The organism is Pseudomonas sp. Irchel s3a18 (genome assembly GCF_900187535.1).
Classification (GTDB): domain Bacteria; phylum Pseudomonadota; class Gammaproteobacteria; order Pseudomonadales; family Pseudomonadaceae; genus Aquipseudomonas.
Genome location: NZ_FYDV01000010.1, coordinates 115,344 through 170,480 on the forward strand (window position 1 = coordinate 115,344; position 55,137 = coordinate 170,480).

Here is a 55,137-nt window from a genome sequence, read left to right on the forward strand (position 1 = left end):
CGCGCTCGGGCATGGACAACTTCACCAAGACCGCCGCCTTCGAATGGGGGTATGCCGGGGTGCGCGTCAACGCGGTAGCGCCGGGCTGGATTGCCTCCAGTGGCATGGACACCTACGAAGGTGCCTTCAAGGCCGTGATCCCGACCCTGCGTGAGCATGTCCCCCTCAAACGCATCGGCACCGAATCGGAGGTCAGTGCGGCGATCGTTTTCCTGCTGAGCCCGGCCGCCGCGTTTGTCAGCGGCAGCACCCTGCGCATCGACGGCGCCGCCAGTCTTGGCAGCCGGGCGTGGCCGCTGCACAAGGCGCAACACAGTGAGTCGTTCAATGGCTTCCATCGAGCGTATTTACCCGACGTGCTCAAGGGCGAGGGTTGATCCATGCCAGTCATCGAATCCCTGCTAGACCCCCTTAGCCCGCAGTTTGCGCAAAACCGCGAGGCGATGCTCGGCGGCATCGAGCAAATCCGCCAGCTGGAACGCAACCTGCTGAGCAAGGCCGCCGAAGCCAAAGCGAAGTTCGACAAGCGCGGGCAGTTGTTGCCGCGCGAACGCTTGAACCTGTTGCTCGACCCCGGCGCGCCGTTTCTCGAACTGGCGAGCCTGGCCGGCTACAAGCTGCACGATGACAAGGACGGTAGCCAGGCCGGCGGCGGCCTGATCGCCGGGATTGGCCATGTGTCCGGCGTGCGGGTACTGGTGGTGGCCAACAACAGTGCGATCAAGGGCGGCACCATCTCCCCCAGCGGCCTGAAGAAATCCCTGCGCCTGCAACAGATCGCCATGGAAAACAAACTGCCGATAATTACCCTCGCCGAGAGCGGTGGTGCCAACCTCAACTACGCCGCCGAGATCTTTGTCGAGGGCGCACGCAGCTTCGCCAACCAGGCACGGATGTCGGCCATGGGCTTGCCGCAGATTACCGTGGTGCATGGTTCGGCAACGGCCGGTGGCGCCTATCAGCCGGGCCTGTCGGATTACGTGGTGGTGGTGCGCGGCAAAGCCAAACTGTTTCTCGCCGGGCCGCCGCTGCTCAAGGCCGCCACGGGCGAGGTCGCCACCGACGAGCAGCTCGGCGGCGCCGAAATGCACGCGCAAATCGCCGGCACCGCCGAGTACCTGGCCGAGAATGATGCCGACGGTGTGCGCCTGGTGCGCGAGATCGTCAGCCTGTTGCCGTGGAACGCTCGACTGCCACGGCTCGCCGCCCAACCCTGGGACGAACCGCTCTACCCCATCGACGAACTGCTGGGGCTGATTCCTGATGACCCGAAAAAACCCTACGACGTGCGCGAGATCATTGCCCGCATCGCCGATGGCTCGCGCTTTCTGGAGTTCAAGGGGGAGTTCGACCAGCAAACCCTCTGCGGTCATCTGAACATCCAGGGACGGCCTTGCGGTTTCATCGGCAACAACGGCCCGATCACCCCCCAAGGCGCCAGCAAGGCGGCGCAGTTCATTCAGTTGTGCGATCAGAGTCAGACCCCCCTGCTGTTTTTCCACAACACCACCGGCTTCATGGTCGGCACCGAGTCGGAACAGCAAGGGGTGATCAAACATGGCTCGAAGCTGATTCAGGCGGTGGCCAACGCACGGGTACCGAAGCTGACCCTGGTGGTCGGCGGCTCCTATGGCGCTGGCAACTACGCGATGTGTGGCCGGGGCCTGGACCCGCGCTTCATTTTCGCCTGGCCCAACAGCCGTACGGCAGTGATGGGTGGGGCCCAGGCCGGCAAGGTGCTGCGCATCGTCACCGAAGCCAAACAGCTCAAGGACGGCCTGGTCCCGGATCCGAAGATGCTCGACATGCTGGAACAGGTCACCGCGCAAAAACTCGACAGCCAGTCCACCGCCCTCTATGGCAGTGCCAACCTGTGGGACGACGGGCTGATTGATCCACGGGACACCCGTACGCTGCTGGGCTACCTGCTGGATGTTTGTCACGAGGCCGAGGTTCGTCAGTTGCAGCCCAACAGTTTTGGTGTCGCACGGTTTTAGTCAGTCGGTCGTTCCCGCGCGCCGCGCGGGAATGCAGCCCGGGACGCTCTGCGTCCCAACAGCGGACGCAGAGCGTCCAAAGAAGCGTTGCCACGCAGAGCGTGGGAGCGATCAGGGTTCGCCAGGAGAACAACAACAATGATCTTTACCCAGGAACACGAAGCACTTCGCCGTACCGTCCGCCAGTTTGTCGACCGCGAAATCAACCCTCACGTCGACGAGTGGGAGAAAGCCGGGCGCTTTCCGATCCACGAGATTTTCCGCAAGGCCGGCGAGCTCGGCCTGCTGGGGATTTCCAAGCCGGAAAAATTCGGCGGCATGGGCCTGGACTACAGTTATTCGATTGTCGCCGCCGAAGAGTTCGGCACCATTCGTTGCGGCGGGATACCGATGGCCATCGGCGTGCAGACCGACATGTGCACCCCGGCCCTGGCCCGGTTCGGTTCCGATGAGTTGCGCGACGAGTTCCTGCGCCCGGCGATCAGTGGCGAGCAGGTCGGTTGCATCGGTGTCTCGGAAGTCGGGGCCGGTTCCGATGTCGCAGGGCTGAAAACCACCGCCCGCAAGGACGGTGACGATTACGTGATCAACGGCAGCAAGATGTGGATCACCAACTCGCCGAACGCCGACTTCATCTGCCTGCTGGCTAATACCTCGGACGACAAGGCACACATCAACAAGTCGCTGATCATGGTGCCGATGAACACCCCCGGCATCAGCCTCAGTCCGAACCTGGACAAGCTGGGCATGCGCAGCTCGGAAACCGCCCAGGTGTTTTTCGACAACGTGCGTGTACCGCAACGCAACCGCATTGGCCACGAAGGCGCCGGCTTCATGATGCAAATGCTGCAGTTCCAGGAGGAACGCCTGTTCGGGGCCGCCAACATGATCAAGGGCCTGGAGTACTGTGTCGACAGCACCATCGAGTACTGCAAGGAGCGCAAGACGTTCGGCAACGCGCTAATCGACAATCAGGTCATCCACTTCCGCCTTGCCGAACTGTCGACTGAAATCGAATGCCTGCGGGCCCTGGTCTATCAGGCCACCGAGCAGTACGTCAAAGGCCAGGATGTCACCCGCCTGGCGTCCATGGCCAAGCTCAAGGCCGGACGCCTGGGGCGCGAGGTCAGTGACAGTTGCCTGCAATACTGGGGCGGCATGGGCTACATGTGGGACAACCCGGTGGCCCGTGCCTATCGCGATGTGCGGCTGGTGTCGATCGGCGGCGGGGCCGACGAAATCATGCTGGGGATCATCTGCAAACTGATGGGCATCCTGCCCGGGAAGAAAAAATGAGCACCCTGCCCGCTTGCCAGACCCTGTTGCTGGTGCAGCACAACGGCGTGCTGCACATCACCTTGAACCGTCCGGACTGCCGCAATGCCATGAGCCTGCAGATGGTCACTGAGTTGCGCGCGGTGCTGGCGGCGGTGCGCGATGACCGGGATGTTCGAGCCTTGGTGCTGGGCGGTGCCGGCGGCCACTTCTGTGCCGGCGGCGACCTGAAGGACATGGCCAATGCACGGGCCCAAGGCCTGGAGGCTTACCGTGAATTGAACCGTGCGTTCGGTTCGCTCCTGGAAGAGGCCCAGCATGCACCGCAAGTGCTGATCAGTGTGTTGCAAGGCGCGGTGCTCGGCGGAGGGTTTGGCCTGGCTTGTGTCAGCGACATTGCGCTGACCGAACACAACGCGCAATTCGGCCTGCCGGAAACCAGCCTGGGCCTGCTGCCGGCACAAATCGCGCCGTTCGTGGTCCAGCGCATCGGCCTGACCCAGGCCCGGCGCCTGGCACTGACCGCCGCCCGCTTTGATGGCCATGAGGCACGGCGCCTGGGCCTGGTGCATTTTGTCGAGCACGATACCCAGGCCTTGGCCGAACGCCTGGATGGGGTACTCGCCCACGTACTGTGCTGCGCACCGGGCGCCAACGCCGCGACCAAAGCCCTGCTACTGGCCAGCACCGAACAACTGTCGGGGCCGTTGCTCGATCAGGCAGCCCAGTGGTTCGCTGAAGCCGTGACCGGTGCCGAAGGCATCGAAGGGACGATGGCTTTCGTACAAAAGCGCAAACCCGGCTGGGCGCCCTGACGGCATCGCGAACGGGTCCGCAGCCGACGGCGTTCCGACGATGGGGCCCTCACACACACCGCACTCACCAAGGGAATTGAACCATGCCCACCCTGCGCAAAATCCTCATCGCCAACCGCGGTGAAATCGCCTGCCGCATCCAGCGCACCGCCCAGGCCCTGGGCTATCGCACGGTGGCGGTGTTCAGTGATGCCGATGCCGACGCCCTGCACGTGCGCATGGCCGATGAAGCGGTCAACATCGGCCCCGCCGCGGTTGCCCAGTCCTACCTCAACGCTGAGGCGATCATCGACGCCGCACGACGCAGTGGAGCCGACGCCATCCACCCGGGCTACGGCTTTCTCTCGGAAAACGCCGACTTCGCCAGCGCCTGCGCCGAAGCCGGCCTGACCTTTATCGGCCCAAGCCCTGCCGCCATCGAACTGATGGGCAGCAAGCGCCTGTCGAAGATCGCCATGCTAGCCGCCGGCGTGCCGTGCATCGCTGGCTATCAAGGGCCTGAACAGGACGACGCCACCCTCAGCCGCGAGGCCGAGCGCATCGGCTACCCGTTGATGATCAAGGCTAGCGCGGGCGGCGGCGGACGTGGCATGCGCCTGGTACACAATTCCCACCAATTGCTGGAACAGATCCGCACCGCACGCTCCGAAGCCCTGCACGCGTTTGGCAGCGACGAACTGATTCTCGAACAAGCGTTGATCGACCCTCGTCATGTTGAAATTCAATTGTTCGGCGACCAGCACGGTCAATTGATCTACCTCGGCGAGCGCGACTGCTCGATCCAGCGCCGCCATCAAAAAGTCATTGAAGAAGCCCCATGCCCGGTCATGACGGCCGAACTGCGTCAAGCGATGGGCGAAGCGGCACTCAAAGCAGGACGCGCCGTCCATTACGTGGGTGCCGGTACCGTCGAGTTTCTGCTCGACGCCCGTGGGCAATTCTATTTCCTGGAGATGAACACCCGCTTGCAGGTCGAACACCCGGTGACCGAGTTGGTCACCGGCATCGACCTGGTGGCCTGGCAACTCGACGTCGCCGCCGGATTGCCGCTGCCCTTGCGCCAGGAGCAGGTAGTGCTCAAGGGCCATGCCATGGAGGTGCGGCTCTATGCCGAAGACCCGGCCCAGGGCTTCTTGCCCCAGACCGGGCGCATCACTCGCTGGGAGCCAGCCCTGCAGGAAGGTGTACGGATTGACCACGGCCTGCTGGAAGACCAGCAGGTCAGCCCGTTCTATGACCCGATGCTCGGCAAAATCATCGCCTACGGTGCAACCCGTGAAGAAGCCCGGCGCAAGCTGTTGCGGGCGGTCGAAGACAGTGCCTTGCTCGGATTACAGACCAACCAGCGACTGCTCGCCGGGTTACTGGAACACCCGCAGTTCATTGCCGGGAACTTCAGCACCGGCTTTATCGCGCAACACTTCAGCGATCACCCGAGCCTGCACCCGCACACACCCACGGCCCAGGAACTGGCCGTTGCCGCAGCGATCTTCTACCAGCAGTCCGCCCGCGCCCACGCACCGGGGCTCACGGGTTGGCGCAACAACGCCAATGCACCGCTGCAGCAACAAATCGGGATGCACGATAGCCGCTGGACGAGCGAAGTGACGGTCCTGGCCGCGGGTCAATTGCGCATCCAGGTGGCCGGACAAACGCTGCAACTGACCGTGCTCGACATCGACCCTCGCTCCGTCCACCTAGATATCGACGGCATTCGCCGACGGTACAGCTATCAATTGGCCCATGGACAACTCTGGCTGTTTACCCGCCCCGGTGCCCTGTTGTTGCAGGACCAGACATTGGCGGCAGTCGGCGGCCAGGCCAGTGTCAGCAGCGGTACGCTGAAGGCCCCCATGGATGGCGCCATTGTCGATGTACTGGTCAGTGAAGGGACAACAGTCAGCAAGGGCCAGCTGCTATTGGTGTTGGAGGCAATGAAAATGGAGCACCCGCTCAAGGCTGGCATCGATGGCGTGATCACACGCTTGCAGGTCAGCCCTGGCGACCAGGTCAAAAACCGGCAGATTTTGTTGGAGGTTGAGTAAGCCGCTAGGCGGATCCGTCGGGGTTGGCTACGCTCAGCCTTATCAGGACGCGGATACTAGGAACCCTGCAATGCCTCATTGGCTGGTAATTGATCTAGAAGCGACAACCGATGACGGTGGCTGGCCCATAGAAGAGATGGAAATCATCGAGATCGGCGCCACGCTGGTCAATCGTCAGGGCCGTGAGCTGGATCACTTCCAGCGCTTCGTGCGGCCATTGCGGCGGCCATTGCTGACCCCCTTTTGCCGGGAGCTGACCCATATCACCCAGGCCAGTATCGACGCGGCCCAACCCCTGAGCGACGTCTGGCCGCTGTTCGAGCGCTGGCTCGGCCAGCATCACACCCGCCTGGAAGGCTGGGCCAGTTGGGGAGACTACGACCGCAAGCAGTTGCTTCAGGAATGGCAACGCCTGCAGCTCGACAGCGCCCTGAGTCGTGTCCCGCACATGAATCTCAAGCAGCGGTTTGCCAAGGCTCGCCGCCTGGAGCGGCCACTGGGGCTCAATGGCGCCCTGCAACTGGCTGGCTTGCAGTTCACCGGACAACAGCACCGGGCACTGGAAGACGCACGAAATACCGCACGCTTGCTGCCCCTGACGCTTGCGGCGAAACCTTGAGGGCAACAGGTGACGGGCGAAATGGCCTTGTGCATACTGGCCGGCCTTTTTAGCCCTTTTCGAGGAATCGCCCATGTTTAAAGTCAACGAGTACTTCGACGGTACCGTCAAGTCGATTGCTTTCGGCACTGCTGAAGGTCCGGCCACTATCGGCGTCATGGCGGCGGGCGAATACGAATTCGGTACCAGCCAGCGTGAAATCATGCACGTGGTCTCCGGCGCCCTGACCGTCAAGCTGCCTGGCAGCAGCGACTGGGAAACCTTCGCCGCCGGCAGTCAGTTCAACGTACCGGCCAACAGCAAGTTCCAGCTCAAGGTCGCCGTCGACAGCGCTTACCTGTGCGAATACCGCGGTTAAGGGATTCTTCGCGATAAAAAAATGCCCGTGTCCAAGGACACGGGCATTTTTGCTTGCAGGGCTGGCTACTTATTCGAGAATCGTCACCGGCATGCCCACTTCCAGCACGCCGCTGCCATCATTGACCAGGTTCTGACCGAACATCGCGCCCTCTTCCTGGGCCCGGTATTGTTGCAGGGTGGCCAAGGGTTCGCGGTCTTCGCTGTGCTCGCCGGTCTGCGGATCGATGGTGGTCAGGATGCAGCGCGAACAAGGCTTGACCACGCGGAACTCGATATCGCCAATGCGAATGCGCTTCCAGCCATCCTCGGCAAATGCCTCGCTGCCCTCGATCACCAGATTCGGCCGAAACCTCAGCATTTCCAAGGGTCGCCCCACCCGTTGCGACAGGTCCTGCAGCGAAGCCTGGCCAATCAACAACAGCGGGAAGCCATCGGCAAACGCCACTTTATCGTCGTCCTTGCCATAACCGGCCTGTGTGGTGCGGGCCAGCGCTTCGGGGACCTGCACCAGGCGGGTCGGCTTGCCGATAAACGCACTGACCCAGGCAGCCGCTGCATCACCGGCATCCGGCACCCGCAGGGTATCGCGCCAGATAGTCACACCGCGCAGATCGGCATCCTCTGCCGGCAAGGCAACATCAATCGGAGAATGGCCCGGCGCCGCGAGGGTCAGGCCACCGGCGGCATTCCATAAGGCCGATAATTGACTCATGGCCGATACCGCGCGCTGCGTCAGGAAGCGTCCACTGGCCTCATCCACCAGCATCCAGCGTCGGTCACCGGCAAGCCCCAGTTTGTCCAGATCCGCCCGCTGCAGGGTTTCACCCTTGCCGGACTTGAGTGGATAACGGTACAGCGCGCTCAGACGCAACATGGCCAGCTCCTGATTGGCAAAAACGCCACCCTATACGAGCTTGATCATCGAATCAAAGGCTGACGTGGTGCCAACCTTTTTTGCGCTGTTGTCAGGCAGTGACTTCGTCGCGCATCAGACGCTCACGCACCACGTCGACCAGCTTGTCGGGCTGGAACTTGGACAGGAAGTTGTCGCAACCGACCTTCTTGACCATCGAATCGTTGAAGCTACCCGACAGTGAGGTGTGCAGCACCACATACAAGCCGCGCAGGCGAGGGTCGTTACGGATCTCGGTGGTCAGGCGATAACCGTCCATCTCCGGCATTTCGGCGTCGGTGAAGACCATCAACAGCTTGTCGGTCATCTCGACCCCGGAATCAGCCCAGCCCTTGAGCAGCTTCAGGGCCTTGAGACCATCGCTGGCAATGTGCATTTTCACCCCAAGCTGCCCCAGGGTGTCGCGCAACTGCGACAACGCGACGTTGGAGTCGTCCACCAGCAGCACCTCACGGCCACGGGCACGCTCGAGTACCGGATCTTCGAGCTTTTCACGGGAGACCTTGGCGCTGTAGGGCACGATCTCGGCCAGGACTTTTTCGACGTCGATGATCTCCACCAACTGGTCATCGACCTTGCTGATGGCGGTTAGGTAATGCTGGCGACCGGCACTGGTTGGCGGCGGCAGGATGGCTTCCCAGTTCATGTTGACGATGCGGTCCACACCACCGACCAGGAACGCCTGCACCGAGCGGTTGTACTCGGTGACAATGATGGTGCTGTTGGGGCCAGGTACCAGCGGGCGCATGCCGATGGCCTGGGACAGGTCAATCACCGGCAATGTCTGGCCACGCAGATTGACTACGCCACAGACAAACGGATGGCGCTGCGGCATCAAGGTCAGCTTGGGCAATTGCAGGACTTCCTGCACCTTGAACACGTTGATCGCGAACAATTGCCGACCGGCCAGGCGGAACATGAGAATTTCCAGGCGATTCTCACCCACCAGCTGCGTGCGTTGATCTACCGTGTCGAGAATGCCGGCCATTAATGACTCCTGGGCTTTTCTGATGAATTCACTAAAACAGCGTATCGGCGGACACCACCGCTTCTTGACCCTCGAATACAGGCCCGCAAAAAAATTGATGTCACATTAACATCATGCTCTACTGAATGGACCCTCTCTCCTGGCAGCGCGACCAACAAATACGCGACAGGTTCCACGCCATAAGGGAATCCCCTAGGCACAATCAGGACCAACCTGATATTCGCGATATCCAATAGCCATTAATGTGACGCCATTCTCATTGCATGAATGGAGTCAGGCTTTTGTTTTTGATCACAGAACCAACGCCAGGCCTCTATTTCAGCCAATCGGAACACGCTTCACGGGGGCGTGCTGTAGCAGCGCCTCACGCCAACGTTGATATCGGTGCAATGGATAAGCGCGTGTCAGACACACTCAGACCTTACGTCGTCCATCCTGAAAAACCGGAACTGTCTTACAGACTTGGCAGGTTATCTGGCAGTAACTTACGCCCGTTCACTCGACTCCCAATTGCGCCACCTGACTTGATGTCGTGGAGAAAAGCATGCTGAACGATCGTAAAAACTGGAGCCAACGGTTGCCTGAATTCCTGATCGAAGCGGAAACCCTTCTGGCCAAGTCAGAGGAGTGCCTGGCCCACCTGCAACTGATCAACAACGATCAGGATGCCATCGATTGCATGCTCGGCACGCTACTCACGCTGGCCAACCGTGCGGACGCACTGGCACTGGGGACGGTGTCGGAATTCGCAACGTCCATCCACGCACTGCTCAGCCAGGCGCCCCCGCAAATCGACCTGCACGCCCAGGCCCTAAGTGCCTTGAAAGAATGCTACACATTGATGGCCTGGCAACTGGAACTGGTCGACGTCAATACCGGAGAACTGAGCCTCGACAAAGCCGAGCAGGTGTCGTTGCTCGAAGCGTTCGCGATGGAAATCGGACGTGCCCCCCTGCGGTTCAGCGTTCCTGCCAAAGGCTATGCGCGCGCGACTCTCACGGCCAGACATGCCTGAGTCACACTCCGCACCTCCCCGAACAACTATCGACACGCCATGTAACATTTAATCATGTCGCCTTTGAATAACTCATATCCAGCAACGACACTGCCGATGTAAGTCCAATGATTGGCGAGCACTTCGAATACGCCAGAACAACCCGTTCAAAGCCGTGAATAGTCATCAACCGGCATTCGGACTCAAGCCTGTTCCTGCCCGTTGAACAATAGAGGGCAAACGCGACCAGGCGTGCCTTAAGTGTTAACATGCCGTCCAATTAATTGACGCTACATTAATGGCACTCTGAATCCAGCCCGGCATTGCCTTCTGGTAAGTGCAAAACCCGATTGTGACAATCAGGCTGCGCTAATTTGAAGCGGACCATTCATTTACCCGGTTTTTCCAGACACAGTCCCGTCAACCTCCATGACCGGCCTGCCCGCAGCGAACACTCATTGGCTCCATCAGCTATGCACGCCGGCCTGAAATCCATCCAAACCTGGCGCCTGTCCCGAACGAACCTTCGCCGGATCACCCTGCTGCTTTGCCTTTGCTCGGCAGTGGGCAGCGTGCTGGTTTATGGCCTCTCCATCCCCATGCCGCTAGTATTGGTAGCGTTGAACCTGGTGGCTGCAGGCTGTGCCCTGGAGCAGTATTGCCACTCGCGCAGGTCCATCAAGTTTCAGCCGCAGGAACTTGCCGACCGCCTGCTGCAAGTGCAGGAAAACGAACGTCATCGACTCAGCCGTGAACTGCACGACGACATCGGTCAGTTACTGACAGCCGCCAAACTACAAGGCGAATGGCTCAAACGCCGCCTGCCTGACGACCAGCAAAGCCAATGCACCGTGTTGTGTGAAACCCTGGAAGAAACGCTGACAAAAGTTCGCGATATGTCCGCGCTGCTCAACCCAAGACAACTGACCAGCCTTGGCCTGGAAGCCAGTTTGCGCGCGCACTTGCTCAAGACACTGACCAACACCGCCGTGAAATGGAGCCTCGAATGCCAACAGCGACTGACCGGCATCCCGGAGGAAATGGCAGTGGCGGCGTTTCGAATTACCCAGGAAGCCATTACCAACATCCTGCGCCATGCACAGGCCCAAAACCTGTTGGTCCGCTTGCAGCGTACCCCCCAAGGGCTTGCGCTGTTCATCAGTGACGACGGACTGGGATTCTCCCCCGCTGCCCATCCTGGCCGTGAAGGGCAGTGCGGGATGGCCGGGATGTCAGAGCGGGTCGAGCAATTGGGCGGCACCCTGAGCGTCACCAGTGAACCTGGCAAAGGAACGCAGATCAACGCACTTTTTCCCTGGGCGCCCCGCGCGCTTGAACGGGCCAGCACGAATAAGGTTCTACATTGACTTGCAACTTGCTTCTGGTGGATGACCACTCACTCATCAGGGCCGGTGTACGCGCACTGGTCATGGACATTCCCGGTTACTCCGTCATCGGAGAAGCCACTGATGGCGCCCAGGTGCTCGAAATGGTCGAGCACCTGCGACCAGACATCATTCTGCTGGATCTGTCCATGCGCGACATCGGCGGGCTCGAAGCGCTGCAAAAGCTCAAGGCGGTTCGCCCCCAGAGCAAAGTGTTGATCCTGTCGATGCACACCGAACCGGCGTTGATCATGCGTGCCCTGGAATCGGGAGCCCACGGCTACCTGCTCAAGGACACCACCGCCACGGAACTGGAGCATGCGCTCGAAGCCTTGCGCAACAACGAACGTTACCTGAGCCCGGCCATTGCACACACGGTGATCAATCAGGCACTGGTACAGACATACCGACAACAGCCGGAAACCATCGAGACCCATAACCTGACGGCACGCCAACTGGAGATCCTGCGCTTGATCGTACGCGGCAAATCCACTCGCGAGATTGCCAATGGCCTGGGCCTGAGCATCAAGACCGTTGAAACCCATCGCTCGCAAATCATGAAACGCTTGCAGATCTTCGATGTGGCAGGCCTGGTGCTGTTTGCCGTGCGCGAGCAGATCATCAGCCTCGACGACTGATCTGCATCAGCCCCGAAAGCAAGCCTCCCCTGAAGGCGCTCACCCTCTCCAGCGGCACCGGCGCAATGCTGACATCCAGAAACCCGTCGTCACCAAGCTGTCAGCACTGCACCTTGCCTGCGTCCAGCAGCGTTGAACGTGTCGAGTTTTTTCTTACACGCCGCGACGAATTAGCCGAATTGACGGTCAATTGATATTGGAACACCTTGTGTCAGTCGTTATCAGAAACAGATTGGCCACACACAAGGATGTGCATCCATATGACAAACCATGACTTGCGAATCCCGGCAATCCGCACGGCAGCCCCGAAGGACGATCAGCGAGCTGAATGCCTGTGCAGCCTCGACTCAAGCAAAGGAAGCACCCTGGAACCTCGCCTTGCCGAACTGGAGGCCCACCTCAGGTACATCCGCAGAGACATGGATGCGGCTCGCAGCGACCTGAAATCCATCCAGCACAGGCTTGCGTACTCAACAGGCGCAATGACCGTGATCATCGGACTCGTCAGCTGGATCGCCAACAGCCGTATCGATCAACTGGTCATGCTGCTCAACTGACAGAGCCGCAGGACGGTGCGCCAGGCCCATGCGGCCCGCTGTCGGGCCTGACGAGGTAGCGCTGCAGTGAAGCTCAGCCGAGTACTTCACTTAGCGGGATGAAGTTGACCCAATCACCCTCGACCAGTGTGCGCCCCTCAAGCACTTCGACCAGCCCCTCGGCCCATGCCGCGCTACGCAAGACCCCGGAACTCTGGTTTGCGTAGACAATCGCCCGCCCCTGCTCCAGCCGACCGCGAAGGTACTCCCGCCGATTGCCCGCCCTGGACCAGACGAATCCCGCCGGGACCTGGAACTGCAATGGGGCCACTGCTTGCACGCCTTGGCGGCGTAAAAGATAAGGCCGGGCCAGCAACGCGAACGTCACCAGTGTCGAGGCCGGGTTCCCTGGTAGCCCAATCACCGGCACGCCTCGAAAGTGACCGAACGTCAACGGCTTTCCGGGTTTAATGGCCAGCTTCCACAACGCCAGCTCACCCTCTTCACGCAAGGCGACCCCCAGGAAGTCGGCTTCGCCAACCGATACGCCTCCCGTGGAAAGAATCAGGTCAACGCTACCCAGCTCAGCGAGGCGCGTGCGAGTGGCCTGCAGATTGTCCGGAAGAATACCGGCATCCACCACTTCGCAGCCCAGGCGCTGCAGCCAGCTGCACAGCAGTACCCGATTGCTGTTGTAGATCTGTCCGGGCCCCAGGGCCTGCCCCGGTTCGATCAGTTCGTCGCCGGTAGACAGTACGGCGACGCGCACCTTGCGCACCACCTCGAGCTCCGCGCACCCCAGTGAAGCTGCCAGGCCTTGCTCGATAGGTCCCAAACGGGTGCCGGCACTCAGCACCTGCTCGCCCACTGTGGTTTCCTGGCCTTGTGGGCGGATGTTCTGCCCGACCTTCATCGACTCGGTGAACCGTACCCTCAAGTCACTCAGGACCTCGGCGTTTTCCTGCATTTCGACGCAATCCGCGCCGGCCGGCACCGGTGCGCCGGTAAAGATTCTGGCGCACGTACCGGGCGCCAAGGGCTCCGGTACTTGTCCGGCGAATACCTTCTGACTGACCGCCAATGGCTCGCCCGTCCAGTCGGCCAGCCGCAGGGCGTAGCCGTCCATGGCACTGTTGGGCCACGGCGGCAGATCAAGGGTCGATACCAGGTCATTGGCCAGCACACGCCCCTGGACGGCAGCCAGCGGCAATCGTTCACGCTCAGCAATGGGTGATGCTTCAGCCATTTCCAGCAGACGTGCCAATGCCACTTCGACGGGCATCAAGCTACCCGTCTTGCCTGGCTTACCCGCGGGATTCACAGGGTGCCGCCTGTTTCAGGTGAGTGACGAAGTTGCAGGGACGGTGACGCGCATCCAATTGCTCGGCGAGTATGCCATCCCAACCGGTTCGCACCGCGTTGGTGGAACCTGGCAGGCAACAAACCAGTGTGCCATTGGCCAGGCCCGCCAGCGCGCGCGACTGAACCGTGGAGGTGCCAATATCAGCGACCGATATCTGTCGGAACAACTCGCCAAACCCGTCGACCTGCTTGTCCAGCAGGCAGCTGACCGCTTCAGGCGTACTGTCACGCCCGGTGAAACCCGTCCCCCCGGTAATCAGCACCACTTGAACCAGGTCATCGGCGATCCAGGTGGCGACTTGCGCACGTATTTTGTACAGGTCATCTTTAAGCAGGACACGCGCAGCCAGATTGTGGCCGGCAGCGCTCAAGCGGTCGACAAAGACCTGGCCCGAGGTATCGGTTTCCAGCGTGCGGGTATCGCTGACAGTCAGCACCGCGATGTTCAGCGCAACGAAAGGTACATCGGCCTTGGCTTTCATAGGCTCGTCCAGTTGTAGGAGAAACGGCCCGGTGTTATATCACAGAGCCCTGTTTTTTTGCCCCACCGATGGAGAGGCGTCATGTCCCTGAATACTGAGTTACCGCCCTGCTCCATCCTGCTCCTGGCGGGCGGGCGTGGCCAGCGCATGGGGGGGCAGGACAAAGGGTTGCTCGAATGGCAGGGCCTGCCTCTGATTGCGCATCTGCACCAACGGACCCGGGGCTTGACCGATGACCTGATCATTTCCTGCAACCGCAATCTTGACCGCTATGCGCCCTATGCCGATCAGTTGGTACACGATGACAACAGTGATTTCCCTGGCCCTTTGGCAGGTATTCGCGCCGGGCTGAAGGCCGCACGCCACCCCCACCTGATGGTGCTGCCGTGCGATGTGCCACGCCTGGACGCCGAACTGCTGAAAACCATGCGTGAGGCGGCCCGCCAGCACCCGGAAAAACCCTTGATGGTGCGTCAGGGTGAACACTGGGAGCCGTTGCTGTGCATTATCCCTGTCGCGCTGTCAGATGAGTTCGACAAGGCCTGGAGTACGGGCGAGCGCAGCCCTGGACGGATCATGCACACGCTTGATGCCATTGCACTGCAGTGTCCCGAGAATGATCGGCGCTTGGCCAACCTCAATACCCCGGAGCTGTTAAGTCTGCACGCAAGCATGTCAGAATGACCTATTCTGGAACTTGCAGGCGCGCTGTACGTCTCAAGTTCAGACATCAAGAATTCATTTGCGGAGACATCTCATGACTCATCGGACCCTCGCCACTTTCATGCTTGCCTTGGGCCTGGCCACCCTCGCGGGCTGCTCGTCACCTGCAGTCATCACCTTGAATGACGGCCGTGAAATCCAGTCTGTCGACACCCCTAAATTCGATGCCAGGTCGGGTTTCTATGAGTTCGAACAGCTGGACGGCAAGCAAACCCGCATCAACAAGGATCAGGTCCGCACCGTCAAGGACCTGTAAGTCGCGACGCGTTCCGGATACACCACCAAGCCCGCCCAGCGCGGGCTTGGTGGTGTCTGGAGCGGCTCACCAGTCCAGGCTGATGGTGCTTTGGAACACCCGCTCCTGGCCGGTCACCGGGTCGACGAAGCGCAAGCCTTTGGCCAATAGCTTCAAAGGATTGGCGTAGTCATCCTCTGCATCTTTCAAGACGTCGGGGTAGAAGGGGTCATTACAGATACTCGCCCCCAACGCGGCCATGTGAACCCTCAGTTGGTGTTTTTTGCCCGTCACCGGGTACAACGCGTAGCGCCACAGATCAGCATTTTTTTCTACAACCTCGATGGCGGTTTCGGTATTGCTGATGCCTGGCCCCTCTTGCATACGGAAAAAGGGCTGACCATCGACCAGGCGGCTTTTGTGTACCAAGGGAAACGACAACGTCGGCAACGCACGGGCAATGGCTTCATAGTGCTTTTCGATGGTGCGAGTCGGAAACAGTGACTGATACGCCGAACGGCTTTGCGGATTGGCGGAAAACAGCACAAGCCCCGCCGTGTGCCGGTCGATACGGTGCAGTGGCACCAGGTGTGGATTGTCCAGGCGACGGATCAACCGACGCAGCAACGTCTGCTCGACATACTCGCCAGCGGGGGTCACCGGCAGAAAATGGGGTTTATCCGCTACCACCAGATGCTCGTCGGCGTACAGGATCGTTTCCACAACAGGGATATTCTTTTCATCAGGCACTTCGCGAAAATAATGGATTCGCAGGCCCTCCTTGTACGCCAGGTCCAAGGCAATCGCCTGGCCTTGACCGTCGAGCACGCGACCACGGGCGATCCTGTCCAGCCATTGTTCACGACCAATGGCGCTGAAGTGTTCGCACAGGCAATCAAGCACGGTCGCCCAGCTGCCTGGGGGCAGGTATAGCGTACTGGCCTGGTTCTGTGCGGCGGAAAACGATGAGGTGGACATACGAAAGCTCTGGCCGTTAATGCTGATGGCTATTATCCAACAATGGCTTGAACGGACCTAGGACAGATTCCACACGGCCCCCTCTGATGTCCGTCACGCGGTCAAGGACTCGCGCAGCGCTGCCGCGTCGGTGAACTCTTTCAACCAGCGCAACACATCGACGGCTTCCCAGCGGCCAGGATCATAAAGCGCATACAACAAGCCCTGGTAACCGACCACATCCAGCTGACGGTGATACCCGGCGCGCTGAAACAGGGCCTCGATTTCGGCAAAACAGGTATTGAAGTGCACTTTGTTGAACGGTGTTTTCCCTTCCGTCACCAGGCCATCCAGGCGTAACTCCCGCACCGCCTCGCGTACCACGTCGACCGACATCCGGTTCACGCCGGCTTTCAACTGTTCAACCTTGACCATGTTGCATCCCTCTCATTTCGTAATCCCGTGCGCGCGCCAGATGCTCAAAGCAATCGGACCCGCGAGGTCAACCTCATCCGCGCCCCACATAGCTGACAACCCACAGCACCACCCCCCAGATCGGGGCCGGGTCGAGTTCATCAAAGGGGACCGAGGGGATAGAGGGCCGCGCAGCCTTGAGCAGCAGCCCTCCCTTGGGATCGGCCGCCAACAGGCGCACGCAGTAATCGTTTTCGCTGTCGAGATGGGCCACCACGTATTGATCCTGAACAGGCTGGATCGAACGATCGACGATCAGACGGTCACCGGGATAAATACCGAATCCCAGCAAGCTGTCGTCATCAACCAGGACCGCACGCACCTGCTCGGCCCCCAGACCCACGATCCGGTCTAGCGAGAAGTCGCAGTGCGCCTGCTCTCGAGCGGCGCAATGCAGGGTACTGATGCTCAGCTCACCGGAATCCGGCAGCTGCAAGCGCTGACGACTTGCGAGTATGGTGAGGGACATGACGGCCACCCGAATAACTGTATGCACATACAGTAACCGAATATTCAAGCGCGCGCCAACGCATTACAGGCAGATCACGACAAACGGAGTCCGTGTCGCAACAAAAGCCAGGGGTCAACGCAAAAACGCCACGACTTGCTCGGCATCGAAGGGCCAGCCCAGTTCGGCCCCCGTATCGACCCGGCGCAACACCGGAATTCGCAAGCCATAGGCTTCAAACAACGCGTCACTGTCCGCAATGTCCACCAGTTCCACCAACAATCCGTGCTCGACCAACGGCATCAGTTCCGCTTCGGCGAGTTCACAGAGATGGCAGCCAAGGGTGCCGAACAACTGGCATTCAGAAGGCATGAGGTACAGATCACTGAGGAATGGGTGATCATTCTAGGCCGGACATAAAAAACCGTCGAGCGCCAGCCACTCCCATGAGGAGGTGAGGCCGCGCGCAGATCGGGGTGCAGATCATTGCGCACCCGGCGCCCCTCAGTCCTGGCTGACGGCACCGATCTTGTGGATCGACAGGTCAGCACCGTAGTACTCCTCTTCCTGGCTCAGGCGCAGACCATGCAAGCGTTTGATTGCGCCATACACCACAAGCCCCCCGATCAATGCCACCACAATACCCAGCGCCGTACCGATCAATTGGCTGATCAGGCTGACACCACCCAGCCCTCCCAACGCCGTCTGGCCAAAGATCCCGCAGGCAATGCCGCCCCAGGCGCCACACAAGCCATGTAATGGCCAGACGCCCAGCACATCATCGATCTTCCATTGGTTTTGCGCGGCAATGAAACACCCGACAAACAGGGCCCCGGCGATGGCACCGGTCACCAGGGCCCCCACCGGGTGCATCAGGTCCGAGCCCGCGCAGATCGCGACCAGCCCGGCCAGCGGTCCATTGTGTAGAAACCCCGGGTCGTTACGGCCAACGATCAATGCGGCCACGGTGCCGCCAACCATGGCCATCAACGAATTGACCGCCACCAGACCGCTGACCCCCTGCAGAGTCTGTGCGCTCATTACGTTAAAGCCGAACCAGCCGACGATCAGAATCCACGAACCCAATGCCAGGAACGGAATACTCGACGGAGCAAACGCCACCAGACGCCCGTCGCGGTACCGTCCATTGCGCGGTCCGAGTAGCAGTACTGCCGCCAATGCCAACCAGCCGCCCATGGCATGCACCACCACCGAACCTGCAAAGTCATGGAAGCCGGCACCAAAGCGCTCGAGCAACCAGGCTTGCAGACCCAAATTGCCATTCCAGACAATGCCCTCAAAAAACGGATAGATGAACGCCACGATCAGCGCGGTGGCGCACAACTGCGGTATGAACCGCGCCCGCTCGGCAATTCCGCCGGAGATAATGGCTGGAATGGCGGCGGCGAACGTCAGCAGAAAGAAAAATTTCACCAGCCCATAACCGTGATCGACACTGATCACCGAGGCCGGTTGCATGAAATGGACGCCGTATGAGATCCAGTAGCCTATAAAGAAGTAAGCCAGGGTCGAAATGGCAAAGTCGCTGAGGATTTTCGACAAGGCATTGACCTGATTCTTTTGACGAACCGTACCGACTTCCAGGAAGGCGAAACCGGCATGCATCGCCAGGACCATGACCGCGCCGATCAGGATGAAGAGCGTGTTGGAACCGTGGACCAGACTGTCCACTGCACTTTGCAGATTTTCCATGGGGTTGGCAGACCTTCAATCCGGAAAAAGCACCAAAGCAGTTCGCCAGGCCTTTTTGCGCACCAAGTTGACACCTCCCCTGGCATCAACTCGCCTTACGGCGAACCGTTTTGGCGCAAAAAAAACGGCGGGGTCAATCCTTGCCTGGATGTTTCCGCTGATTACTATTATTTAGGTTAAGGTTTTCGCGAAGCACGCCCGTTTTCAGCACCACAGCACCGATTGACGCACCACGACATAGCAAAAGCTGTACCAGCCATTTGCACTGAACCTTCGCAAACGGCTCATACTCGAACACTTCACACGCCACTTATGGAGATCACCATGGCCAGCAAAACGGAAAAGACTGCTCAAGAAATCCTGATGGAAGATTTTCAGACACTGGTCAGCGACACCGAGCGGCTGCTGGAACACACCGCGACACTGGCCGGTGATCAAGCCGACGAACTGCGCAGTCAGATTCACGAAAGCCTGGTGCGCGCCCGCGAGACCCTGAAACTGACCCAGGACTCCCTGAACGAGCGCGGCAAGGCCGCTGTCTCTGCGACCGAAGACTATGTCCAGGCCAACCCCTGGCAGTCGGTGGGTATCGCGGCTGGGGTGGGCTTTCTGATTGGCCTGCTGGCGACTCGGCGCTGATATGGCGATCGGTGAATCCGGCTCGCCGGAAACAGACTCCGGCTCCTCATCGCGGCGCCTGGGCGCCGCGTTCCTAGGGTTGCTGCACAGTCATGTCGAGTTGTTCGGCATCGAGTTGCAAGAGCAAAAGGCGCGTACGGTCAGCCTGTTGCTGTTCGCCGGCCTTGCGCTGGTGTTCGCCCTGCTGTTGCTGGTGGGTCTTTCGGCACTGGTGTTGATTGTATTTTGGGACACCTATCGCCTGACGGCCATCGTTGGCCTGTGCGTGTTCTATGCGCTCGCAGCCCTGTTCTGCGGCATGCGCCTGAAAGCTGCGGTCTTCGACGAGTCGTCGCCGTTCCACGCCACCCTTGAAGAGCTGAACAACGACAGGGAGCGCCTGTTGCCATGAACCTGCCCGAGATCCCCAAGAACAGCTCGCGGCAAGAAATGCGCAAGGCCCTGATCCGCTTGCGCATGGAAATGCATCGCCAGGAAATACGTCATGAGTCCCGGCAATTGCTGCAACCCTTGCAGCGAATACGCGGCATGTCGCAAACCCTGCAGGAGGGCCTGGGCATCAAGCACGCGCCACTCTGGGGAGTGGCCGCCGTGACCTTGCTGGGTTTTCTCACCGGCAAAGGCGCCAAGGGTGGAGGCCTGCGCAATGTCTCCCGATGGGTGCGGCTGGGCACCACACTGTTGCCGCTGATCAAGCTGGTGATGCAAGGCACCTCACGCAAAGACTAGTCCGCTGTCATTGGCCGCAGTGTTGCGGGCTCGAACCTCTTTATCGAGAGGTTCGATGTCGTCTGCCCGTTTACCGAGTATCGATACCGACGGGCTCGGACTCGGGTTCCGCTTGCAGCCGGCGGCACGAACCGGGAAGCTAACGCATCAGTCACCCTACGGAGAGCCCAGCCTTGGATTGGCATACCCTGCTTAATCGTGAACGCCTCGGGAAGCCGGTGCACAGCCCGGAAGAACTCGGCCGCAGCCCGTTCCACAAAGACCACGACCGGGTCATTTTCTCCGGTGCTTTCCGCCGGCTGGGGCGCAAGACCCAGGTCCATCCGGTCACCAGCAACGACCATATCCATACCCGCCTGACCCATTCGCTGGAAGTCAGTTGCGTTGGGCGCTCACTGGGTATGCGCGTCGGTGAAACCATTCGCGGCGCCCTGCCCGACTGGTGCGAGCCCAGCGATCTGGGGATGGTGGTGCAATCTGCCTGCCTGGCTCACGACATCGGCAACCCCCCCTTTGGTCACTCCGGTGAAGACGCCATCCGGTACTGGTTCCAACAAGCCGCAGGCAAGGGCTGGCTGGATGCCATGAGCGAAGTCGAACGGGATGACTTCCTCAACTTCGAGGGTAATGCCCAGGGTTTCCGGGTTCTGACACAACTGGAATACCACCAGTTCGACGGTGGCACCCGGCTGACCTACGCGACACTGGGCACCTATTTGAAGTACCCCTGGACAGCACGCCACGCCGACTCGCTGGGTTACAAGAAGCATAAATTCGGCTGCTACCAGAGCGAGCTGCCACTGTTGGAGCAAATCGCCCAGAAATTGGGCCTGCCACAACTGGACGAACAACGCTGGGCCAGGCACCCGCTGGTCTACCTGATGGAGGCCGCGGATGACATTTGCTACGCCTTGATCGACCTGGAAGACGGCCTGGAGATGGAGTTGCTGGAATACGCCGAAGTGGAGGCTCTGTTGCTCGGCCTGGTCGGTGATGACTTGCCGGAAACCTACCGTCTGCTGGGTGCCAACGACTCGCGCCGACGCAAACTGGCGATCCTGCGTGGCAAGGCCATCGAACACCTGACCAATGCAGCGGCGCGTGCATTCGTCGAGCAACAGGACGCCCTGCTGGCGGGCACCTTGCAAGGTGATCTGGTGGAGCACATGCACGGCCCGGCCAAGCGTTGCGTGCTGAATGCCAAGGACATGGCGCGTAAAAAAATCTTCCAGGACAAGCGCAAGACCCTGCATGAAATCGGTGCGTATACAACCCTGGAGATTCTGTTGAACGGCTTTTGCGGGGCCGCGCTGGAGCAGCATGGCGGTCGTACGGCTTCATTCAAGAATCGTCGCATACTCGATCTACTCGGCAACAATGCTCCCAATCCGAACGACCCTTTGCACGCGTCGTTTTTACGCATGATCGATTTCATTGCCGGCATGACCGACAGCTACGCCAGCGAAATGGCCCTGGAAATGACTGGACGCTCCCGCCACCCCTAAGCCCCATGGTTCCGTCGCACCCAGGCATCTGGCGTGCGACTGACCACAGGTCCAGCGTTCAACATAATGAGCGAATCGCCCTACATCTTACGCCAAGCAAACTTACTGTTTCTCTCTACACACAAATCAATTGCTCCATACTGAAACAACAAGTCGACCTCCTACGACAGATAGATATTCGGACACAAAAAAACATTAGCGCCTGAAAAAATAATTCTCCACTGTCCATCACCTCAAGTTGGCGATCTTGCATGGAAAACTAAATGCTCTCATACAACTTTCGCATCATGCTGGTGGAGGACCATCCCTTTCAACTCAAGGCAACCCAATACCTGCTTGAAAGTTACGGCTTCACCCATATAACGACCTCAAACAGCGCCAACGCCGCACTGCAGGCGATGAACCGGATGCATAACCCTTTCGAGATATTGCTGTGCGACCAATGCCTGCCAGACCTTTCAGGTCTCGACTTGATTGCTATTGCCAACCATCAGGGCCTGATCCAACAGGCTATTATCCTGAGCAGCCTTGATACAATCGAACTGGACAGGCTAAAAAAGCAGGCCCGCGAGCAACACCTGCCTTTATTGGGGCTGCTGCCAAAACCACTGAAGCAATCCGAGTTCACTTATTTATTGACTCTGTATTGCTCCAACATCAACCATCCATGACAATCATTGCACAGAACACCAAGACGCATAGAGAGCACCACTGTACATAGACCCACACCAGTACTTAGCGAATCAGGCAAGCGCTCATCCAACCTTGTCACATCAATTAATATATTATCCAAACATCCACTCTTCGCCCACAACCACCTACTTGGCACGTAATCCCCTGCCCCTTCCATTGTAGGATTAGTCCTATATTGCACCCCCAACCCTGTCCGTTTATATGTCGGCTTCCATATCTGAGCTAAGGTGCTCGCTTTATTTGTGCACATATGGGATTTGATTATGAACTCAGTTTTTATTGTCGACGATCACCCCGTCATTCGCCTTGCATTGCGTATGTTACTAGAGCATGAAGACTACAAAGTAGTAGGTGAAGCCGACAACGGGGTCGATGCGATGCAGATGGTTCGCGAATGCATGCCTGACCTGATCATCCTGGACATCAGCATTCCCAAACTTGACGGGCTGGAAATCCTCTCCCGCTTCAACGCCATGAGCACGCGACCGAAAACACTGGTATTGACGGCTCAAACGCCAACACTTTTTGCAATCCGCTGCATGGGGTCCGGTGCGTCAGGCTATGTCTGCAAACAGGAAGGCCTCAGCGAACTGCTCAGCGCCATCAAAGCCGTGTTGTCCGGTTACAACTATTTTCCCAGCCAGGCATTGAACCCGTCTCGCGACGACGAAGCACTCTGCGCGGAACTGGACTTGTTCAAGTCCGTCAACGATCGCGAACTGATGGTGATGCAATTGTTCGCCCAGGGTCGCACCAACAAGGAAATCGCCAAGGGCATGTTTCTCAGTAACAAGACTGTCAGTACCTACAAGAAAAGACTCATGCAAAAACTCAAGGCCAAGTCCCTGGTAGAACTTATCGAGATGGCAAAACGTAACGCTTTAGTGTGAGAGACAGGATGCCCAGGTGTTTAAAGGACTATTTATTGTATTTGAGTGCAGGTTTATACCTGAATGCCTCAGTGTCCATAGCCGAACCCGGAGTCGAACATTACACATTGCTCAGTCGTTCAACGGCAAGCCACATGGACATCCAGCTGGATGAACCACAACGGCAGTGGGTACTCAACCAACGCGAACTGGTCCTGGGCAGTTCGGCGCCCGACTACCCCCCTTTTGACTTGACGATCAGCGGCCATGAATACGAGGGTTTTACCGCCGACTACGCCGGTATCCTGGGCGCCTCCCTGGGGTTGCCCATCAAGATCCGTCGCTACCCATCCCGCGAAGCTGCCATCCAGGCACTCGAAAACGGCGAGATCGACCTGCTCGGAACGGCCAATGGTTTCGAGGCCCGGTATTCGAACATCGCACTATCCGCCCCCTATGCCATTGACCAACCCGTCCTGGTGACCCGGGAGAACGAGAGCCGTTCGTTGACCGAGGGCCTGGCCGGCATGCGCTTGAGTATGGTTTATCACTACCTGCCACCGGAAGAGGTAAAGGCGCTCTACCCCAAGGCGGTCATCACCCCCTATCCGTCCTATCTGAATGCGATAAATGCAGTCGCCTTCGACCAGGCCGACGTCTTTCTGGGTGACACCATTTCAACCCACTACATGATCAACAAGGGCTATCTGAAGAATGTGCGAATGGCCAACTTCGGAAAACACGAAGCCTATGGTTTCAGTTTTGCCGTTCGCAAGGACAATCAGAACCTTCTGCATATCATCAACACCGTTCTCAAGGCGGTAGCCACGGGAGAACGCGAAAGCATCGCCAAGCGCTGGAGCGCCGGCAGCGACATTCTTCTGACTGACCACAAACTGCAATTGACCCGCCGCGAAGAACGCTGGCTTGCACAACATCCGGTGGTCCGCGTGGCCGTCAACGATGCTTTCGCCCCGCTGACGTTCTTTGACGCCGATGACACATTCAGAGGGATTACTGCCGACCTGCTCGAACTGATCAGGCTGCGCACCGGTTTGCGCTTCGAGATTCACCGCAGCCGAAGCGACAACGAAATGATCAAGCAGGTCCAGGAGAACCGGGTCGACCTGATTGCCGCCCTGCTTCCCAATACCGAGCGTGAAGCCCTTCTGAGTTTCACCCGTCCCTATCTTGAGAATTCATTTGTCTTGCTGACCCGAAAAAGCGGCTCCAGCCCGACCAGCCTGGAGCAACTGGCAGGCAAAAGCCTCGCCATCACTCAAGGCAATCCATTGCGCGACTACCTGATCCGCGAGCACCCGACGATCCACCTGGTCGAAACACCTGACACCTTCAGCACGGTAGAACTACTTGCCAAGGGCCAGGTAGAGGGCGCGGTCAATTCGCTGGTGACTGCCAACTATTTCGTCGACTCGCAGCTGTTCGAGGACCGACTGCAGATCAGCGCGACAATTGGCACTCGGCAGGCCGCGTTGTCCCTGGCGACTGCACGCGACGCTCCCGAACTGAGTGCCATCCTCGACAAAGCCCTGTTAAGCATCGCACCAGACGAACTGGGCATAATCAACAGTCGCTGGCGTGGTTACACGAGCACCTCCGGCAACACCTGGCGCACCTACCAGCGCTTACTGTATCAACTGCTCATCGGCAGCAGCCTGCTGCTACTGACTTTGCTGGCCTGGAATGCCCATATGCGCAGGCAGATCAAGCAACGCCAACAAGCGGAGCGAGCACTGAGTGACCAGTTCGAGTTCATGCAGACGCTGGTCAACGGGACACCTCACCCCATCTATGTGCGTGACCGCGAGGGGCTGCTGAAAAGTTGCAACGACAGCTATCTGCAAGCCTTCAGCGCCAGACGCGAAGACGTGATCGGCAAAGATGTGATGCAAGGTGCCATGAGCAACGTGCTTGAAGCCAGGCAATACCACGCTGATTATCGACGCGTGGTGGCCGAAGGCGTTCCGTTGATTCTTGATCGCCCCCTGCACATCGGCCTGCAAAAACTGACGATCTACCACTGGATTCTTCCCTACCGGGATTCGACGGGTGACGTCCAGGGAATCATCGGAGGATGGATCGATATCAGCGAGCGGCGTCAGCTTTTTGATGAACTCAGGTCTGCCAAAGAACGGGCCGATGAGGCCAGCCACGCCAAGAGCACATTCCTCGCCACCATGAGCCATGAAATCCGCACGCCGATGAACGCGGTGATCGGCATGCTCGAACTGACGCTCAGGCGCGCCGATCCGAACCACCTTGATCGCTCGGCCATCGAAGTGGCCTACAACTCGGCCAAGGACATGCTCGAGCTTATTGGCGACATCCTCGACATCGCCCGAATCGAGTCCGGTCGCCTGAGCCTCTTCCCCGAACGGGTGAACCTCGGCGAAACCGTCGAAGCAGTCGTGCGAGTCTTCGACGGGCTCGCACGACAAAAAAACCTCAGCCTGATCCTTACGCTTCCCGACGCGGACGATCAGCCCGATGTCATGACGGATCCGCTGCGTCTCAAGCAGATACTGTCCAACCTGATCAGCAATGCCATCAAGTTTACCGAGCAGGGTGAAATCACCATCAAGGTCCGTCTGCAACCCTCGCCGCAGCCCGATCGATGGCTCATCGAGCTATGGGTCTGTGACAGCGGAATCGGTATCAGCGAGGACGATCAGCGTCAGCTGTTCGAGCCCTTTGCCCAGGCGGGCAACACCGGGCACCGGGCCAGAAGTGGCGCAGGCCTGGGCCTGGTGATCTGCCGCAGCCTGTGTGAAATGATGGGCGGCACCTTGCAGCTGACCAGTGAACCGGGCACTGGCACACAGGCACGGGTGTGCCTGCCGATGACCACACTGCCTGGCGCAATCGCCCAGGATACCCCGCAACCGGCGCTTGCCAGGACCACAACCCTCTTGAACGTGCTAGTGGTCGACGACCATCCCGCCAATCGATTACTGATGTGCCAGCAACTCGACTTCCTGGGCCATCGATGGATCACGGCCAACAACGGCGAAGACGCTTTGCGGAGCTGGAAAGAAAGCCATTTCGATCTGGTGATTGCAGACTGCAACATGCCCCTGATGAATGGTTACGAGCTCACCCGTGCCATCCGTACCCACGAGCAGGAAGAGCAGCGCCCACGTTGTACGGTGCTGGGGTTCACCGCCAACGCCCAGCCAGAGGAAAAACAGCGATGCCTGCAGGCAGGCATGAATGATTGCCTGTTCAAACCCATCAGTCTGACAACACTGAGCCAACGCCTGGAAGCACTTGAGCCGATCAGCAAGGACCAGGTCTTCAGCCTGGACAGTCTGCATTTACTCACCGGAGGTGACCCCCTGCGAGCACATCGATTGCTCGCCGAACTACTCAACAGTAACCGCCTCGACCTGGAGGAGCTACTTGGACTACCACCTGCAAGCGGGCGGCAGGCCTTCATCGATGTCGCACACAAAATCAAAGGTGCGGCGCGCCTCATCCAGGCTTCAACCCTGATAGACAGCTGTGAGGCGCTCGAACGCATGTGCCACGAGGACTTCTCTCTGGACAGGCTCCAAGCCCACAAAAACCGGATGCGGTACGCCATCCTTGAGCTGGATCAGGCCCTGCAACAACAGCTCAGCCTGCAAGCCGTTTCTTGAGTCAAGGCTCCCCGGCACCGACCGGGTGAGTTCGGGCGCTTGCGGGCCTGCGAACAACCGTCCCATGCTTGCCAGGCTGTTCGTCCAAGGCTTGCTCAACAGACCCTAGGGATCCAAGGCGGATTGGTCCTTCATTTACTATGCTTGCGTGCTCAGCAGTGTGTCATGACGATGGAGAGACACCGCGATGCCCAGCCCACTGCACCCGGAGAAACGTCGATTTCCGCTGCACGTGCACATCAGCGTGATGTTCACTTTGCTTCTGCTGTTCACGGGCATTGTGCTGGGAGTTTTCAACTACCGGCAAACCACGCAGATCATTCTGTCCAGCAGCGAAAAACTGTTCGACCGAATAGAACAGGACGTGCGGCATGACCTGCACACGACTTACCGTCCCATTCGTCGCTTGCTGAGCCTGTTGGTGCAAAACCCCGCGATGCAGGCGACGAACCTGGAACAACGACTGGCGCTGCTAAGGCCCTTCAGCCAGTCACTCAACGACAATACAGAACTGGCATCACTCTATGCAGGCTACGCTGACGGTGACTTTTTCATGGTTCGCCCACTGCGCAGCGAAGCGCTGAAACACACCCTCAAGGCACCTGAAACTGCCGCCTTTCAAGTCTGGAGCATCGACCGTGACAGTCTCACTGGACACACTCGCTCCCAGTCCCTGTTCTACGACCCGTCACTGACCCTGATCGAGTGCCGGGACAATCCGCAGGAAACCTACGACCCACGCACTCGCGCCTGGTTCAACAGTGCAAACGCAACCCAGGAGCAAATCACCACCGAGCCGTACATTTTCTTTTCGACCCACAATATCGGCACGACCCTGGCCCGACGCAGCAGCGCCAATGCCGTGATGGGCGCCGACCTGACACTGGCCCAGCTGTCTGCGACCCTGGCCAGGCACCAGGTAACACCCGGCACCGAAATCGTCCTGTTTGATGGCGATGGTAATGCCGTCGCCTACCCCGACAGCAACAAACTGATCATCAACGATCAGAAGGCGCACCTGGCCAAGGTCAAGGACCTCAGCCCGGCGCTGGACGCCCTGTTCAAGAACACCAGCAGCGGTCAACGGCTGGAGGTAGCCAGCCGTGAATGGATCTTTGCCCGCAGTAGCATTGCCGAAGGTGGCCCGCGAGGTTTGCAACTGGCCCTGATGGTTCCCGAAGACGAGTTACTGGTGGACGCCTATCGAATGCGCTGGCAAGGCGCGTTGATTACCCTGGCCACCTTGCTGCTCTGCGTACCGCTGGGCTGGCTAACCTCCAGAATACTGGTCAAACCTTTGCGCGCACTGGTACAGGAAGCCGATGCCATTCGCAGCTTCGACTTCAACTACCCGGTCACTCGGCGCTCCCCCGTGCTGGAGGTCGACCAACTCAGCGTATCAATGGCACGTATGAAAGACACGCTGGCCAGCTTTTTCGAAATCACCGACAGCCTGTCTGCGGAAACCCGCTTCGACCCCCTCCTGCAACGGGTGCTCTTCGAAACGGTGAAGATCGGCCAGGCGCAAGCCGGCCTGATCTATCTGCGTGAGCACGATGGAAACCGGCTCGAGCCCCACGGGCTGATCATCGAGGATAAGCCTCAGGCACTCTCGGCCTTCAACATCAGCGGCTATGACCCTGACGACACCCAGCACCCTGCCTGGTTCCGGCAACTGCTGAGCCAGGACTCACTGGTCACCGTACTCGGCTTCGAACAGGCCGCCGACCTGCAAGCGGTATTGCTCGCCATGAATTGCCCGAGCGCTCACCTGATTGGCATCCGCCTGCACAATCGCCACAATGAAACCGTCGGCGCACTGGTCCTGCTGCTCACCGACACGGGCGCACACGCAGACCTGGAGAAGCTTCGACCGGACCGGATCGCATTCATCCAGGCGGTCTCGGGCGCCGCTGCCGTCAGTATCGAAAGCCAGCGCTTGCAGGCCAGGCAACAACAGCTACTGGACTCCTTCATCAAGCTGCTGGCCGGCGCGATTGACGCCAAGAGTCCCTATACCGGTGGCCACTGCCAGCGCGTCCCTGCACTGACCTTGATGCTCGCCCAGGCCGCTGCCGCGAGCCAGGCCCCGGAGTTCATGGCCTACCAGCCTACCGACGACGAGTGGGAAACCTTGCATATCGCCGCCTGGCTGCACGACTGCGGCAAAATCACCACCCCTGAATACGTGGTCGACAAAGCCACCAAGCTGGAAACCCTCAACGACCGCATCCACGAGATCCGCACGCGCTTCGAAGTCCTCAAGCGCGATGCCTGGATCGACTACTGGCATGCACTTGCCCTGGGCGGTCAGGAGCCACTCCTGAGTGAAGCACGTGATGCCAGCCTGGCCGCCCTTGATGACGATTTCGCCTTCATCGCTCGCTGCAACCTGGGGAGCGAAGCCATGGCCGATGCAGACCTGCAACGACTGCACCGCATCGCCCAGCGAACCTGGACCCGGACACTGGATGATCGACTGGGTGTTTCCTGGGAAGAGAACCACCGCCAGGCAGGCACCCCGCCCCCTGAACTCCCCGTCAGCGAGCCGCTGCTGGCGGATCGACCCGAGCATCTGTTCAAACGCAACGACGCCGAACTGATTCCGGCAGACAACCCCTGGGGATTCAAACTCGACGTGCCACCGTACAAATACAATCGCGGTGAGCTGTACAACCTGAGCATCACCAAAGGCACTCTGACCCGTGAAGAGCGCTACATCATCAATCATCACATCGTGCAGACGATCCTGATGCTCAGCCACCTGCCCTTCCCCGGGCACCTGAGTAACGTGGTGGAAATAGCCGGTGGGCACCACGAAAAAATGGATGGCACCGGCTATCCGCGACAATTCAAGCGCGAAGAGATGAGCCTGCCTGCGCGAATGATGGCGATTGCCGACATCTTCGAGGCACTGACCGCAGCGGACCGCCCCTACAAGAAGGCCAAGACCTTGAGTGAGGCCCTGGCCATCATGGCCTTCATGTGCCGCGATGCGCATATCGATCCGCAGCTGTTTGCGCTGTTCGTCAATGAGAAGATCTATCAGCAATACGCCGACAAATTCCTCGAGCCTCGGCAAATCGATACCGTTGACTCAGCGAGCCTGCTCGCCAAGGCAGGGCTAGCCAGTTGATCAGCAGTCGGTCAAGCGCAGGAAAATGGCCGCCAGCTGTTCAATGCCAGCCTGATCGTCGACGCTGAAGCGGGCAAGGGACGGGCTATCCAGGTCCAGTACGCCGATCAGACGACCGTCCTTGACCAGCGGCACCACCAATTCGCTGTTCGAGGCGCTGTCACAGGCGATATGCCCGGCGAACGCGTGTACATCCTCGACCCGTTGCGTTGTCAGGGTGGCCGCCGCCGCACCGCAAACACCACGGCCAAACGGAATCCGTACACAGGCGATCTGCCCCTGGAACGGCCCCAGGACCAACTCTTCATTGCGGTTGAGGTAGAACCCGGCCCAATTCAGATCATCGAGCTGGTTGAACACAAACGCCGAAAACTGCGCGGCATTGGCGATAAAATCACGCTCATCGGCCAGCAACGACTCCAGTTGCGCACACAGCAGGCCGTAGCCCTCCAGGCCTGCGCCAGTGTTTTGCAAATCGATCATGCCTTGTGCTCCAACAATTTGAGTCCTACCCAGTACCGGGCAAATTGATACGCGCAACGGCCGTTGCGATTACCGCGGCCGGTGGCCCAGCGCACCGCGAGGATGTCGAGCTGTTCATCACGCTGCCACTCAAGGCCGGCCTTGGCTGCCAGTTGCCCCACCCAATGCTCGACCACATCGAGAAAGTGTTCCTGGGTAAAGGGATAAAACGACAACCACAACCCAAATCGGTCCGACAGCGCGATCTTGTCCTCCACCGCCTCATTGGGGTGCAGTTCACCGTCGACCCTTTTCCAGTTTTCGTTATCGCTCTCTTTTTCCGGCACCAGGTGGCGCCGATTGGAGGTGGCATAGAGCAGCACGTTGTCCGGCGCCTGCTCCAACGAGCCGTCGAGTACGCTTTTAAGTACCCGGTAATCGCCCTCGCCCGCCTCGAACGACAGGTCATCGCAAAACAGCACAAAGCGCTGAGGCAGCCTGGCAATCTGTTCGACCACCCGGGGCAGGTCCGCCAGGTGATCGCGCTCGATCTCGATCAGGCGCAGACCGCCTTTGGCGTGCTCGGCCAACAACGCCCGCACCAGCGACGATTTGCCGGTGCCTCGCGAACCCCAGAGCAATGCATGGTTGGCAGGCATGCCATCGAGAAATTGCCGGGTGTTGCGGTTCAACTGCTCCAGCTGTTTGTCCACGCCGATCAGGTCGGACAAACACATGTCCAGGCTGACCTCGAGCGGCATTAGAAAACCGCTGCGCCCCTCACGTTGCCAGCGCGCCGCCAGGCACTGTGTCCAGTCGATGGCGGTGCGCTGCGCAGGCAGCAGAGGCTCGATACGAGCCAGAACCGCATCGGCGCGTTCAAGAAAGGCATTCAATCGAGAGTCCACGACTTCTCCTCAGGCTCGTTCACAGTAATGATGGGGACAGAAAAGTAAAAACAGCGCGCTATGCCGGAGCGTTCGGGATAATGGCGCACCCGACAGACCGCCCGAAACCCGGCAATGATCAGCTATGCTTCGCCCAGAAGGGAAACGAAAGTGGTTCAGCACCCAATGGATATCAAATTCACCAACCGCCTGTCTTACAAACAAGCCAGGCTAACTGTGCTGGTTGGTTTCATTCTCGGCATGCTGCTGAGCCTGCTGCAAATAGGCATCGATTATGCCAGTGAAGACGCCTCCATCAATCGGGAAATACTGTCGCTGCTGGAAATCAGCCACAGCCCCGCCTCACGGATCGCCTACAACATCGATGCCGAACTGGCCCAAGAGCTGACGCTCGGCCTGTTGCGCTCGCCGGCCGTGATCGGTGCGCAACTGATAGACAACAACAATACCGTGCTGGCCAACGTAGAGCGACCGCGCTCACAAAACGCCTACCGGGTGATCAGTGACTTTCTGTTTGGCGCCAATCGCCAATTCAAGGAACGCCTGTTCCTCGAACACTTGCCCAACGAATCCCTGGGCACCCTGCTACTGGAGGTCGACACTTACACCTTCGGCACCCGCTTTCTGAATCGAGCTGGAGTCACCTTGCTCAACGGTTTTTTCCGTAGCCTGATACTCAGCGGGATTCTCCTGGCATTGTTCTACGTCATGCTCACCCAGCCGCTGGTCCGGGTCATTCGCGAGCTGAGCCTGCGAGATCCACGCAGCGCGGACCAGCCGCCGCTGGACTGTCCTGCAGACCATGAAAATGACGAAATCGGCGTACTGGTCAAGGTCGCCAACCAACACATCGAGACCATGGCCGTTGAAATCCAGCAGCGACGCGCCGCGGAAAACCGGCTGACTGACTACCTCGGCCAGCTGGAACATATCGTCTCCTCGCGTACCTCCGAGTTGAAAGCCATCAACACCCGCCTGACGTCAACCAATGGGGAACTGGAAGTCGCGCGACAGACAGCGCTGGACATGGCTCAGGCACGCTCGGATTTTCTCGCCAACATGAGCCATGAAATCCGCACACCGCTCAATGGCCTGCTGGGAATGATCGCGCTGTCGCTGGACAGTCCATTGAATGCCGAGCAACGCCAGCAGCTGTCGATTGCCCACGACTCCGGCAAAGTACTGGTGGAACTGCTGAACGACATCCTGGACTTGTCGAAATTCGATGCCGGACAACTTGAACTCGAGCATATTCCCTTCGACCTCGGCTCACTGATCGAGGACACGGCCAACCTGTTGTCACAGAATGCGGCACCCAGCGTCGAGCTGACATGCCTGATCGATCCGCAATTTCCCTCCCTGGTGCTGGGCGATCCGACGCGGGTTCGCCAGATCGTCAGCAACCTGCTGTCGAACGCCCTGAAGTTCACGCGCTTCGGACGGGTGGATGTGCGCTTGAGCACCCTTGAGGATGGCGTGCGAATCGAAGTGTGCGATACCGGCATCGGTATCGCACAGGAGGCCCAGGTCAAGATTTTCCAACCCTTTACCCAGGCCGGAGCCGGTATCACCCGTCAGTTCGGTGGCACCGGGCTGGGATTGGCCCTGACTTTCAACCTGTGCAATGCCATGCAGGGTCGTCTGAGCATCAGCTCGGAATCCGGATTCGGCAGCCAGTTCTGTGCCGACCTTCCACTCCCCACACACGCGCTCGCCGCTCCCCCCGCCCCACTGACAGGCAAGGTCCTGGCCGTTACATCAACCGGTAGTGGCCTGGCCGAATTGCTGCGTAACCTGCTCCCCGGTTGGGGTCTTGCCTATGAACAGCGCACGATTGACGACCCATTGACCCGCTACACTCCCGACCTGTTGATCACCGATTGCCCAGAGTGTCTGTTTCGCTTCCGACCGGCGTTTGACGCCCCCATCCTGCTGGTTACCGCCTACGGCAACTTCATGCCAGGCGAGGAAACCGCCACCCTGGCGCCCCTGCAACAACTGGCCCGGCCCCTGGCCCGCAAAGCGCTTTACCACACACTGCGCCGCGCCTTGCAAGCTGACACGCCCTTGGTCAGCGACACGCCGACACAAGGCCTTTCACCCCGGCAGCGGGCACGAATCCTGTTGGTGGAGGACAACCCGGTCAATCAGCTCGTGGCCAAAGGCATGCTCAGCAAGCTGGGCAGCGACGTGACAGTCGCCGCACACGGGGCCGAAGCCCTCGATCAGCTGGAACTGAACCGCTTCGACCTGATACTCATGGACTGCAACATGCCCGTGATGGACGGCTATGAAGCCAGCCGGCATATCCGTCGCAGCGGTCGCTGGCCGGACCTGCCGATCGTCGCCCTGACCGCCAACGCCATGCCCGAGGAGCGTGAACGCTGTCGGGCGGCGGGCATGAACGACTACCTGGCCAAGCCCTTTCGCCGTGAAGAACTGGCCGCCTTGCTAGACCTGTGGGCACCCGCTACGAAAGCGCCTTGATCTGCCCCAGCAACTGATCGAGGCCTGCCCGCAACTCACTCAAGCGCTGCAGGTCGACGCGGCTGTCGCACAACAGCCGCGCCTTGAGGGGCCCGACCTGCTCACGCAGGGAAACACCGGCCTGCGACAGACTCAAGTGCACCTCGCGCTCATCGCGCGCCGAGCGCTGGCGCTGGACCAACTGCATCTGCTCCAGTCGCTTGAGCAACGGCGTCAGCGTCCCGGAGTCCAGCGACAAGCGTTCGCCCAGGGCCTTGACGGTTGGCTGTTCGGGGGCGCACTGCTGCCACTCCCACAACACCAGCATCACTAGGTATTGCGGGTAGGTCAGCCCCAGTTGATCGAGCATCGGCTTGTAGCCACGGATCACCGCCCGCGATGCGGCGTACAGCTTGAAGCAGAGCTGGCTGTCGAGCTCCAGCGAATCGGCTGACAGGTCGTTCATTTGAGCAGGGCTTCGATCTCGCGGGTCAGATCCTGCGGCTTGGTTGCGGGGGCGAAACGTTTGACCAGCTTGCCGTCCTGGCCGATCAGGAACTTGGTGAAGTTCCACTTGATCCCCTGAGAGCCCAGCACACCCGGTGCGCGCTTCTTCAGCTGGACAAACAACGGATGAGCATCACTGCCGTTGACGTCGATCTTTTTGAACAGCGGAAAACTCACACCAAAGTTCAACTCACAGAACTCGGAAATGGCACTCTCATCGCCCGGCTCCTGCTTGCCGAACTGATTGCACGGAAAACCGAGCACCACCAGCCCCTGGTCCTTGTAGGTCTTCCACAACGCCTCCAGACCTTTGTATTGCGGGGTGAAACCGCACTCACTGGCGGTATTGACCACCAGCACAGCTTTACCGGCGTAGTCGGCCAGGGTCTTTTGCTCACCTTTGATGGTGGTGCACGGAATGTTCAGCAGGTTGTCATTCATGGCGCGATGCTCCTTTATCCAAAGGTTGGGCAAGAGACGAACATAGCGGGCAATTAGATTGTGCGCAATTTAAATGCTTGGATACCGACCAACTGCACCGGGATCGGGCGCGCCAGCGAAGGCATGTGTGACATCGCCTTCGTCGACAATGGATCGTCGCCCGCCCCCTCCCATGCTACTGGCGAGGGACCAGGTCCAGGCACACTGAATTGATGCAGTAGCGCAAGCCGGTCGGCGGCGGGCCGTCCGGGAACACGTGCCCCAGGTGCGCATCACATTTGGCGCACACTACTTCGGTGCGGATCATGCCATGGCTGACATCGCGGATCTCGACCATGGCGCTTGCGCCGATCGGCTCATAAAAACTTGGCCAGCCGCAACCGGAGTCGAACTTGGCCTTCGCGTCGAACAATGGCTCATTGCAACAGATGCAGTGGTAAACACCGTCGGTTTTGGTGCCATTGTATTTGCCCGAGAACGGTCGTTCGGTACCCTTCAGACGGCAAACGTTGTACTGCTCCGGGTCGAGCATCGCACGCCATTCTTCCAGGGTTTTTTCGAGTTTTTCCATCGTTACACCTCGGCATATGAAAAAGCCCGATCTGTACCTTTTCCACGGATCGGGTGGCACGTATGATTGCGCCTCATTTGACGCCAGTCTGGCAGCCGCGTTACACGCACTCAAACGGATTTTGCTGCGCGCAACCCAGGTGCCAGGCTGGTGTGAGAACGCAGGATTCCCAGTACGGTAGTTCATACGACGTCTGGATCGTTCATTTTCGGGAACACATCGCCATGCAGGTCAGCAAATCGAACAAGCTCGCCAACGTCTGTTATGACATTCGCGGCCCAGTGCTCAAGCACGCCAAACGCCTGGAAGAGGAAGGCCATCGCATCCTCAAGCTGAATATCGGCAACCCGGCACCCTTTGGTTTCGAAGCACCCGATGAAATCCTCCAGGACGTGATCCGCAACCTGCCGACCGCCCAGGGCTACAGCGACTCCAAAGGCCTGTTCAGTGCGCGCAAGGCCGTCATGCAGTACTACCAGCAAAAGCAGGTGGAAGGTGTCGGCATCGAAGACATCTACCTGGGCAACGGTGTTTCCGAGCTGATCGTGATGTCGATGCAGGCCCTGCTCAACAACGGTGACGAAGTGCTGGTCCCGGCACCGGATTATCCACTGTGGACCGCCGCCGTCAGCCTGTCGGGCGGCAACCCGGTGCATTACCTGTGCGACGAGCAAGCCAACTGGTTCCCTGACCTGGCCGACATCAAGGCCAAGATCACCCCCAATACCAAAGCCCTGGTCATCATCAACCCGAACAACCCGACCGGCGCGGTGTATTCCCGCGAAGTCCTGCTGGGCATGCTGGAACTGGCACGCCAGCACAACCTGGTGGTGTTCTCGGACGAGATCTACGACAAGATCCTGTACGACGACGCCGTGCACATCTGCACCGCCTCGCTTGCACCGGACCTGCTGTGCCTGACGTTCAACGGCCTGTCCAAGTCCTACCGGGTGGCTGGCTTCCGCTCCGGCTGGATCGCCATTTCCGGCCCCAAGCACCACGCCCAGAGCTACATCGAGGGCATCGACATGCTGGCCAACATGCGCCTGTGTGCCAACGTGCCGAGCCAGCACGCCATCCAGACCGCCTTGGGCGGCTACCAGAGCATCAATGACCTGGTATTGCCTCCTGGCCGCCTGCTGGAACAACGCAACCGCACCTGGGAACTGCTCAACGACATTCCGGGCGTTAGCTGCGTCAAGCCGATGGGTGCTCTCTACGCCTTCCCGCGGATCGACCCGAAAGTCTGCCCGATCCACAACGACGAAAAATTCGTGCTCGACCTGCTGCTCTCGGAAAAACTGCTGGTGGTCCAGGGTACGGCGTTCAACTGGCCATGGCCGGATCACTTCCGTGTCGTGACCCTGCCACGGGTGGATGACCTGGACATGGCCATCGGCCGAATCGGCAACTTCCTGAAGTCCTATCGCCAATAAGCCCTGCCACGCCGAGGCGTCATTTCAATGCCCTCGGCGATCAACTCAGCAACAGATTAAACATTCTTCATCGTGACCGCGCCTTGATTGCTCGCGCAGACACCTGAGCGCGCGTTACACCCAATGATGGCGGTAGTTGCGATAGTAAATGGCAGCCGGACAGGGGCTCGAAAAAAATCAGAATCGCCCTGCAACGAACAGGAATCCGGCTGTAGGACACAGTTTGAAATAGTCACCCGGTTGAATAGCCCGGTGCATCACCTTATATACCCCGCAGTACGCTACATCTTTAGCATGAGGAGATTTCTACAACCATGATGCGCATCCTGCTGTTTTTGGCCACTAACCTGGCGGTCGTGCTGATTGCCAGCATCACCCTGAGCCTTTTCGGCTTCAACGGGTTCATGGCGGCCAACGGGGTTGATCTCAACCTCAATCAGCTGCTGATCTTCTGTGCGGTCTTTGGTTTCGCCGGCTCTCTGTTCTCGCTGTTCATCTCCAAGTGGATGGCGAAGATGAGCACCAGCACTCAAATCATCAGCCAACCGCGCACTCGCCATGAACAATGGCTGCTGCAAACCGTTGAAGAGCTGTCCCGTGAAGCCGGCATCAAGATGCCCGAAGTCGGGATTTTCCCGGCCTACGAGGCGAATGCCTTCGCCACCGGCTGGAACAAGAACGACGCACTGGTCGCGGTCAGCCAGGGCCTGCTCGAACGTTTCTCGCCCGATGAAGTGAAAGCGGTCCTGGCGCACGAAATCGGTCACGTCGCCAATGGCGACATGGTGACACTGGCCCTGATCCAGGGGGTCGTGAACACCTTCGTGATGTTCTTCGCGCGGATCATCGGCAACTTTGTCGACAAGGTGATCTTCAAGAACGAAGAAGGCCAGGGTATCGCCTACTACGTAGCGACCATCTTCGCCGAACTGGTACTGGGTTTCCTGGCCAGCTCCATCGTCATGTGGTTCTCGCGCAAGCGCGAATTCCGTGCAGACGAGGCCGGTGCCCGTCTGGCCGGCACCAGCGCGATGATCGGCGCCCTGCAGCGCCTGCGCTCGGAACAAGGCCTGCCGGTGCACATGCCGGACACCTTGAACGCCTTCGGCATCAACGGCGGCATCAAGCAAGGGCTGGCTCGCATGTTCATGAGCCACCCGCCGCTGGAAGAGCGCATTGACGCACTGCGTCGTCGCGGCTAAGTGCCACAACCACAAAAAAGGGCGACCACGGTCGCCCTTTTTTGTGCCCGCCCGCTTCAGGCGTCTGCCGTACTCAGGCGGTAAACCCGCTCGTCAAGGCGCGTGACGCCGCCCTGAAGGAACTTCCAGCTCTCACCCAGGATATCCCGCACCTCAAGAACTTCGAGCTGCCAGCGATCACCCAGCAGCGCCTGGACCTCATCATCCTTTACCGCAAAGGGCGGACCCGCCAACTGCGCCTGGTCATAGTCCATGGTAATCAGCAGGCCTTCACTGGCCGCAGGCACTATCCGCATCAGGTGGGCGACGTACTGCTCACGCATCGAGGGTGGCAAGGCAATCAATGCCGCCCGGTCATAGAGCGCCGCGCAATCCGCGGCATCGGCTGCTGTCAGTGCGAAAAAATCGCCACACCACAGCGTGACCAGCCCTGCCTCATAGACCTTGAACACGCCATGCTCGGTGATACGCGGCATCAGTTGTTGCTCAGCGAAGAAGTCTTCCACTGCCTTTTCCGACAGCTCGACGCCCAACACCCGATAGCCCTGCCCTGCCAACCACACAAGGTCCAGACTTTTCCCACATAGCGGCACCAGCACCCGCGCCTCGTCCTTTAAGTTCAGCTGTGGCCAGTAGCGCTGCAGATAAGGATTCACATCAGCCTGGTGGAAACCGATCTGATTGAGCGCCCAGCGCTTTTGCCAAAACTCCGACTGCATAAATCACCTGAAAATTCGATCAATTTGCACTAAAACTTATATTAGATTTAGATCATTGACCTGACTGAAGATGAGGTCATCTTAACCCTCAGGACACCCTTCATGCTCCCCAGCCTGTTTATCTCCCACGGTTCCCCCATGCTGGCACTGGAGCCAGGTGCCAGCGGCCCTGCATTGGCCCGCCTGGCGGCCGAGTTGCCGACACCCCGCGCCATCGTGATCGTTTCCGCGCACTGGGAAAGCCAGGACCTGCGCGTCAGCAGCGGCGAACAACCGCGCACCTGGCACGATTTCGGCGGTTTTCCCGCTGCGCTGTTCGCGGTGCAATACCCAGCACCTGGCCAGCCAGCGCTCGCGACACAGGTTGCCGACCGGCTCAAGGCCGATGGCCTGCCCGCGCAACTCGACAGCGAACGCCCGTTCGATCACGGCGTCTGGGTGCCTCTGTCACTGATGTATCCCCGCGCCGACATTCCCGTGGTGCAAGTCTCGCTCCCCAGCCGCCTTGGCCCGGCCCTGCAAACCCGCGTCGGCCATGTGTTGTCGAGTCTGCGCGAACAAGGCGTGCTGCTGATCGGTTCCGGCAGCATCACCCATAACCTGCAGGAATTGGATTGGCATGCCGGCCCCGAGAGCGTCGAACCCTGGGCCAAGGCCTTCAGGGACTGGATGATCGAAAAACTCGCTGCCAACGACGAAGCCGCGCTGCACGATTATCGCCAGCAAGCACCCCATGCAGTTCGCAGCCATCCCAGCGACGAACACTTGTTGCCGCTGTACTTCGCCCGTGGCGCCGGTGGCGATTTCAGCATCGCCCACCAGGGATTCACCCTGGGCGCACTCGGCATGGACATTTACCGCTTCGGCTAACGGCAGGCAAAAAAAATCCCCGAACCAGTCGGGGATTTTTTCATGAAGGATCAATCAGCTCGAGAGCGGATCAATCTTCGCGGTAGCGACGCAGTTTCAGCTGCTTACCGGCAACGCGAGTGTCCTTCAGCTTGGTCAGCAGACGCTCCAGACCATCTTCCGGCAACTCGACCAGGCTGAAGCTGTCACGCACCTGGATACGACCGATTGCTTCGCGAGCCAGGCCACCTTCGTTGAGGATGGCGCCCAGCAGGTTCTTGGCAGCGATACCATCACGCGCACCCAGCGCGGTACGGCAACGTGCACGACCTTCGGCCAGCGGGATCGGGGCACGACGCTCACGATCACCACGGTCCGGACGATCACCGGAACGCTCTGGACGGTCGCCACGCGGTGCATTGTTCGGCACCAGTGGACGTTCTTTCTCGATCGCGGCCAGGGTCAGCGCTTGAGCGTTGGTAGCCTTGCGCAGCAGGGCTGCGGCCAGGGCACGCGGGGTGCAACCGATGTCGGCAGTCAGACGATCCAGCAGATCACCGTGAGTCGACTCAGCATCAGCCACCAGCGGCGACAGGCTGTTGGTCAATTTCTTGATGCGAGCATCGAGAACAGCTTGTGCATCCGGCAGGCGAACTTCAGCAACCTTTTGACCGGTTACACGCTCGATCACTTGCAGCATACGGCGCTCACGAGGAGTCACCAGCAGCAGCGCGCGACCTTCGCGACCGGCACGGCCAGTACGGCCGATACGGTGAACGTAGGATTCCGGGTCGTACGGCATGTCAACGTTGAACACGTGAGTGATGCGCGGTACGTCCAGGCCACGAGCGGCAACGTCGGTCGCCACAACGATGTCCAGACGGCCATCCTTGAGGGAGTCGATCACACGCTCACGCTGGTTCTGGGCAATGTCACCGTTCAGCGCAGCGGCTTTGTAGCCTTTGGCTTCCAGGGCGCTGGCCAGGTCCAGGGTCGCTTGCTTGGTACGCACGAACATGATCAGCGCGTCGAAGTCTTCGACTTCCAGCAGGCTCAATACAGCCGAGGTCTTCTGGTCAGCGTGAACCAACAGGTGAGCCTGTTCGATCGCGGTAACGGTCTGAGTCTTGGTCTGGATCTTCACGTGCTGCGGATCGCGCAGATGGCGCTCGGCGATGGCACGGATCGACTGCGGCAGGGTAGCCGAGAACAACACGGTCTGACGGGTTGCAGGCAAGGCCTTGAAGATAACTTCGAGGTCGTCCATGAAACCCAGTTTGAGCATTTCGTCCGCTTCGTCGAGAACCAGGTGGTTCACGGTAGCCAGGACTTTTTCGTCACGACGCAGGTGGTCGCAGAGACGACCCGGAGTGGCGACAACAATCTGTGCACCATTACGGATTGCTTTCAATTGTGGGCCCATCGGCGCGCCGCCGTAGACAGCCACAACAGTTACGCCCGGCATTTGCTTGGCGTAGGTTTCGAAAGCGGTTGCAACTTGTAGCGCCAACTCACGAGTTGGGGCCAGGATCAGGGCTTGCGGTTCGCGCTTTGCAGGATCGATGCGATGCAGGATCGGCAGGGCGAACGCAGCGGTTTTACCCGTACCGGTTTGCGCCTGACCAATCATGTCGTGACCGGCCATGATGATCGGGATCGATTGCTGCTGAATAGCCGATGGCTCTTCGTAGCCAGTCGCGGTGACGGCTGCAAGAATATTCGGATTAAGATTAAAAGCGGCGAAGCCGCCGGTTTCCTGGGTCATGGGTCTGCCTCTAAGTGCATCCGCAAAGACCCATGCTCCAAAGCTGCGCATGCCGTGTTGAGACTCAAGAGTCGCCCTGGCAGCTTTGTCGGCGGGGATTTGCGAAAACGAATGAATGAAAAGAATCGTCAAGGAAGAGTCCGCTGTGCGGACGTGCAGCCGAAGCTGACTTCGGGGAATTGCGCAACCTAAACGCGGCCCGGCTAAAGGCCGGCGCGCACTATACCGGAATTTGCCAAAAAAGGGAGCTTTTTTTATCGCCAAAACCCCATGAACGCAGGAGTGTCACAGGTTTTGCGGATAATCGCGTCACGGTCTATTTTTCAAAGGCCCGGCCCTGCTGGTCACGACGCTTAAACGGTTCATCTTTCAGGCTGCGGCCTTGCGCCTGATACCCCCCTTCCCCGCCCGAGGACGTACCCCATGAATCAACCCGATTGCAGTCGTGTCAGCCGTGAACGGCGCGGTCATGTCCAGCTGATAGGGCTGGACCGGGTGGCCAAGCGCAACGCGTTCGACCTGGAACTGCTGAACGCCCTGAGCCTGGCCTATGGTGAGTTCGAGGCCGACAGCGAGGCTCGGGTCGCGGTGGTGTTTGCCCACGGCGAACACTTTACCGCCGGACTGGACCTGATGAGTGCCAGCGCCACATTGACCGGAAGCTGGAAAGTTCCGACCGGCGGTTGCGATCCCTGGGGTATTTTCATCGGACCCAGGGTCAGCAAGCCGGTGATTGTTGCGGCGCAGGGTTATTGCCTGACCATCGGTATCGAACTGATGCTGGCAGCCGATATCAACCTGTGCGCCAGCAATACACGTTTTGCGCAGATGGAAGTGCAGCGCGGTATCTTCCCCTTTGGCGGTGCCACCTTGCGCCTGCACCGGGTAGCCGGATGGGGCAACGCCATGCGCTGGTTGCTGACGGGCGACGAATTCGATGCCCACGAAGCGCTGCGCCTAGGGCTGGTGCAGGAGGTCATGGCCAGCGAAGACCTGTTGCCCCGCGCCATCGAGCTGGCAGAGCGCATTGCCCGCCAGGCACCGCTGGGCGTCCAGGCCACCTTGCAGTCGGCGCGCCAGGCCCACCTGGAAGGTGAAGCGGCGGCGGCGCTCGGCCTGCCGGCGCTGGCCAGGAAGCTACTGAACAGTGAAGACGCAAAGGAAGGCATACGATCGCTGATCGAAAAGCGCCCCGGTAACTTCAAAGGGGTTTAGTTTGGCAGTTGCCAGTCAGAGTGCTGTCGCAAGCTTGCTCGCGACAGCACTCACAGATCACTCAGGTCGCCGGGCGAATGCATTTGATCAACGACTGCAACGAGTAACCCAGACGCGGCGCCAGGGCTTCGGCACGGGCCGTCAGCCCTTGCATGTCCAGTGCCTGATCAAGGTCGGACGGCACGAGCAGGATCACGTTGCCCTCCTTCACCGGCAATTCCCAGTAATGCCGGTGATAAAGCCCGCGCAGCAGCGCAGCGCCCAAGGGCTTGCCGTCATCGGTGGCCCACTGGTTGATCACCAGCCAGCCGCCCGGATTGAGGCGCTTCTGGCAGTTTTCCAGAAAGCCCCAGGCCAGATGCCCAACACCCGGCCCGACATCGGTGTAGAGGTCGACAAAAATCAGGTCGGCCGACTCGGCCGTCTCCAGCAGCTCGAGCGCATCGCCGATACGAATGTACAGACGGGGATCGTCATCCAGCCCCAGGTATTGGATGGCCAGACGCGGCACGTCCGGGCGCAGTTCAATGGCCTCGACGTCTTCCAGCGGCAGGAACTTCAGGCACGCCTGGGTCAGCGTACCGGCCCCCAACCCAAGAAACAGCGCGCTTTCCGGCTGCTCATGGCACAGGGCGCCAATCAGCATGGCGCGGGTGTAGTCATATTCGAGCCAGCTCGGATCAGCCGTGAACACGCAGCTCTGCTCGATCGCATCGCCAAATTCGAGAAAGCGATAATCCGCCACTTCCAGCACCCGGATCATGCCGAATTCATCATGCACCTCGGCGAGCAGATGCTCGACGCGCTCCTCAGTCATTTCATCTCCTGGTCGTTATCGGACGGATCCACGGCAACGCAATCATTCATTGCGCTCAGCGCGGCAAAGGCGCGATTGTCCGCCAAGCTTCGGGAACAGGTCACGCACTAATTACTGATAACATGAGGTCCCGAGCGTAAACACTAGAGACCGTGATGAGCCAACCCTGGAGTCCTGACAGCTGGCGCGCCCTGCCGATCCAGCAACAACCCCACTACCCTGACGCGGCGCATTTGCAGGCCGTCGAGCAAAGCCTGGCCAGTTATCCGCCGTTGGTGTTTGCCGGTGAGGCCCGGGAGTTGCGTCGTCAGTTCGCCGAAGTCACCCAAGGGCGGGCATTCTTGTTGCAGGGCGGTGATTGTGCGGAGAGCTTTGCCGAGTTTTCGGCAGCGAAGATCCGCGACACGTTCAAAGTCTTGCTGCAAATGGCGATCGTCATGACCTTCGCCGCCGGTTGCCCGGTGGTCAAGGTCGGGCGCATGGCCGGACAGTTCGCCAAGCCGCGCTCGGCCAATGACGAAACCATCAACGGCATCACCCTGCCGGCCTACCGTGGCGACATCGTCAATGGCATCGGCTTCGACGCAAAGAGCCGCGTACCGGATCCGGAACGCCTGCTGCAGTCCTACCACCAGTCCACCGCCACCCTGAACCTGCTGCGCGCCTTTGCCCAGGGCGGTTTTGCCGACCTGCATCAAGTGCACAAATGGAACCTGGACTTCATCGCCAACTCGGCGCTGGCCGAGAAATACAGCCACTTGGCCGACCGCATCGATGAAACCCTGGCCTTCATGCGCGCCTGCGGCATGGACAGCTCGCCGCAATTGCGCGAAACCAGTTTTTTCACCGCTCATGAAGCGTTGTTGCTCAACTACGAAGAAGCCTTTGTACGCCGCGACAGCCTGACCAACGACTATTACGACTGCTCGGCCCACATGTTGTGGATCGGTGACCGCACCCGCCAGCTCGACGGTGCCCATGTCGAATTCCTGCGCGGGGTGAACAACCCGATCGGGGTCAAGGTCGGCCCAAGCATGAACACCGACGATCTGATTCGCCTGATCGATGTGCTTAACCCGGACAACGACCCGGGCCGCCTGAACCTGATCGCCCGCATGGGCGCAAACAAGGTCGGCGACCATCTCCCGCCATTGATCCGCGCCGTGGAGCGCGAGGGCAAGAACGTACTCTGGAGCTGCGACCCGATGCACGGCAACACCATCAAGGCCAGCAGCGGTTACAAGACCCGGGATTTTGCGCAGATCCTTGGTGAGGTGAAGCAGTTCTTCCAGGTTCACGAAGCAGAAGGCACTTACGCCGGTGGCATTCACATCGAGATGACCGGGCAGAACGTCACCGAATGCATCGGCGGCGCACGACCGATCACCGAAGACGGTTTGTCGGATCGCTACCACACCCACTGCGATCCACGGATGAATGCCGATCAGTCGCTGGAGTTGGCGTTCCTGATTGCTGAAACCCTGAAGCAGGTTCGGCGCTGAGTCAGGCGGTCCCGGGCTAACTGATTCGCCACGAGCGCCGGATCAGTCACCGCCCATGCCGGCCAACGCCACCCGCAACCGCGCCGCACTGGCGCGCGGGCAATTGAGCTGAATCCGCGCCAGCCCCAGCCAATTCGCCAGCTGCCTCAGGTGCAGCGCCAACGCCAGCATCCCCTCCTCGTCCAGGCCTTGCTGCTCTTCATGGACCCCATGCACCGCCAGGCAGCCGAATGCCCGCTCTGCCCGAAGATCAACCCGCGCGGCAATCCGCTCACGGTGCAGGAACGGCAGCACGTAATAGCCATAAACTCGCTTGGCTGGCGGCGTGTAGATTTCCAGCCGATAGCGAAAATCGAACAACCGCTCGGTTCGACTGCGCTCCCAGATCAACGAATCAAACGGCGACAGCAATGCACTGGCAACCACAGTGCGCGGCACCGAAGGATCGGGCAGGCAATAGGCCGGTTGCTTCCAGCCCTGCACCTGGCACACCTGCAACTGGCCATTCTCGACCAGTTCGCCCAGCGCATGCCGACACGGCGCCAACTCCAGGCGAAAATAGTCGCGCAAGTCCTTTTCCGTACTGACTCCCAAGGCGCTGGCTGCGCGCAACAACAGCCCCTTCTGGGCTTCAGCTTCCCCGAGCAGGGGGTGCTGCAGGATCTGTGCGGGAATGACCCGCTCCGGCAAATCATAAAGACGCTCAAAGCCCCGGCGCCCCGCCACTGTCACTTCACCGGCGGCAAATAACCATTCCAGCGCATGCTTCTCGGCACTCCAGTCCCACCAAGGGCCAGCTCGTTCCTGGCGAGTGGACAAGCTGCCGGCACCGAGCGCCCCGCGCTCCTCAACCAGGGCCAGCACTCTACGAATGGTCACCTGTTGCTCCCGGCCGAAGACCGCCAGTTGCTGATAAATGCCCTGCCCTTGCGCTGCCCGTTGCATGCGCCAGCGCATCAGGGGATACATCGATAACGGCAGCAAGGAGGCCTCATGCCCCCAATACTCGAACAACGTCCGTCGCCGCCCCTGACTCCAGGCGGCCTGGTCAAGCAAGTCGGTTGAGTAATGGCCCAGGCGAGAGAACAAGGGAAGGTAATGCGAGCGCACCAGGGCGTTGACCGAATCGATCTGCAGGACGCCCAGCCGCTCGATCGACTGATTGAGCCGGGTTGACTTGACCGCCGCTGGCGGCTGGCGCCCGGAGAACCCTTGGGCGGTCAGCGCCAGGCGCCGGGCCTGTTTCAAGGAAAAGCAGAGAGAACCGTTCATTCGATAACTCGTGATGAAGGCTCCCTCCACCTTAGTGCCAGGTTCACAAAACGCCAATGAGCCCGGTCATCGCTGCAACGGATCATCCCAGAAAGGACGAGCATACTCCTTGAGCACATCCGCCCGGCTCAGGCCAATGTCCCGCAGCCGATCATCACTCATGCGAGCCAGCTCGGCACGATCCTGGCTCAGCTGTCGCCAGCGCCCCAACTGCGCCAAAGCCCTGCACAGCCCCTGGCTGGACGCACCCAGCGTCAATCGCAGTGCCCGGGTTCCCACACTCATTAGCTTCTGCTGTCGCTCCATGACGGTACTCCTCAGAATTGAGGGCGCAGTCTTGTACAGGTGCAGAATCGGGCCTAGGGAATGTCTATGACTGCCTGTTTCCTGATCGGCACAAGCTCCATGGCAAGGGCTTTCGCACGGTGCGATGAAGCAGTGACCGAACATTTCAACAGACGCTGGCGGTTACTTGCCCAGACCCATGGGATCCTCCCAGAAATGCCGCTCGGATTCCTGCTCGACATCCGCCCGGCTCAAGCCGATGTCTTTTAGCGCTTCATCGCTCAGGCTGGCCAACAGCGTGCGCTCACGGTAGAGCTGATGCCAGCGGGTGAGCTTGTCCAGCAGGTGGTGCAGAGAGAAGCCATGGTGTGAAAAATGGTCCAGCTGCACGTAGCCTTTTTGACCTTTCATCGTCTTGCCCTCCGTTGTGGATGGCTCAAGTCTCGCGCCAGGACTAAGATCAATCCAACGAATGTTTCTAATGAAACACATCTCGGAGATTGATCAATTGGCCTACCCCAGTATCGATACCGACGTCCTGCGCACCTTCGTCGCCATCGCCGACCAAGGCGGGTTCACCCGTGCTGGCGAGCTGGTCAACCGCACGCAATCGGCGGTGAGCATGCAGATGAAGCGCCTGGAAGAAGACGTGTTGCAGCGCCAGCTGTTTCAACGAGACGGCCGCCAGGTCAAACTGACCGCCGAGGGCCAGGTGCTACTGGGATATGCCCGGCGCATCCTCAAACTGCACAGCGAAGTGTTCAACACCCTGCGCGAGCCGCACATGGTTGGCACCGTGCGCATCGGCACGCCCGATGACTACGTGATGCGGTTTTTACCCGGCATCCTTTCGCGCTTTGCCCAGTCCTACCCACTGATTCAGATCGAAGTGCATTGCGAGTCGTCCAAACAGCTCCTGCTGCGCCAAGACCTCGACTTGTCGATCGTTACCCGCGAACCCGGCAGCGAGATCGGCCAATTGCTACGCAAGGAGCGCTTCGTCTGGGCCCAGGCGCAGTGCTACAACCCCATCGAACAAACCCCCTTGCCGCTGGCGATGTTCAACAGTGATTGCTTCTGCCGTCTCTGGGCCTGCAATGCGCTGGACGCTTCCGGACGCGAGTACCGGATCGCCTACAACAGTTCGAGCCTGTCGGCGATCATGGCGGTGGTCAGCGCAGGCCTGGCGATCACCGCGCAACTGGAGAGCCTCATTCCTCAAGACATGCGCATCCTCGGCGAGGCTGAAGGGCTGCCCCAGCTACCCGAGGCCAGCATCATGCTGGTGCGCAACCTGCATCACCCTTCGCCGATCACCGAGTGCCTGGCGGAACACATCGTCGAGGGCTTCAAACTTTAAAGGCGAGCATCACCGCACACAGCACGAGAAAACCGCAGAACAGCCCGCGCAGCCATCGCTCCGGCAGGGCATGGGCGATCCTCACGCCCCAGCTGATGCTCAGCAAACCACCGAGCGCCATCGGCAGTGCGATGCTCCAGTTCACTTGCTGGTGAACCGCATAGGTCACCAGGGTCACGCCGGTACTGGGCAAGGCCAACGCCAGCGACAACCCTTGGGCGACCACCTGGGTAGTGCCGAACAGGCTGGTGAGCACCGGTGTCGCCACCACCGCACCGCCCACGCCGAACAATCCACCCATGGCTCCGGAAGCTGCGCCCAGTACGCCCAACCACGGCCAGCCGTAACGCATCTGTCCAGTGGCCGGGGTGCTGGCCATGAACATTCGCAGCAGGTTGTACGCCGACAAGGCCACTAGAAAGGCGACAAACCCGATACGCATCACCTGGGCATCAATCCCGACCGCCCAGATCGAGCCGAGCCAGGCGAAGCAGAACCCCATCGAGGCCAGCGGCAACGCATGACGCAGTTCGATACGATTGCGTTGGTGATAGCGCCACAGCGCCAGCATGACATTCGGCACCACCATCACCAGCGCGGTACCTTGTGCCAACTGCTGGTCCAGACCGAACAGCACTCCGAGCACAGGAATGGCGATCAAGCCACCGCCAATTCCGAACAAGCCACCCACGGTGCCGAGTGCGGCCCCTAGTGCCAGATAGATCATTAATTCAATCACGGGCGATTTCCTCTCGCATCAGGCAATACATGCTACGCAGTCAGCTCTGGCGGGGAAACGCACAGCAACGCACAATGGCTATGCCAACTTAGCACAAGCACAGCACCATGAATCCGAACGCACTCACCGATCAACTGGGGCTTTTTCTCGACGTACTGGAAACCGGCAGCTTTTCGGCCGCCTCTCGCCGCCATCCGCTGACACCTTCAGCCGTGGCCAGGCGCATAGACAGCCTGGAGAACGCCCTCGGCAGCCAGTTGTTCGTACGCAGTACCCACGCCGTGCGTGCCACGCCCGCCGGGCTGGCGTTTGCCGAGCGGGCACGGCGGATCGTCAGCGAATTGCGCCTGGCCCGCGCCGAGGCCGCATCCATGAGCAGCGCGCCGGAAGGCCTGATCCGGGTCGACGCGCCCGCTGCATTCGGACGTCGGCACCTGGCACCGGTGATCGCCGATTTCCTGGGGCTGTACCCCGGGCTGGACGTGCAATTGCACTTGATCGACAGCTTCGTCGACATGCACGGCTCGAACCTGGGCAAGGTCGATCTGGTACTGCGCGCCGGGCAAATGGCAGACACACGCATGGTCGCCACCCCGCTGGCCTGCATGGTGCGGATTGCCTGCGCCAGCCCGGCCTACCTCAAGCGTCGCGGTACACCCCGCCATCCGGGAGAGTTGCGTGAGCACGATGGCCTCGACTGGGCGGGCCTGGCGCCGCCCTTCGCCTGGCGCTTCGAAGTGGATGGGCAACTGCAATTGCATCGCCCGTCACGCATTCGCCTGAGCGCCAACAACGCCGAAGCCCTGCTCTACGGAGCCCTCGCCGGCCTGGGCATCGCCCACCTGCCCACCTGGTTGTGCGGCGAATACTTGTTGCGCGGTGAATTGCTGCCGCTGTTTTGCGAAGGCGGTTTGCCGAACCCGGAAAACACCGGCATCTACGCTTTACGCCTCGAGCAGCAGGCCAGTTCGCGTAGTCGCTTGTTGCTGGAATACCTCAAGAGCCGCTTCAGCCCGGTGCCCCCCTGGGATATGGCGCTGCAACGAGACTTCGGCCGGCTCTAGCTGAAAATTATCTGGCGCATTAAACACTCGCCCGCTAGATTCATGACGATCACCGATCAAGGCCAAGACATGACCCCTCCTCGCAACACCCCGGACAACTGCGACAACCTACTGCTGGATAACCAGCTGTGCTTTGCCCTGCACTCCACGTCACTGCTGATGACCAAGGTCTACAAACCCCTGCTGCAAGCGCTTGGCCTGACCTACCCGCAATATCTGGCAATGATGGTGTTGTGGGAACGGGACGGGCTGACCGTCGGCGAAATCAGTCACCGCCTGCTGACCGACCCCGGTTCGCTGACGCCCTTGCTCAAGCGCCTGGAAGCAGAGGGCCTGCTGAGCCGCACCCGCAGTCGTGAAGATGAGCGGGTGGTCATCGTCGAGCTCACCGAACAAGGCCGGGCGTTGCGAGACCAAGCCCGTGACATTCCGCCCTGCATTCTCGGCGCCAGCGGCCAGACCCTGGAGCAAATGCGCAAGCTGCAGGCCGATCTGCAGAACCTGCGCAGCCATCTGCAAGACAGCCTCTGACACCCCCGCTGCCTGGCAGCGGTCTAGCAGGCGAACACAGTCATGCGGTGCTCCTGATACACCGCCTGTACTGCCAAACCAGCCTCCCCCCAAAAACCGCGCAGATCGGTAGATACCATTTCGCTCGAGCCAATCGAAAAAATATCTTGCGCGCAAGATATTTGAGCGATACATTTATTTGGCGATTACTTAGCGCGCAAACCTTTAGCGCAAAAAACGTAAACTCCGAAGAGGCTCATACCATGCAAACGCTCTATACCGCTGTTGCAACCGCTACCGGTGGCCGTGATGGCCGCGCCGTTTCCAGTGACAACATCCTCGACGTCAAGCTCGCCACCCCGAAAGAACTGGGCGGAGCCGGCGGTGCGGCGACCAACCCCGAACAACTGTTCGCTGCCGGTTATTCGGCATGCTTCATCGGCGCACTGAAATTCGTCGCCAGCCAGACCAAGCGCAAGATTCCCGATGACGCCTCGATCACAGCTCATGTCGGCATCGGTCAGATTCCTGGTGGCTTCGGCTTGGACATCGACCTGCATGTCAGCCTGCCAGGCCTGGAGCAGAGCGATGCCCAAAACCTGGTCGATGCCGCGCACCAGGTCTGCCCTTACTCCAATGCCACTCGCGGCAACGTCGACGTTCGCCTGCACGTCACCGTTTAAGTGCTCGTACCGATCAGACGCGCACAAAAAAGCCCGACTCAATGGTCGGGCTTTTTCTTGCCTACAAGAACTGCACTTATTTAGCACGGCCTTTGTAAGAACCGCCTTCGCGGGTATCGATCTCGATCATATCGCCGATTTCGATGAAGTCAGCAACCGACAGCTCGGTACCGTTCTTCAGTTTGGCAGGCTTCATCACCTTGCCGGAAGTGTCACCGCGAGCGGAACCTTCGGTGTAGTCAACCTGACGCACGATAGTGGTCGGCAGCTCTACGGAAACCAGACGGTCTTCGAAGAATACGGCTTCGCAAACGTCGGTCATGCCTTCTTCCACGAATGGCAGAACGCTTTCGATGTCTTCGGCGTTCAGCTCGTACATGGTGTAGTCGGTGGTGTCCATGAACGTGTAGGTGTCGCCGCTGATGAAGGACAGGGTCGCTTCTTTGCGGTCGAGGATCACGTCGTCCAGTTTGTCGTCAGCGCTGTAAACGATCTCGGTCTTGTAACCGGTCAGCAGGTTTTTCAGCTTGGTCTTCATGATCGCGCTGTTACGACCGGACTTGGTGAATTCAGCTTTCTGAACCAGCCAAGGGTCGTTTTCGAGACGGATCACCGTACCGGGTTTCAGTTCTTTACCAGTTTTCATTGCGAATATCCGAATTTGGATGGGATTTACAAAAATCTAGGCCGCGTATCATATCCAATTTAGGTAAAACTGCACCAGCGCCGCAGCAAGATCGGCTTGCAAAGCCTGTTCCAGACACCATGCCTGGGCGTGATTTTGCAGTTCTGGCCAGTGCTCCCGTGCCGCAGCCCATGCCGGGGCCATTCCTTCACCCGTGTTCCACGCTCGCCACAACCCCTCTAGCGCCGTGCGCGCCGCGGGCGACAGGCGTTGGGTATAGAGCGCCAGAAAAGCTTCAAGCTTGTCGAGGTGGATGTCTTCTTCCTGCTGATAAATATGCCACAACATCGGACGAGCGGCCCACTGCGCCCGGACGAATGAGTCCTCTCCACGCACCGCGTTGAAATCACAGCTCCACAGCAGCAGGTCATACTGATCCTGCCGGACGAACGGCAGCACTTGCACGGTCAGGGCACCCCGTACCTCCCGGGCCCCGACCGACAATCCGTCGACACCCAGCCAGCGCGACACATCGCCGAGGATTCGTCCTTCGGGCACCAGCAGATGAGTGGCTCTTGCGCCGGCCGCCATGACATCCAGCCAATCGGCCAGACCAGCGTTCTCATAAGCAAAGAGCGAGATCAACTCTGCCCCTTCGGCACGCTCGACACCCAGCCCTTGCAAGAACGCCTGCCGGGCGTGCGGGTCGGCCTGGAATTGCTCGCGGCGCAGCAGTAGATCGCGCTCGCGCAGCAGGCCTCCAGTACCGGCCTGGAAGCCCGGGAAGAAAAAGTACTTTTGCACATGCTTGTGCTTCACCGACGGCAGGCCATGGCAACCGACGATCCAGTCCTCGGCACTCAGGTAATCCAGGTTCATCCACAGCGGGGTGGTTTCACGGGCCGCCATTGCCTCCATATAAGCACCGGGCAACTGACAGGCAAATGCCGCGATCACCACGTCGGCGGCATCCGTCGGCTGCCAGTGCGACGGCCAATGACACACTTCGACGCCCTGCTGCCATTGCCGCGCCATGTTAATGTCCAGCTCTGGGCACAGGCGTTCGAACGCACGCAAGTCGTCGACCCACAGACGCACCGAACAATGATGCTCGGCCACCAACTGTCGGGCCAGGCGCCAGGTCACGCCGATGTCGCCGTAGTTATCGACAACCGTGCAAAAAATATCCCAGTCGACTTTCATTCCGGGCTCCGTGGGGCAAAGACCTCAATTGTCCGCATAAATCGTCGTGCGCAGAAGTGCCAAGGTCGATTAATCTTCATGCGACAATCATCGATTGCCCGACATCCGCGCCAGGAGGCCGTCATGCCCTACCGCCCACCCGCTCGTCGCACGCTGGCCATCACGCTCGATCCACGGCAATTGATTGTCAGCATCGCGCTGGGTCTATGGCTGGGATTCCTGGCCATCGCACTGACCTGCTGGCTATTGTCGATGGTCTTGCCCGGCGAGCAACTGGCTCCTTTGGCCGAAGCGACCCGGCAACTGACGCAGCCCAAACCATCGGCGGTCGAACCTGCGCCCGCGCTGTTCGAGCAGTACCAGGAAAATCTGCGCAAACAGGCGCAGCAGCAGTCGCTCGATCAGGCTCGCAGCAACACCCGCAACCTGTCCAACCCCAAATGCCAGTTCTGGCTGCAACAAGACCAGACGGCCCCCAACGAAAAAAGTCGTGCCAATGTCCTGCAATTCTGCGATTGATCATGAATAAACAAACGGTCCACCAACTGATTCTGGAAAAGCTCTCAGCCGATCTCGAGATTGCCCGGCGCGCGGCACAAACCGCCTACGAAACCGCCACCCATGAAGAAAACATAGCCGAAAACAAGTACGACACCCTGGGCCTGGAGGCGTCCTACCTGGCGGCAGGCCAGGCCAAGCGCGTGGAGGAAATTCGCCAGGCGCTGGTGCTTTGCCAGAACATGAACCTGGGGGCCTATAACGCTCAACAAGGCATCCAGGTCGGCACCCTGCTCGGTCTTGAAGACGAAAACGGGCGCCAGCAATGGCTGTTTCTGGCTCCCGACGGGGCGGGGTTGAAGGTCTGCCTGGTGGGGCAGCCGATTACCGTCATCACCCCGCACTCACCGCTGGGCAAAAGCCTGGTGGGCAAGTTCGAGGATGATGAGGTAGAAATTGTGGTGGCGGGCACTCGGCAACAGTTCACTGTCACCGAGGTGCTTTAGTGAACCGGTAGCTCAACGTCGGCGAACAGCTCTTCCAGTTCCTGTTTGTTGTGGCACTGGATGGCTTTGGCCATGACGTCACGGGTCAGATGCGGGGCGAACTTCTCGATGAAATCGCACATGAACCCACGCAGGAATGTCCCGCGGCGGAAACCGATCTTGGTCACGCTGGATTCGAACAGTTCGCTGGCATCGAGCACCACCAGGTCGTTGTCGAGCTTGGTGTCGACCGCCATCTTGGCCACGATACCGACGCCCAGGCCCAGGCGGACATAGGTCTTGATCACGTCGGCGTCGGCCGCGGTGAACACCACTTTCGGGGTCAGGCCACGGTGACTGAACGCTTCGTCGAGCTTCGAGCGGCCAGTGAAACCGAACACGTACGTCACGATCGGGTACTCGGCCAGGGCTTCGAGGCTCAGCTTCGGCAGCTTGGTCAACGGGTGCCCCTGGGGCACGACCACGCAACGGTTCCAGCGGTAGCACGGCATCATCACCAGGTCACCGAACAGCTCCAGGGCTTCGGTGGCGATGGCGAAATCCACGGTGCCGTCGGCGGCCATTTCGGCGATCTGCATCGGCGAGCCCTGGTGCATGTGCAGGGCAACGTCAGGGTATTGCTTGATGAAATTACTGATGACCGGCGGCAGCGCGTAACGTGCCTGGGTGTGGGTGGTGGCGATCGACAGGGTGCCTTTCTTCTCGTTGGAGAACTCCTGGGCAATCTGCTTGATGCTTTCGACCTTGCGCAGTATCTCGCCAGCGGTGGTGATGATGCGCTCACCGGCAGGGGTCACTCGGGTCAGGTGCTTGCCGCTGCGTGCGAAGACCTCGACGCCCAATTCGTCTTCCAGCAGACGGATCTGCTTGCTGATGCCCGGCTGCGAGGTGTACAGGCTTTGGGCGGTAGCGGAAACGTTGAGGTCGTGGTGCGCCACTTCCCAGATGTAGCGCAATTGTTGAAGCTTCATATGAATCCCTCAAAGCAGATAGACGCCACGGGCATCAGCGACGATATATAACTATATGAATGGCCTGAAGAATAAATCTAGAACTTTTTCATCAAAAGGCCAGCGTTCTCGCCTCAAATATCTCCGTGGCGTCGGCGTTGCGACAAGGGCACCAGGTAAACCGGGACCTGGGACAGTTGCAAGACCCGCGCGGCCGTGCGCCCCAACGGCGTTTCGCCCCCTGCCCCATGGCTGTGGCTACCCAGGATCAACAAGTCCACCGAGAGCTTCTGTGCCTGCTCGAGAATGACCTGCGACGGGTCGCCCTGAAACACTCTGACCGATTGAATCAGCGCCAGGTCCTGCTGCCCCTCCCCCAACTCTTCGCGAAAA

58 protein-coding genes (2 of these 58 running past the window's edge) are annotated in these 55,137 nt (G+C 59.7%); 33 read left to right on the forward strand and 25 right to left on the reverse strand.

What is annotated here, in order from left to right; translation table 11 throughout:
- From CKW29_RS15595 to CKW29_RS15630, 7 genes are all read left to right on the forward strand, one after another.
- Positions 1-377: the end of an SDR family oxidoreductase gene (locus CKW29_RS15595; protein ID WP_095148810.1), read on the forward strand. 493 nt of this gene lie to the left of the window's left edge; the window shows 377 of its 870 coding nt (coding positions 494-870); its start codon lies off the left edge, out of view; the stop codon is at positions 375-377.
- 3 nt (positions 378-380) lie between these two features.
- A complete protein-coding gene (gene atuC / locus CKW29_RS15600; protein ID WP_095148811.1) occupies positions 381-1,997 on the forward strand; it encodes a geranyl-CoA carboxylase subunit beta in 1,617 nt (538 codons plus the stop codon).
- A 138-nt stretch (positions 1,998-2,135) separates the two neighbouring features.
- A complete protein-coding gene (atuD, locus tag CKW29_RS15610; protein ID WP_095143833.1) occupies positions 2,136-3,293 on the forward strand; it encodes a citronellyl-CoA dehydrogenase in 1,158 nt (385 codons plus the stop codon).
- Positions 3,290-4,087 carry an enoyl-CoA hydratase/isomerase family protein gene (locus CKW29_RS15615; protein WP_095143834.1) on the forward strand — a complete coding sequence of 266 codons (798 nt, stop codon included), beginning with the start codon at positions 3,290-3,292 and terminating at the stop codon, positions 4,085-4,087. The genes atuD and CKW29_RS15615 overlap by 4 nt, the downstream gene beginning before the upstream one ends.
- Positions 4,088-4,170: 83 nt before the next feature.
- Complete coding sequence (locus CKW29_RS15620) at positions 4,171-6,132, forward strand: acetyl/propionyl/methylcrotonyl-CoA carboxylase subunit alpha (protein WP_095143835.1); 1,962 nt, start codon at positions 4,171-4,173, stop codon at positions 6,130-6,132.
- A gap of 70 nt (positions 6,133-6,202) precedes the next feature.
- Positions 6,203-6,751 carry an exonuclease domain-containing protein gene (locus tag CKW29_RS15625; RefSeq protein WP_095143836.1) on the forward strand — a complete coding sequence of 183 codons (549 nt, stop codon included), beginning with the start codon at positions 6,203-6,205 and terminating at the stop codon, positions 6,749-6,751.
- Between the two features lie 73 nt (positions 6,752-6,824).
- Entirely contained in the window at positions 6,825-7,109 is a 285-nt protein-coding gene (locus CKW29_RS15630; protein WP_095078709.1) for a pyrimidine/purine nucleoside phosphorylase, read from the forward strand.
- 69 nt (positions 7,110-7,178) lie between these two features.
- Here the strand turns inward: CKW29_RS15630 and CKW29_RS15635 are convergent, their stop codons facing one another.
- Together CKW29_RS15635 and CKW29_RS15640 are read right to left on the reverse strand one after the other, a co-directional pair.
- Positions 7,179-7,985: an MOSC domain-containing protein gene (locus CKW29_RS15635; RefSeq protein WP_095148812.1), complete on the reverse strand. Its 807-nt coding sequence runs from the start codon at positions 7,983-7,985 to the stop codon at positions 7,179-7,181.
- 91 nt (positions 7,986-8,076) lie between these two features.
- Positions 8,077-9,012 carry a chemotaxis protein CheV gene (locus CKW29_RS15640; protein ID WP_095143838.1) on the reverse strand — a complete coding sequence of 312 codons (936 nt, stop codon included), beginning with the start codon at positions 9,010-9,012 and terminating at the stop codon, positions 8,077-8,079.
- A 544-nt stretch (positions 9,013-9,556) separates the two neighbouring features.
- On the opposite strand from CKW29_RS15640, the gene CKW29_RS15645 reads away from it, so the two are divergent.
- From CKW29_RS15645 to CKW29_RS26080, 4 genes are all read left to right on the forward strand, one after another.
- Positions 9,557-10,027, forward strand: coding sequence for a hypothetical protein (locus CKW29_RS15645; RefSeq protein ID WP_095143839.1), 471 nt, complete (start codon positions 9,557-9,559; stop codon positions 10,025-10,027).
- A gap of 452 nt (positions 10,028-10,479) precedes the next feature.
- A complete protein-coding gene (locus CKW29_RS15650; RefSeq protein ID WP_095143840.1) occupies positions 10,480-11,373 on the forward strand; it encodes a sensor histidine kinase in 894 nt (297 codons plus the stop codon).
- Positions 11,370-12,029 (forward strand): response regulator transcription factor, encoded by a 660-nt coding sequence (locus CKW29_RS15655; protein WP_095143841.1) that lies wholly within the window; start codon positions 11,370-11,372, stop codon positions 12,027-12,029. Before CKW29_RS15650 ends, CKW29_RS15655 begins: the two co-directional genes overlap by 4 nt.
- A 260-nt stretch (positions 12,030-12,289) precedes the next feature.
- Positions 12,290-12,586 carry a hypothetical protein gene (locus tag CKW29_RS26080; RefSeq protein ID WP_256577021.1) on the forward strand — a complete coding sequence of 99 codons (297 nt, stop codon included), beginning with the start codon at positions 12,290-12,292 and terminating at the stop codon, positions 12,584-12,586.
- Positions 12,587-12,659: 73 nt separating this feature from the next.
- Here the strand turns inward: CKW29_RS26080 and glp are convergent, their stop codons facing one another.
- Both glp and moaB read right to left on the reverse strand, forming a co-directional pair.
- Positions 12,660-13,847 (reverse strand): gephyrin-like molybdotransferase Glp, encoded by a 1,188-nt coding sequence (gene glp / locus CKW29_RS15665; protein WP_176465271.1) that lies wholly within the window; start codon positions 13,845-13,847, stop codon positions 12,660-12,662.
- A gap of 22 nt (positions 13,848-13,869) precedes the next feature.
- Positions 13,870-14,409, reverse strand: a complete 540-nt coding sequence (gene moaB, locus CKW29_RS15670; RefSeq protein WP_095143843.1) for a molybdenum cofactor biosynthesis protein B — start codon at positions 14,407-14,409, stop codon at positions 13,870-13,872.
- An 81-nt stretch (positions 14,410-14,490) separates the two neighbouring features.
- On the opposite strand from moaB, the gene mobA reads away from it, so the two are divergent.
- The gene (mobA, locus tag CKW29_RS15675; RefSeq protein ID WP_095143844.1) at positions 14,491-15,093 is read left to right on the forward strand and encodes a molybdenum cofactor guanylyltransferase MobA; all 603 of its coding nucleotides are present in this window, start codon (positions 14,491-14,493) and stop codon (positions 15,091-15,093) included.
- Between the two features lie 73 nt (positions 15,094-15,166).
- Positions 15,167-15,388: a YgdI/YgdR family lipoprotein gene (locus CKW29_RS15680; RefSeq protein WP_095143845.1), complete on the forward strand. Its 222-nt coding sequence runs from the start codon at positions 15,167-15,169 to the stop codon at positions 15,386-15,388.
- 66 nt (positions 15,389-15,454) lie between these two features.
- Here the strand turns inward: CKW29_RS15680 and CKW29_RS15685 are convergent, their stop codons facing one another.
- The 5 genes from CKW29_RS15685 to CKW29_RS15705 all read right to left on the reverse strand — a co-directional run bounded on the left by CKW29_RS15685 (position 15,455) and on the right by CKW29_RS15705 (position 18,959).
- A complete protein-coding gene (locus CKW29_RS15685; protein WP_095143846.1) occupies positions 15,455-16,345 on the reverse strand; it encodes a pseudouridine synthase in 891 nt (296 codons plus the stop codon).
- A gap of 93 nt (positions 16,346-16,438) precedes the next feature.
- Positions 16,439-16,759 (reverse strand): transcriptional regulator, encoded by a 321-nt coding sequence (locus tag CKW29_RS15690; RefSeq protein WP_095143847.1) that lies wholly within the window; start codon positions 16,757-16,759, stop codon positions 16,439-16,441.
- 73 nt (positions 16,760-16,832) lie between these two features.
- Positions 16,833-17,267, reverse strand: a complete 435-nt coding sequence (locus CKW29_RS15695; protein WP_095078697.1) for a LexA family transcriptional regulator — start codon at positions 17,265-17,267, stop codon at positions 16,833-16,835.
- Positions 17,268-17,381: 114 nt separating this feature from the next.
- Positions 17,382-17,618, reverse strand: a complete 237-nt coding sequence (locus CKW29_RS15700; RefSeq protein WP_095078696.1) for a glutaredoxin family protein — start codon at positions 17,616-17,618, stop codon at positions 17,382-17,384.
- A 132-nt stretch (positions 17,619-17,750) separates the two neighbouring features.
- Complete coding sequence (locus CKW29_RS15705; RefSeq protein ID WP_095143848.1) at positions 17,751-18,959, reverse strand: ammonium transporter; 1,209 nt, start codon at positions 18,957-18,959, stop codon at positions 17,751-17,753.
- Between the two features lie 324 nt (positions 18,960-19,283).
- Between CKW29_RS15705 and CKW29_RS15710 the strand changes: the two genes are divergently transcribed.
- From CKW29_RS15710 to CKW29_RS15745, 8 genes are all read left to right on the forward strand, one after another.
- Positions 19,284-19,598, forward strand: coding sequence for a YqjD family protein (locus CKW29_RS15710; RefSeq protein ID WP_095148813.1), 315 nt, complete (start codon positions 19,284-19,286; stop codon positions 19,596-19,598).
- 1 nt (position 19,599) lies between these two features.
- On the forward strand, positions 19,600-19,989 hold the full coding sequence (locus CKW29_RS15715) for a phage holin family protein (RefSeq protein WP_095143850.1): 390 nt from the start codon (positions 19,600-19,602) through the stop codon (positions 19,987-19,989).
- Complete coding sequence (locus tag CKW29_RS15720) at positions 19,986-20,327, forward strand: hypothetical protein (RefSeq protein WP_095143851.1); 342 nt, start codon at positions 19,986-19,988, stop codon at positions 20,325-20,327. The genes CKW29_RS15715 and CKW29_RS15720 overlap by 4 nt, the downstream gene beginning before the upstream one ends.
- 173 nt (positions 20,328-20,500) lie before the next feature.
- Entirely contained in the window at positions 20,501-21,832 is a 1,332-nt protein-coding gene (locus CKW29_RS15725) for a deoxyguanosinetriphosphate triphosphohydrolase (RefSeq protein ID WP_095148814.1), read from the forward strand.
- A gap of 263 nt (positions 21,833-22,095) precedes the next feature.
- Positions 22,096-22,503 carry a response regulator transcription factor gene (locus CKW29_RS15730; RefSeq protein WP_095143853.1) on the forward strand — a complete coding sequence of 136 codons (408 nt, stop codon included), beginning with the start codon at positions 22,096-22,098 and terminating at the stop codon, positions 22,501-22,503.
- Positions 22,504-22,788: 285 nt separating this feature from the next.
- Positions 22,789-23,415: a response regulator transcription factor gene (locus CKW29_RS15735; RefSeq protein WP_095078689.1), complete on the forward strand. Its 627-nt coding sequence runs from the start codon at positions 22,789-22,791 to the stop codon at positions 23,413-23,415.
- A gap of 8 nt (positions 23,416-23,423) precedes the next feature.
- Entirely contained in the window at positions 23,424-27,053 is a 3,630-nt protein-coding gene (locus tag CKW29_RS15740) for a transporter substrate-binding domain-containing protein (protein ID WP_095148815.1), read from the forward strand.
- A gap of 187 nt (positions 27,054-27,240) precedes the next feature.
- Positions 27,241-30,189: an HD domain-containing phosphohydrolase gene (locus tag CKW29_RS15745; protein WP_095148816.1), complete on the forward strand. Its 2,949-nt coding sequence runs from the start codon at positions 27,241-27,243 to the stop codon at positions 30,187-30,189.
- On the opposite strand, the gene CKW29_RS15750 is transcribed toward CKW29_RS15745, so the two are convergent.
- Complete coding sequence (locus CKW29_RS15750) at positions 30,190-30,672, reverse strand: GAF domain-containing protein (protein ID WP_095143856.1); 483 nt, start codon at positions 30,670-30,672, stop codon at positions 30,190-30,192.
- Positions 30,669-31,559 (reverse strand): ATP-binding protein, encoded by an 891-nt coding sequence (locus tag CKW29_RS15755; protein ID WP_095148817.1) that lies wholly within the window; start codon positions 31,557-31,559, stop codon positions 30,669-30,671. Before CKW29_RS15755 ends, CKW29_RS15750 begins: the two co-directional genes overlap by 4 nt.
- 165 nt (positions 31,560-31,724) lie before the next feature.
- Between CKW29_RS15755 and CKW29_RS15760 the strand changes: the two genes are divergently transcribed.
- Positions 31,725-34,046 carry a response regulator gene (locus tag CKW29_RS15760; protein WP_095148818.1) on the forward strand — a complete coding sequence of 774 codons (2,322 nt, stop codon included), beginning with the start codon at positions 31,725-31,727 and terminating at the stop codon, positions 34,044-34,046.
- Here the strand turns inward: CKW29_RS15760 and CKW29_RS15765 are convergent.
- The 3 genes from CKW29_RS15765 to msrB form a co-directional block, all read right to left on the reverse strand.
- Entirely contained in the window at positions 34,030-34,491 is a 462-nt protein-coding gene (locus CKW29_RS15765) for a MarR family winged helix-turn-helix transcriptional regulator (protein ID WP_095148819.1), read from the reverse strand. The genes CKW29_RS15760 and CKW29_RS15765 overlap by 17 nt on opposite strands.
- Positions 34,488-34,973 carry a glutathione peroxidase gene (locus tag CKW29_RS15770; RefSeq protein WP_095143860.1) on the reverse strand — a complete coding sequence of 162 codons (486 nt, stop codon included), beginning with the start codon at positions 34,971-34,973 and terminating at the stop codon, positions 34,488-34,490. The genes CKW29_RS15765 and CKW29_RS15770 overlap by 4 nt, the downstream gene beginning before the upstream one ends.
- 175 nt (positions 34,974-35,148) lie before the next feature.
- Positions 35,149-35,544 carry a peptide-methionine (R)-S-oxide reductase MsrB gene (gene msrB / locus CKW29_RS15775; RefSeq protein WP_095143861.1) on the reverse strand — a complete coding sequence of 132 codons (396 nt, stop codon included), beginning with the start codon at positions 35,542-35,544 and terminating at the stop codon, positions 35,149-35,151.
- Between the two features lie 224 nt (positions 35,545-35,768).
- Between msrB and CKW29_RS15780 the strand changes: the two genes are divergently transcribed.
- Complete coding sequence (locus CKW29_RS15780) at positions 35,769-36,980, forward strand: pyridoxal phosphate-dependent aminotransferase (RefSeq protein ID WP_095143862.1); 1,212 nt, start codon at positions 35,769-35,771, stop codon at positions 36,978-36,980.
- A gap of 314 nt (positions 36,981-37,294) precedes the next feature.
- Positions 37,295-38,182: a protease HtpX gene (gene htpX / locus CKW29_RS15785; RefSeq protein ID WP_095143863.1), complete on the forward strand. Its 888-nt coding sequence runs from the start codon at positions 37,295-37,297 to the stop codon at positions 38,180-38,182.
- A gap of 56 nt (positions 38,183-38,238) precedes the next feature.
- On the opposite strand, the gene CKW29_RS15790 is transcribed toward htpX, so the two are convergent.
- Positions 38,239-38,901: a thiopurine S-methyltransferase gene (locus tag CKW29_RS15790; protein ID WP_095143864.1), complete on the reverse strand. Its 663-nt coding sequence runs from the start codon at positions 38,899-38,901 to the stop codon at positions 38,239-38,241.
- A 102-nt stretch (positions 38,902-39,003) separates the two neighbouring features.
- Here CKW29_RS15790 and CKW29_RS15795 point away from each other — a divergent pair, with 102 nt between their 5' ends.
- Positions 39,004-39,771, forward strand: a complete 768-nt coding sequence (locus CKW29_RS15795; RefSeq protein WP_095143865.1) for a class III extradiol ring-cleavage dioxygenase — start codon at positions 39,004-39,006, stop codon at positions 39,769-39,771.
- Positions 39,772-39,841: 70 nt separating this feature from the next.
- Here the strand turns inward: CKW29_RS15795 and CKW29_RS15800 are convergent, their stop codons facing one another.
- Positions 39,842-41,515: a DEAD/DEAH box helicase gene (locus CKW29_RS15800; RefSeq protein WP_095143866.1), complete on the reverse strand. Its 1,674-nt coding sequence runs from the start codon at positions 41,513-41,515 to the stop codon at positions 39,842-39,844.
- Positions 41,516-41,938: 423 nt separating this feature from the next.
- On the opposite strand from CKW29_RS15800, the gene CKW29_RS15805 reads away from it, so the two are divergent.
- The gene (locus tag CKW29_RS15805; RefSeq protein WP_095148820.1) at positions 41,939-42,730 is read left to right on the forward strand and encodes a crotonase/enoyl-CoA hydratase family protein; all 792 of its coding nucleotides are present in this window, start codon (positions 41,939-41,941) and stop codon (positions 42,728-42,730) included.
- A gap of 61 nt (positions 42,731-42,791) precedes the next feature.
- Here the strand turns inward: CKW29_RS15805 and CKW29_RS15810 are convergent, their stop codons facing one another.
- On the reverse strand, positions 42,792-43,547 hold the full coding sequence (locus tag CKW29_RS15810; protein WP_095143868.1) for a spermidine synthase: 756 nt from the start codon (positions 43,545-43,547) through the stop codon (positions 42,792-42,794).
- A gap of 155 nt (positions 43,548-43,702) precedes the next feature.
- On the opposite strand from CKW29_RS15810, the gene CKW29_RS15815 reads away from it, so the two are divergent.
- Positions 43,703-45,049, forward strand: coding sequence for a class II 3-deoxy-7-phosphoheptulonate synthase (locus tag CKW29_RS15815; RefSeq protein WP_095143869.1), 1,347 nt, complete (start codon positions 43,703-43,705; stop codon positions 45,047-45,049).
- A 42-nt stretch (positions 45,050-45,091) separates the two neighbouring features.
- Here the strand turns inward: CKW29_RS15815 and CKW29_RS15820 are convergent, their stop codons facing one another.
- From CKW29_RS15820 to CKW29_RS15830, 3 genes are all read right to left on the reverse strand, one after another.
- Positions 45,092-46,321 carry a winged helix-turn-helix domain-containing protein gene (locus tag CKW29_RS15820; protein ID WP_095143870.1) on the reverse strand — a complete coding sequence of 410 codons (1,230 nt, stop codon included), beginning with the start codon at positions 46,319-46,321 and terminating at the stop codon, positions 45,092-45,094.
- Between the two features lie 66 nt (positions 46,322-46,387).
- Positions 46,388-46,627 carry a DUF1127 domain-containing protein gene (locus CKW29_RS15825; protein ID WP_256577022.1) on the reverse strand — a complete coding sequence of 80 codons (240 nt, stop codon included), beginning with the start codon at positions 46,625-46,627 and terminating at the stop codon, positions 46,388-46,390.
- 162 nt (positions 46,628-46,789) lie between these two features.
- Positions 46,790-47,017 carry a DUF1127 domain-containing protein gene (locus CKW29_RS15830; protein ID WP_095078670.1) on the reverse strand — a complete coding sequence of 76 codons (228 nt, stop codon included), beginning with the start codon at positions 47,015-47,017 and terminating at the stop codon, positions 46,790-46,792.
- Between the two features lie 70 nt (positions 47,018-47,087).
- Here CKW29_RS15830 and CKW29_RS15835 point away from each other — a divergent pair, with 70 nt between their 5' ends.
- Positions 47,088-47,966, forward strand: a complete 879-nt coding sequence (locus CKW29_RS15835; RefSeq protein WP_176465272.1) for a LysR substrate-binding domain-containing protein — start codon at positions 47,088-47,090, stop codon at positions 47,964-47,966.
- Here the strand turns inward: CKW29_RS15835 and CKW29_RS15840 are convergent.
- The gene (locus CKW29_RS15840; protein WP_371850641.1) at positions 47,956-48,693 is read right to left on the reverse strand and encodes a sulfite exporter TauE/SafE family protein; all 738 of its coding nucleotides are present in this window, start codon (positions 48,691-48,693) and stop codon (positions 47,956-47,958) included. The genes CKW29_RS15835 and CKW29_RS15840 overlap by 11 nt on opposite strands.
- Before the next feature lie 119 nt (positions 48,694-48,812).
- On the opposite strand from CKW29_RS15840, the gene CKW29_RS15845 reads away from it, so the two are divergent.
- The 3 genes from CKW29_RS15845 (at position 48,813) to CKW29_RS15855 (ending at position 50,962) form a co-directional block, all read left to right on the forward strand.
- Complete coding sequence (locus CKW29_RS15845) at positions 48,813-49,769, forward strand: LysR family transcriptional regulator (protein WP_095148821.1); 957 nt, start codon at positions 48,813-48,815, stop codon at positions 49,767-49,769.
- Between the two features lie 69 nt (positions 49,770-49,838).
- A complete protein-coding gene (locus tag CKW29_RS15850) occupies positions 49,839-50,300 on the forward strand; it encodes a MarR family winged helix-turn-helix transcriptional regulator (protein ID WP_095144067.1) in 462 nt (153 codons plus the stop codon).
- A 242-nt stretch (positions 50,301-50,542) separates the two neighbouring features.
- Positions 50,543-50,962, forward strand: coding sequence for an organic hydroperoxide resistance protein (locus tag CKW29_RS15855; RefSeq protein WP_095143874.1), 420 nt, complete (start codon positions 50,543-50,545; stop codon positions 50,960-50,962).
- Positions 50,963-51,038: 76 nt separating this feature from the next.
- On the opposite strand, the gene CKW29_RS15860 is transcribed toward CKW29_RS15855, so the two are convergent.
- Positions 51,039-51,608, reverse strand: a complete 570-nt coding sequence (locus CKW29_RS15860; RefSeq protein ID WP_002554550.1) for an elongation factor P — start codon at positions 51,606-51,608, stop codon at positions 51,039-51,041.
- A 48-nt stretch (positions 51,609-51,656) separates the two neighbouring features.
- Positions 51,657-52,790 (reverse strand): elongation factor P maturation arginine rhamnosyltransferase EarP, encoded by a 1,134-nt coding sequence (earP, locus tag CKW29_RS15865; RefSeq protein WP_095143875.1) that lies wholly within the window; start codon positions 52,788-52,790, stop codon positions 51,657-51,659.
- Between the two features lie 123 nt (positions 52,791-52,913).
- Between earP and CKW29_RS15870 the strand changes: the two genes are divergently transcribed.
- Both CKW29_RS15870 and CKW29_RS15875 read left to right on the forward strand, forming a co-directional pair.
- Positions 52,914-53,309 (forward strand): hypothetical protein, encoded by a 396-nt coding sequence (locus CKW29_RS15870; protein ID WP_095143876.1) that lies wholly within the window; start codon positions 52,914-52,916, stop codon positions 53,307-53,309.
- A gap of 2 nt (positions 53,310-53,311) precedes the next feature.
- Positions 53,312-53,794: a GreA/GreB family elongation factor gene (locus tag CKW29_RS15875; RefSeq protein WP_095143877.1), complete on the forward strand. Its 483-nt coding sequence runs from the start codon at positions 53,312-53,314 to the stop codon at positions 53,792-53,794.
- Here CKW29_RS15875 and cysB read toward each other — a convergent pair.
- Together cysB and CKW29_RS15885 are read right to left on the reverse strand one after the other, a co-directional pair.
- Positions 53,791-54,765 (reverse strand): HTH-type transcriptional regulator CysB, encoded by a 975-nt coding sequence (cysB, locus tag CKW29_RS15880; protein WP_095143878.1) that lies wholly within the window; start codon positions 54,763-54,765, stop codon positions 53,791-53,793. The genes CKW29_RS15875 and cysB overlap by 4 nt on opposite strands.
- A gap of 113 nt (positions 54,766-54,878) precedes the next feature.
- A protein-coding gene (locus CKW29_RS15885; protein WP_095078661.1) for a universal stress protein crosses the window boundary here: on the reverse strand, positions 54,879-55,137 show its 3' portion. 242 nt of this gene lie beyond the right edge of the window; 259 of the gene's 501 nt are visible here — the last part of the coding sequence; its start codon lies beyond the right edge, outside the window; it ends in the stop codon at positions 54,879-54,881.

What these genes read in the sequence shown, in the direction of transcription:
- CKW29_RS15765 (WP_095148819.1), bottom strand. Translation starts at nt 34,491, where the DNA reads ATGAACGACCTGTCAGCCGATTCGCTGGAGCTCGACAGCCAGCTCTGC.
- CKW29_RS15705 (WP_095143848.1), bottom strand. Translation starts at nt 18,959, where the DNA reads ATGGAAAATCTGCAAAGTGCAGTGGACAGTCTGGTCCACGGTTCCAAC.
- earP (WP_095143875.1), bottom strand. Translation starts at nt 52,790, where the DNA reads ATGAAAGTCGACTGGGATATTTTTTGCACGGTTGTCGATAACTACGGC.
- CKW29_RS15825 (WP_256577022.1), bottom strand. Translation starts at nt 46,627, where the DNA reads ATGGAGCGACAGCAGAAGCTAATGAGTGTGGGAACCCGGGCACTGCGA.
- CKW29_RS15845 (WP_095148821.1), top strand. Translation starts at nt 48,813, where the DNA reads ATGAATCCGAACGCACTCACCGATCAACTGGGGCTTTTTCTCGACGTA.
- CKW29_RS15810 (WP_095143868.1), bottom strand. Translation starts at nt 43,547, where the DNA reads ATGACTGAGGAGCGCGTCGAGCATCTGCTCGCCGAGGTGCATGATGAA.
- atuC (WP_095148811.1), top strand. Translation starts at nt 381, where the DNA reads ATGCCAGTCATCGAATCCCTGCTAGACCCCCTTAGCCCGCAGTTTGCG.
- CKW29_RS15710 (WP_095148813.1), top strand. Translation starts at nt 19,284, where the DNA reads ATGGCCAGCAAAACGGAAAAGACTGCTCAAGAAATCCTGATGGAAGAT.
- atuD (WP_095143833.1), top strand. Translation starts at nt 2,136, where the DNA reads ATGATCTTTACCCAGGAACACGAAGCACTTCGCCGTACCGTCCGCCAG.
- CKW29_RS15700 (WP_095078696.1), bottom strand. Translation starts at nt 17,618, where the DNA reads ATGCCTTCTGAATGCCAGTTGTTCGGCACCCTTGGCTGCCATCTCTGT.
- CKW29_RS15820 (WP_095143870.1), bottom strand. Translation starts at nt 46,321, where the DNA reads ATGAACGGTTCTCTCTGCTTTTCCTTGAAACAGGCCCGGCGCCTGGCG.
- CKW29_RS15720 (WP_095143851.1), top strand. Translation starts at nt 19,986, where the DNA reads ATGAACCTGCCCGAGATCCCCAAGAACAGCTCGCGGCAAGAAATGCGC.
- CKW29_RS26080 (WP_256577021.1), top strand. Translation starts at nt 12,290, where the DNA reads ATGACAAACCATGACTTGCGAATCCCGGCAATCCGCACGGCAGCCCCG.
- CKW29_RS15690 (WP_095143847.1), bottom strand. Translation starts at nt 16,759, where the DNA reads ATGGTCAAGGTTGAACAGTTGAAAGCCGGCGTGAACCGGATGTCGGTC.
- CKW29_RS15640 (WP_095143838.1), bottom strand. Translation starts at nt 9,012, where the DNA reads ATGGCCGGCATTCTCGACACGGTAGATCAACGCACGCAGCTGGTGGGT.
- CKW29_RS15860 (WP_002554550.1), bottom strand. Translation starts at nt 51,608, where the DNA reads ATGAAAACTGGTAAAGAACTGAAACCCGGTACGGTGATCCGTCTCGAA.
- CKW29_RS15875 (WP_095143877.1), top strand. Translation starts at nt 53,312, where the DNA reads ATGAATAAACAAACGGTCCACCAACTGATTCTGGAAAAGCTCTCAGCC.
- CKW29_RS15680 (WP_095143845.1), top strand. Translation starts at nt 15,167, where the DNA reads ATGACTCATCGGACCCTCGCCACTTTCATGCTTGCCTTGGGCCTGGCC.
- CKW29_RS15695 (WP_095078697.1), bottom strand. Translation starts at nt 17,267, where the DNA reads ATGTCCCTCACCATACTCGCAAGTCGTCAGCGCTTGCAGCTGCCGGAT.
- CKW29_RS15790 (WP_095143864.1), bottom strand. Translation starts at nt 38,901, where the DNA reads ATGCAGTCGGAGTTTTGGCAAAAGCGCTGGGCGCTCAATCAGATCGGT.
- htpX (WP_095143863.1), top strand. Translation starts at nt 37,295, where the DNA reads ATGATGCGCATCCTGCTGTTTTTGGCCACTAACCTGGCGGTCGTGCTG.
- CKW29_RS15870 (WP_095143876.1), top strand. Translation starts at nt 52,914, where the DNA reads ATGCCCTACCGCCCACCCGCTCGTCGCACGCTGGCCATCACGCTCGAT.
- CKW29_RS15740 (WP_095148815.1), top strand. Translation starts at nt 23,424, where the DNA reads ATGCCCAGGTGTTTAAAGGACTATTTATTGTATTTGAGTGCAGGTTTA.
- CKW29_RS15620 (WP_095143835.1), top strand. Translation starts at nt 4,171, where the DNA reads ATGCCCACCCTGCGCAAAATCCTCATCGCCAACCGCGGTGAAATCGCC.
- CKW29_RS15830 (WP_095078670.1), bottom strand. Translation starts at nt 47,017, where the DNA reads ATGAAAGGTCAAAAAGGCTACGTGCAGCTGGACCATTTTTCACACCAT.
- CKW29_RS15645 (WP_095143839.1), top strand. Translation starts at nt 9,557, where the DNA reads ATGCTGAACGATCGTAAAAACTGGAGCCAACGGTTGCCTGAATTCCTG.
- cysB (WP_095143878.1), bottom strand. Translation starts at nt 54,765, where the DNA reads ATGAAGCTTCAACAATTGCGCTACATCTGGGAAGTGGCGCACCACGAC.
- CKW29_RS15735 (WP_095078689.1), top strand. Translation starts at nt 22,789, where the DNA reads ATGAACTCAGTTTTTATTGTCGACGATCACCCCGTCATTCGCCTTGCA.
- CKW29_RS15625 (WP_095143836.1), top strand. Translation starts at nt 6,203, where the DNA reads ATGCCTCATTGGCTGGTAATTGATCTAGAAGCGACAACCGATGACGGT.
- CKW29_RS15835 (WP_176465272.1), top strand. Translation starts at nt 47,088, where the DNA reads ATGAAACACATCTCGGAGATTGATCAATTGGCCTACCCCAGTATCGAT.
- CKW29_RS15685 (WP_095143846.1), bottom strand. Translation starts at nt 16,345, where the DNA reads ATGTCCACCTCATCGTTTTCCGCCGCACAGAACCAGGCCAGTACGCTA.
- glp (WP_176465271.1), bottom strand. Translation starts at nt 13,847, where the DNA reads ATGCCCGTCGAAGTGGCATTGGCACGTCTGCTGGAAATGGCTGAAGCA.
- CKW29_RS15840 (WP_371850641.1), bottom strand. Translation starts at nt 48,693, where the DNA reads ATGATCTATCTGGCACTAGGGGCCGCACTCGGCACCGTGGGTGGCTTG.
- CKW29_RS15850 (WP_095144067.1), top strand. Translation starts at nt 49,839, where the DNA reads ATGACCCCTCCTCGCAACACCCCGGACAACTGCGACAACCTACTGCTG.
- CKW29_RS15770 (WP_095143860.1), bottom strand. Translation starts at nt 34,973, where the DNA reads ATGAATGACAACCTGCTGAACATTCCGTGCACCACCATCAAAGGTGAG.
- CKW29_RS15815 (WP_095143869.1), top strand. Translation starts at nt 43,703, where the DNA reads ATGAGCCAACCCTGGAGTCCTGACAGCTGGCGCGCCCTGCCGATCCAG.
- CKW29_RS15715 (WP_095143850.1), top strand. Translation starts at nt 19,600, where the DNA reads ATGGCGATCGGTGAATCCGGCTCGCCGGAAACAGACTCCGGCTCCTCA.
- CKW29_RS15730 (WP_095143853.1), top strand. Translation starts at nt 22,096, where the DNA reads ATGCTCTCATACAACTTTCGCATCATGCTGGTGGAGGACCATCCCTTT.
- CKW29_RS15805 (WP_095148820.1), top strand. Translation starts at nt 41,939, where the DNA reads ATGAATCAACCCGATTGCAGTCGTGTCAGCCGTGAACGGCGCGGTCAT.
- CKW29_RS15630 (WP_095078709.1), top strand. Translation starts at nt 6,825, where the DNA reads ATGTTTAAAGTCAACGAGTACTTCGACGGTACCGTCAAGTCGATTGCT.
- msrB (WP_095143861.1), bottom strand. Translation starts at nt 35,544, where the DNA reads ATGGAAAAACTCGAAAAAACCCTGGAAGAATGGCGTGCGATGCTCGAC.
- moaB (WP_095143843.1), bottom strand. Translation starts at nt 14,409, where the DNA reads ATGAAAGCCAAGGCCGATGTACCTTTCGTTGCGCTGAACATCGCGGTG.
- CKW29_RS15635 (WP_095148812.1), bottom strand. Translation starts at nt 7,985, where the DNA reads ATGTTGCGTCTGAGCGCGCTGTACCGTTATCCACTCAAGTCCGGCAAG.
- CKW29_RS15800 (WP_095143866.1), bottom strand. Translation starts at nt 41,515, where the DNA reads ATGACCCAGGAAACCGGCGGCTTCGCCGCTTTTAATCTTAATCCGAAT.
- CKW29_RS15615 (WP_095143834.1), top strand. Translation starts at nt 3,290, where the DNA reads ATGAGCACCCTGCCCGCTTGCCAGACCCTGTTGCTGGTGCAGCACAAC.
- CKW29_RS15855 (WP_095143874.1), top strand. Translation starts at nt 50,543, where the DNA reads ATGCAAACGCTCTATACCGCTGTTGCAACCGCTACCGGTGGCCGTGAT.
- CKW29_RS15650 (WP_095143840.1), top strand. Translation starts at nt 10,480, where the DNA reads ATGCACGCCGGCCTGAAATCCATCCAAACCTGGCGCCTGTCCCGAACG.
- CKW29_RS15780 (WP_095143862.1), top strand. Translation starts at nt 35,769, where the DNA reads ATGCAGGTCAGCAAATCGAACAAGCTCGCCAACGTCTGTTATGACATT.
- CKW29_RS15760 (WP_095148818.1), top strand. Translation starts at nt 31,725, where the DNA reads ATGGATATCAAATTCACCAACCGCCTGTCTTACAAACAAGCCAGGCTA.
- CKW29_RS15745 (WP_095148816.1), top strand. Translation starts at nt 27,241, where the DNA reads ATGCCCAGCCCACTGCACCCGGAGAAACGTCGATTTCCGCTGCACGTG.
- CKW29_RS15750 (WP_095143856.1), bottom strand. Translation starts at nt 30,672, where the DNA reads ATGATCGATTTGCAAAACACTGGCGCAGGCCTGGAGGGCTACGGCCTG.
- CKW29_RS15795 (WP_095143865.1), top strand. Translation starts at nt 39,004, where the DNA reads ATGCTCCCCAGCCTGTTTATCTCCCACGGTTCCCCCATGCTGGCACTG.
- mobA (WP_095143844.1), top strand. Translation starts at nt 14,491, where the DNA reads ATGTCCCTGAATACTGAGTTACCGCCCTGCTCCATCCTGCTCCTGGCG.